The following is a 51,277-nucleotide window of genomic DNA, read 5'->3' on the forward strand; positions in this document are numbered from 1 at the left end:
AGGTAGAACACCCGTTTCGAATCATCAAATGTCAGTTCGGCTTTATCAAAGCACGCTATAAAGGGCTGACGAAAAATGACTCACAGTTAGCCATGCTATTCACCTTGGCGAACCTGTTTAAAGTAGACCAGATGTTACGACGACAGCCAAGATCTGTCTGAAATCCGGGAACAGCCTGGAATTAGGTCGAAATTCGGCGTAAAACGGCAGTATATTGGCCAAAATTGAACAGTTAGCGTTCAAAAATCAAGCGGGCCGCTCAAAACCTCGCTCTATACCTAAATTGCAGGACTTGTTCGCAGTTTCCCTAAAAGGGAACGTGGGGAAAGAGGTTCATCGGAGTATCTTTATCTTCTGCAACATGAAGAAATGTAAAGTAGTCGAATTAAACGTTCAGTTGGATCATGTTCATCTTGTTGTGCGTACACCACCGAGTTTAAGCGTGTCAGAGTTAGTAGGTGTATTAAAGGGAAGAACAGCGATTAGATTATTCGCGAAGTATCCATATTTAAGAAAGAAGAAGTTGTGGGGTAATCATTTCTGGCAACGTGGTTACTTTGTGGATTCGGTAGGAGCGAATGAGGAAATAATTAGGCGATACGTGCGGCATCAAGACAGACAAGAGAAGGAAGAGGCCGAGCGTCAATTACAATTGAACGTTGATTAATAAATAAGCCCCCTTATAGGGGGCCAATCAAAGCCACCTTCTATGAAGGTGGATTCTTTANTTAGATTATTCGCGAAGTATCCATATTTAAGAAAGAAGAAGTTGTGGGGTAATCATTTCTGGCAACGTGGTTACTTTGTGGATTCGGTAGGAGCGAATGAGGAAATAATTAGGCGATACGTGCGGCATCAAGACAGACAAGAGAAGGAAGAGGCCGAGCGTCAATTACAATTGAACGTTGATTAATAAATAAGCCCCCTTATAGGGGGCCAATCAAAGCCACCTTCTATGAAGGTGGATTCTTTACTGGTTTTTTCTCATAGAAGATAGCCGTCACAATTTGGTATTGCTATGATTGAGGCTATTGCAGCGCTGAAAAGGTTAAATGGATGACTCATAAATTACGCTCGGTCTCTTTGGCAGTGATGACCGGCCTAAGTTTGTTACTGACAGGATGTGTATCGACTCAATCGGCGGCGACGGCAGAGCAGGGTAAGCTGATGGTGGCTCCCGTGATGCCTGACTATAAGCTCGAGGTTACCTTAGCCAGATTGAACGATATCCTGGCCTCGGCCGAACTGACCCCAGAGCAGCGTGCGCGTTTTCATTATGACCGTGGGGTGATCTACGACAGTGTCGGACTACGCATCCTGAGTCGCATCGATTTTCACCAGTCGTTGAAGTTGCAGCCTAATCTGGCCGACGCCTATAACTTTATCGGCATCTATTACACCCAGGAAGGGGAATTTGAGAGTGCCTATGAGGCTTTCGATGCCGTGCTCGAGCTCTCCCCCGATTATGACTATGCCTATCTCAATCGTGGCATCGCCCTCTATTATGGTCAGCGAGACGAGCTGGCCGTGGCCGACATGCAGTCTTTCTATCGGGCCAACGAGCAGGACGGTTACCGCGCCCTCTGGCTCTATATCACAGAGTCGAAACTGGGCGCCGAGCAGGCTAAGCATCATTTAGCCGAGAATAGAGCTAAGCTGGACGACTCGCAATGGTCTACCACATTAGTGGATTTTTATCTTGGCAAGGTGAGTCGTGAGCAGGTCTTTGAGGTGGCTAAGCAGGGGCTGAGTCACACCAATGAGTATGCCGAGCGCCTGTGCGAGGCCTATTTCTATATCGCTAAGATAGCCGAGAGGCAGGGCAACTATAGCGATGCCGCCAATTACTTCCGCCTGGCCTTGGCGACCAACATCTATGATTTCGTCGAACATAGGTATGCCAGAGTCGAGCTAGCCAAGATAGATGAACTCATCGCTCAGCCTTAATGCCGAACGTAAGTTATATTATCGTTTGTTGAGGCTCGCCCCATTGGCGGGCCTTTTCGTTTTTATCTGTCGGCGCCACACAAGCGCCCAGTTCCGGGTCGCCAAACTAGCCATAGGATAAGCTTGGCGCTATAATTGCCCGCTTTTAACACTCCATCAAATTCGCAGGTAATCATGTCAGGCTATACAGTTGAAGTCGACAAGCGTCGTACTTTCGCCATCATCTCGCACCCGGATGCGGGTAAAACCACTATCACCGAGAAGGTCTTGTTGTTCGGACAGGCGCTGCAGAAGGCGGGCACGGTAAAGGGCAAGAAGTCGGGACAACATGCCAAGTCTGACTGGATGGAGATGGAGAAGGATCGTGGTATCTCTATTACCACCTCTGTGATGCAGTTTCCCTACCGTGAGGCGCTGGTAAACCTGCTGGATACTCCGGGTCACGAAGACTTCTCGGAAGATACCTATCGTACGCTGACAGCGGTTGACTCCTGCCTCATGGTGATCGACTCGGCTAAGGGTGTTGAGCAGCGCACCATCAAGTTGATGGAAGTTACCCGTCTACGTGATACGCCGATCGTGACCTTCATGAACAAACTTGACCGTGACATTCGTGATCCTATCGAGCTGATGGACGAGGTAGAGAACGTACTTAATATCGCCTGTGCGCCAATTACCTGGCCTATCGGCGCCGGTAAAGAGTTCAAGGGTGTCTATCATCTGCTCCGCGATGAGGTGATCCTGTATCAAAACGGTATGGGTCACACCATCCAAGACTCGCGCGTCATCAAAGGGCTGGATAATCCCGAGCTGGATGAGGCGATTGGCAGCTATGCACAGGATCTGCGTGACGAGATGGAGCTGGTGCTGGGCGCCTCCCATGAATTCGATCTAGACGCCTTCCTCAAGGGCGAGCTGACTCCTGTGTTCTTTGGTACCGCATTGGGTAACTTTGGTGTTGACCATATTCTCGATGGCATAGTCGAGTGGGCGCCGCGTCCCCAGGCCCGTGAATCGGATCTGCGTAATGTCGAGCCCGACGAGCCTAAGTTCAGTGGCTTCGTGTTTAAGATTCAGGCGAACATGGATCCTAAGCACAGGGACCGTGTCGCCTTCATGCGTATCTGCTCCGGTCGTTATGAGCAAGGCATGAAGATGCACCATGTGCGTATCGGTAAAGATGTGAACGTCAGCGACGCCCTAACTTTCATGGCCGGCGATCGTAACCGTGCCGAGGCGGCTTATCCTGGCGATATTATCGGCCTGCATAACCATGGCACCATACGTATCGGCGACACCTTTACTCAAGGTGAGAAGCTTCGCTTTACCGGTGTACCAAACTTCGCACCCGAGATGTTCCGTCGTATCAGGCTCAAGGACCCGCTGAAGCAGAAACAGCTGCTCAAAGGTCTGGTACAGCTGTCTGAAGAAGGTGCGGTGCAGGTGTTCCGTCCGCTGGACTCCAACGATCTCATCGTGGGCGCCGTGGGTGTGCTGCAGTTTGAAGTGGTTGTGCAGCGTCTTAAGAGCGAATACAAGGTCGAGGCTATCTACGAGGCGATCAGCGTGGCGACGGCGCGCTGGGTCTACTGCGAAGATGCCAAGAAGCTTGAAGAGTTTAAGCGCAAGTGCAGCAACAACCTGGCGCTTGATGGCGGCGACAACCTCACCTATGTGGCGCCGACCATGGTGAACCTCAATCTGTCGATAGAACGTTATCCCGACATAGAGTTCGCCAAGACTCGCGAGAACTAATCGATTGAAAAAGCAGCCTAGGCTGCTTTTTTATGCACATTTTTTGAGCCCTTCAGTATAGTGAAACTAAGCGATTGAAGTAGGAGCCATTGAAGTGGGGCCAGAGAAGTGAAGAGCCATAGAATTGAGGAGCCAAGATGATAGTAAAATGGTGGCGCGCCTACATCGCCTGGTGTGATCGTATGGGCCTAACGCCGGAGAATCAGCGCTGCTGCGCGCCCAAATTAAGTGATCCTGAATTGAGAGGCTCTGAATTAAGTGAGCCTGAATTAAATGAGCATGAGTTGAATGAGCATGAGTTGAATGAGCCAGCATTAACCGCTCACCAGGCAGAAATACCTCAGCAAGCACCACAAGGTGCCAAGGCGAGAGTTGAAGATGCGCGTCGCTGATTCCCAGGATAGCAAGGCATTCGATAGCAGGCTTGCGGTTATCGACAGCCATGTGCATCTGGATTTTGACGAATTCGACGCAGAGCGTGAGCAGCTAGTCCTCAGGCTCAGGGCCGCCGGCCTGCGAGATGCGGTGATCCCAGGAGTCAGAGCCAGTCAATGGCCTAAGCTTCAGGCGATCGCGGCGCGCCATGGCTTGCATTATGGACTCGGGATACATCCCTGGTATTGCACTGAAGATTGGCAGCAAGATATTGAAAACTTGTCTAAACTTCTTGAGGAGCGAGGCGACGACCCCAAGCTGGTTGCCATCGGCGAGTGTGGGTTAGATGCCTTACATAAAGCTTCCTGGGAGGCTCAGCTTCCCTGTTTCGAGGCGCAACTGCAGTTGGCCCAGCAACACGAATTGCCGGTGATTCTGCATAGCGTTAAGGCCCACAACGAGGTGCTGGCGTTACTCAAACGCTACCCTTTGGCAAGAGGAGGTGTGATACATGGCTTTTATGGCTCGATGCAGTTGGCTCAGCGCTATGTGGATGCGGGGTGTTACCTAGGAATAGGTCATCTGTTACTGGAGGAAAAGGCGAAAAAATTGCAAGAAACGCTTGTCAAGTTACCGTTAGAACATCTGGTGATCGAGACTGATTTGGCCCTGGTTTACCAGCTGAAAAAGTCGCAATTTGCCGATAAAACCGGCGGTTCTGGCTTAATTTTGCATTTGCTAATTGAGAAAATCGCAAATTTGCAAAAAAAATCTAACGTTCTGGTATCAGAACAAGTGTTTCGAAATACGCTGCAACTCTTTGACCTCTAGTTTATTTTTGAAAAAACAGATGTAAATCGCACCAAGTTTTTTTTGTAACGCCTTGAAATAAAACTTCAAAAACTTGATCAAAACGACGATTTTAACCATCCGGTCGGGTATAATCTGTCGGTGAAAAAGGTTGGTTAACAACATAATTAAAAAGTATTAACAATAGGGTGATGGTTAATGGATATTTTAATGAGTTTAGTAGGGGTGGTCGTCCTACTCGCGATAGGTTTTTTGCTTTCTAACAACAGAAAAGCTATCAACATGCGTACCGTATTTGGTGCACTTGCGATTCAGGCATTCTTTGCTGGTTTCGTACTGTACGTACCTATCGGTAAAGACATTCTAAAAAGTGTTTCAGATGGCGTATCTAGCGTTATCGGTTACGCCCAAAACGGTATTGGCTTCTTGTTCGGCGATTTGGCTAACTTCAAAGTTGGTTTCATCTTCGCCATCAACGTACTGCCTGTAATCGTCTTCTTCTCATCGCTAATCGCGGTACTTTACTACCTAGGCATCATGCAGTGGATCATCCGTATCATCGGTGGTGGCCTGCAGAAAGCACTGGGTACTAGCCGTACTGAGTCTATGTCAGCTACTGCTAACATCTTCGTTGGTCAAACTGAAGCACCACTGGTTGTTCGTCCATTTATCGCGACTATGACTCAATCTGAGCTGTTCGCTATCATGGTGGGTGGTCTAGCCTCTATCGCTGGTTCAGTATTGGCTGGTTACGCGCAGATGGGTGTACCTATTGAGTACCTAGTTGCTGCATCATTCATGGCTGCACCAGGTGGTCTATTGATGGCTAAGCTAATGCATCCTGAAACAGAGAAAACTGTTAATGAAATGGATGAGCTGCCAGAAGATCCTGACAAGCCAGCTAACGTACTTGACGCTGCGGCTGCCGGTGCTTCATCTGGTATGCACCTAGCCCTAAACGTTGGTGCTATGCTACTAGCCTTCGTTGGTCTGATTGCGATGATCAACGGTATTATCGGTGGTGTAACTGGCCTGTTCGGCGCTGAAGGTATCACGCTTGAGCTGATCCTTGGTTACATCTTCATGCCTCTAGCATTCCTAATCGGTGTGCCTTGGAACGAAGCCCTTATCGCAGGTTCTTTCATCGGTCAGAAGATCGTTGTTAACGAATTCGTTGCTTACCTGAACTTCGCTCCATACCTGAAAGATGTTGCTGATGGTGGTCTGCTGGTTGAAGCGACTAACGCTGTAATGTCCGACAGAACTAAGGCAATCATTTCATTCGCTCTGTGTGGTTTCGCTAACCTGTCTTCTATCGCGATTCTACTGGGTGGTCTAGGTGCAATGGCTCCTACTCGTCGTCACGACCTAGCTAAGCTTGGTATCCGTGCGGTAGTAGCTGGTTCTCTAGCTAACCTAATGAGTGCAACGCTAGCGGGTCTGTTCCTAGCGTTATAAGTCTCAGGAAATTCCTTGGGGGGATGCCCCTGAACGACGACTCTGCCCAGCAGGGCAGAGTCAGCGTTAACTCAACCATTTTTCAACGTATTAGTAACAAGATGGCTATTTATCACTGCTGTTGATGGGTAGCTGTGTGTAAACAAACTTCAGCCGATTAGGTGATTAGACACCAATATCAGTGATAAATCAGAAGTTTGTTTTATTATTAGAATATTGTGTTTGCATTTTTACATTAATTATATTGTGATTTAATACAATTTGAGTAAAATGCGGCGCCAACAAAGAAAGAAACGCTGACTCGTAAAGAGCAGTAAAACCATAAAATAATGGGGTTGATGATGAAAAACGTTAAAACTTTAGCTTTAGCCGCTACTACCGTAGCAGCAATGTCTACCAGCGCTTTTGCAGCAGAACGTTCAGATCTATACGCTACCGACTACAAGTGGATGCAGTTCAATGCTATGTACTCTGTAGACGAGCTACCAAGTGCTGGTGAGAGCGGACACAACTACCTAGAGATGGAATTCGGTGGCCGTAAGGGTATCGTTGATCTATACGGTTATGTTGACGTGTTCAACCTGGGCAACGAAAGCTCTGGCGACAAAGTTGGCGATGCCAGCAAGATGTTCATGAAGTTTAACCCACGCTTCTCTCTAGATGCGATCACTGGTAAAAACCTGTCTTTCGGCCCAGTTCAAGAAGTTTACTTCTCAACTCTGTTCAACTGGGGGGGCGGAGCTTTCAATAAAGATGGCATAGGTGACGTAAACGCGACTTTCTGGGGTATCGGTGCTGACGTGAACGTGCCTTGGTTAGGTAAGACTGGCATGAACCTATACGCTCACTATGACTTGAACAAGAAAGAGTGGAACGGTTACCAGTTCTCTGCTAACTGGTTCAAGCCTTTCTACTTCTTCGAGAACAAGAGCTTCCTATCTTTCCAAGGTTATGTTGATTGGCAGTTCGGTGGTGACGAAGATATGGGTAACGAGTTCGTTCCTATGTCTGACAACGGTGGTGCAGCCTTCTTCGGTCTGTACTGGCACTCTGACAAGTATGCACTTGGCTATGGTCTGAAAGGCTACAAAGACGTTTACCTGCTAAAAGATGGCGCTGGTATCGTTGGCCTAGAAACCACTGGTTGGGGTCACTACTTCACCGCGACTTACAAGTTCTAAATTTAGGATTTTGTAGGTTTGGGAGCCGCTATCCGGCGGCTCCTAATCTCTCGCTCAGGTTTGTCATCATTGTTTAACCTAAGTGAGTAATTTTTATCTAAGCATGGACTATATTAATAGAGCTTGTTTACATAAAGGTTAGTAGTTTTACGCGCTAAAAAGGATTTTTCGCGGAAAGGCTGGAACACTACTCTACAAAGTATAATTACTTAGTTCCCCCTTCCCGGTCTTCAAGGATTCAAGTCGTGACCCTTGTGTCAGGATCGCCGCTGGTTATCACCAGGGCATTGAATACCTGAATTAGTAAACTTGTTGTGTCGTACCGATAAAACAATTTTACGGCAACGCCTGAAGGCCCGGCCATAAATATAATCAAAAGATGCCAACTCTAGGTGCTGTCATACGTCAATTTCTTATTTCTGAATTAATAATTTACGTTTCGGAGAGCTAATATGAGTGATTTAAAAAAAGCAGCACAGAAAGCCATTGAGTTGATGGATCTGACGACCCTGAACGATGACGATACCGATCAAAAAGTGATTGAGTTATGTCATAAGGCTAAGACTCCTGCAGGTAACACTGCTGCCATCTGTATCTATCCTCGTTTTATTCCTATTGCTCGTAAGACCCTGAATGAGATGGGTTGTGAAGAGATCAAAATCGCTACAGTCACTAACTTCCCCCATGGTAACGATGACATCGCGATCGCCGTGCTAGAGACGCGTGCCGCCGTTGCCTATGGTGCCGATGAGGTTGACGTAGTATTCCCATACCGTGCCCTGATGGCTGGTAACGAAACCGTAGGTTATGAGCTGGTTAAGGCCTGTAAAGAAGCCTGTGGTGACGATGTATTGCTGAAGGTGATCATCGAGTCTGGCGTACTGCAAGACCCTGCGCTTATCCGTAAGGCCTCTGAGCTGTCTATCGACGCCGGTGCAGACTTTATCAAGACCTCTACCGGTAAAGTGGAAGTTAACGCTACCTTAGAAGCCGCCGAGATCATGATGACTGTGATCGCCGAGAAGAATCCTAAGGTTGGTTTTAAGCCAGCCGGTGGTGTGCGTGATGCAGCAGCCGCAGAAGAGTTCTTAGGCGTCGCCGAGCGTCTGCTTGGTAAGGGCTGGGCAACACCACGTACCTTCCGTTTCGGAGCGTCTAGCCTGCTAAACAACCTGTTACATACCCTGGGATTGGCCGAAGCGCCTAAGGGTCCTCAAGGTTACTAAGCGACGCGGTTAGCTTTATTAGTTAAGTGTGATCTAAATCTATTTGATAACGCCAAAACTTGTATATATTGTTCGTAATTAAATTACGGTTTTGGCGTTAAACAAGAGAGTTTGTCACTCGAATACGAATTTTTGTGACAAATTTGGAGGCAGTACCATGTTTCTAGCACAAGAGATTATTCGTAAAAAACGTAATGGCGAAGTGTTGTCGACTCAAGAGATCCAGTTTTTCGTTCAAGGGATCACTAACAACACAGTTTCTGAAGGCCAAATCGCTGCACTGGGTATGGCAGTCTATTTCAAAGACATGAACATGGATGAACGTATTGCGCTGACGACAGCGATGCGTGACTCTGGCACCGTTCTTAACTGGAAAAACCTTGGCTTAGATGGCCCTATCATCGACAAGCACAGCACGGGCGGTGTGGGCGATGTGATCAGTCTGATGCTTGGCCCCATGGCCGCCGCCTGTGGCGGATATGTGCCCATGATCTCCGGCCGTGGCCTTGGCCATACCGGTGGTACCCTGGATAAGTTTGATGCGATTCCAGGCTACCAGACAGAGCCTGACAGCGAACTGTTCAGAAAAGTCGTTAAAGAAGCCGGTGTCGCCATCATAGGTCAAACTGGTGACCTAGTCCCCGCCGATAAGCGCTTCTATTCAATTCGCGATAATACCGCAACCGTCGAATCCATCTCTCTCATTACAGCTTCTATTCTTTCTAAGAAACTTGCCGCCGGTCTCGATGCATTAGCCATGGACGTTAAGGTGGGTAGCGGTGCCTTTATGCCGACCTATGAAGCTTCTGAAGAGCTGGCTCGCAGTATCACCGCCGTGGCAAATGGTGCAGGTACCAAGACAACTGCGCTGCTGACCGACATGAACCAGGTGCTGGCCTCATGTGCGGGTAATGCGGTGGAAGTGAAGGAAGCGGTTGATTTCCTCACGGGTGCCTACCGTAACCCACGTCTGTATGAAGTGACCATGGGTCTGTGTGCCGAGATGCTACAGTTAGGTGGCTTGGCCGCTAACGAAGCCGAGGCGCGTGACAAGCTCAATCGTGTGCTGGATAACGGTAAGGCTGCCGATATCTTTGGTCGGATGATTTCTGGCCTGGGTGGCCCAGCAGACTTTATCGAAAACTATGCTAAGTATCTGCCACAGTCGCAGATCATTCGTCCTGTCTACGCCGATCGGAGTGGTTTTGCAACCTCTATGGATACCCGTGAGCTTGGTCTTGCGGTGGTGACCCTAGGCGGTGGACGTCGTAAGCCAGGTGATGCCTTAGACTACAGCGTGGGCTTGACCCAGGTCTGTGCACTGGGCGATGAGATCACCTCAGATAAGCCGATTGCCATGGTTCATGCGCAATCTGAAAGCGCCTTCGAAGAAGCGGTGGCAGCCGTGAAGAAAGCGATTCACATTGGCGATGAAGCGCCAGAGAAAACACCAGAGATCTATCGTTACATTCGTCAGTCAGATCTCTAGGAGAGTAAAAGATGAAAAGAACTGTCATTATGATGCTCGACTCCTTCGGGGTCGGTGCAGCAAAAGATGCTGAAGCCTTTGGCGACACAGGTTCAAACACCTTCGGTCATATTGCTAAGGCGTGTGCCGAAGGCAAGGCAAACGAAGGTCGCGAAGGCCCGCTTAAGCTACCTAACCTGGCTAAACTCGGCCTGGCAATGGCCGCTAAAGAGAGCACAGGCAGCTTTGCTGAAGGCTTCGGTGACGATGTCGAAGTGATCGGTGCCTACGGTCATGCCGATGAGCTCAGCTCGGGTAAAGATACGCCGAGTGGTCACTGGGAAATGGCGGGCGTGCCCGTACTGTACGAGTGGGGTTACTTTAGCGACCTGAAGAACTCTTTCCCTAAAGAGTTGACAGATAAGATCCTTGAGCGCGCTGGTTTGTCTGGCTTCCTGGGTAACTGCCATGCCTCAGGCACGGCGATTCTCGAAGAGCTGGGCGAAGAGCATATGCGTTCTGGTCTGCCTATCTTCTATACCTCGGCCGATTCTGTATTCCAGATCGCCTGTCATGAAGAGACATTTGGTTTGGATAACCTCTACACCTTGTGTCAGATCGCCCGTGAAGAACTTGAGCCTTACAACATCGGCCGCGTTATCGCTCGCCCATTCGTTGGCACAGGCCCGAGCGATTTTGCCCGTACCGGTAACCGCAAAGACTACGCGGTCGAGCCACCATCAAAGACAGTGCTGGATAAGTTGAAAGAAGCCGGCGGTGAGGTGGTGAGTGTGGGTAAGATTGCCGACATCTATGCTCACTGCGGTATCACCAAGAAGGTGAAGGCCACAGGTTTGGAAGCCCTGTTCGATGCTACGCTTGAGCAGGTGAAACAGGCTGGCGACCGTACCATAGTCTTCACTAATTTCGTCGATTTCGACTCTCACTATGGCCATCGCCGTGACATCGCTGGTTATGCCCGTGCACTGGAGTATTTCGACACCCGCTTGCCAGAGATGTTTGCACTGCTAGGTGAAGACGATCTTCTACTGCTGACCGCAGACCATGGTTGTGACCCAACCTGGCAGGGTACAGACCATACCCGTGAGCGCGTGCCCGTATTGGCCTATGGCGCAGGTTTAGCACCTGGTTCACTGGGTCGTCGCAATAGCTTCGCCGATATAGGTCAGAGCATTGCCAGCTACTTCGGCCTTGAGCCTATGGAGTACGGCGAGTCATTCGTCGCCTAGGCAAATAAGGATGACTTAAGGTCATCCTGCTACAATATTATGATTTGGTGGCTTAAATTGGGCCACCGCTACTAGAAAAAGACTTAAGTCTAAAAATAGGGGTTATATAGATGGCTACACCACATATTAATGCTGTTGACGGTGCATTCGCTGATACAGTGCTTTTCCCAGGCGATCCACTGCGTGCCAAGTACATTGCTGAAACTTTCCTAGAGAATGTTGAGCAGGTCACTGACGTACGTAACATGCTAGGCTTTACCGGTACTTACAAAGGCGTTCGTATCTCTGTAATGGGTTCTGGTATGGGTATCCCTTCTTGCTCTATCTATGCGACTGAGCTGATCAAAGACTACGGCGTGAAAAACCTGATCCGCGTAGGTACTTGTGGTGCGATCAGCACAGACGTTAAAGTACGTGATGTGATCATCGGTATGGGTGCTTGCACCGATTCACAAGTTAACCGTCTACGTTTCAAGGGCCAAGACTTCGCAGCTATCTGTGACTACGGTCTGCTGAGCGCGGTAGTTAAGGCTGCCGAAGAGAAGGGCACTAAGTACCGCGTAGGTAACGTGTTCTCTGCCGACCTGTTCTACACGCCAGATCCAGAAATGTTCGACGTGATGGAAAAGATGGACGTGCTAGGCGTCGAGATGGAAGCTGCCGGCCTATACGGCGTTGCTAAAGAGTTCGGTGCTAAGGCGCTATGTGTGGTAACAGTATCTGACCATATCCGTACCGGTGAAAAAACCTCTTCTGACGAGCGTCAAACCACCTTCAACGAGATGATCGAAATGACACTGGAAGCGGCAATTACTCTGTAATTATCACGCTAGTGTTGAGTAAAAACGGGCCAATCGGCCCGTTTTTTTATATCTGTGGTCAACTTGCCTAATGACGCTTGTACCTCGCTGGAGTTTGCTCAGGCTCGCCTGCTTCTTCTCTTTTATTGGTTTTCGGGCATTCGTTTATCTGGCATTTGCTTCGCCGTCATCTTTCTCGCCGTTTTTAGATGCGCCTTTTTGAGCGTGGTCGGTATCATCGGCAGCGTCTGAGGAGAGCTCGGCATCATCGTATTCCTGTTCCTTATCTGTGCCTAGGGTGGCGGCTATCTTCTCACCGAGTCTGCTCTTAGTCTTGCGACGCTCGAAGTCGGCTCGCTTAAAGGAGAGGGCACGGGAGAGCAGCATGCCGATGAGCCCGGCGATGATTAACATCATCTGCTGCTGTTCCATGTTGAGCTGGTGCGCTTCCTTGATCTCGTTGAAGAAGCGCTGCGGCACTAACCTGACCTCGATATAGCCAAGGTTCTTATCATCCTGGAGTACGGCCTCGACATAGGGGGGGTAAGGTGCCAGTAGGGCCCTTAGCTCTTCCGATTCAGGCTCGAGCGGCTCGTCGGTGACGCTCTGCGCGAAGGCTAGGCGTTGCCCCTTCTCGCTGAAGATGGTGGCCGACATCACCTTGGGGTCCAGTACCAATGCACTGGTGAGCCACTGCAGTTGCTCATCATTTTGCAACTGCAAGGCCGGCGCGGCGCCATAGGCGGTCTGCTGCACCAATAAACGAGCCATCTTTTGGGTTTGGGACTTTAGAAGCTGTTGACCTTGTAGTAGGCTAGTTTCCCATAATTGGAACAAGCCCACCATGAGGGCGACAGCGACACTGATCTGCAGCAGTCGTGTCAGCCTTTGGGTCTTTTTGAGTCCTTTAAGAAAAAACACTTTGTACCTGAAGATGATAAGGGTTTTATTAATCATAATGGATTATCTTCTAACCCGATACCCGGAGACGCACGACTAATGGCAAATCAGCAACAAAATCCTCTGTTTTCATGGCTCTATGATGAGGTTAGCGCGAGTATCACCCTGAATGGCTGTCTCTTTTCGCGCCATGAGGAAGCAAGCGCCCCCGAAGCTGATTTGCGCCTGCGTCTGGTCTATCAGGATGCTCAGCGCCAAGGTGACATCGCCGAGGCGGTTTTGTCCTGTGCACAGCCGATGAGCCTTGCGGTGATCACACGCCAAAACGACCTGTCTTGTATTGAGCTCTGTCTCGATAAACAGGCAGGGCAGAAGCTGGCCGACGTCCTGGCGGCGAGGGACGATATTGAGCTCTTGTATATTAGTGGCCAGCAGCCAAGGCTGGACCAGCCGGGACTGCTGGTAATGGACATGGACTCGACGGCGATTCAGATTGAGTGTATCGACGAGTTGGCGGCCATGGCCGGGGTTGGCGAGGCGGTGGCCGAGGTCACCGAGCGTTCCATGCAGGGCGAGCTTGATTTCGAGCAGAGCCTGCGACAGCGAGTGGCTAAGCTGGCGGGCGCCGATGCCGGCATCATAGATACCCTGTGCGGCCAACTGCCGCTAATGCCGGGCCTCGAGGTGATGGTGACGGAGTTACAGAGCAATGGTTGGCGTATGGTGCTGGCGTCGGGAGGCTTCACACCCTTTGTGGGCCATCTAAAGCAGCAACTTAACTTAGATGCGGCCTATGCCAACGAACTTGTGGTCGTCGAGGGCAAGCTAAAAGGCGAGGTGATAGGCACAGTGGTGGATGCTCAGTTTAAGGCCGATACCGTGCTACGCAGCGCCGAGACCTGGCAGATCCCCGTGGGCCAACGCTTAGCCATAGGCGATGGCGCCAACGATATCCCTATGGTGCAGGCGGCCGATTTTGGCATCGCCTACCATGCCAAGCCTAAGTTGCAGGCGGCTGCCGATGCGGCGATTGCCAAGCTGGATCTGCGGGTGCTGCCCTTTATGTTAGTTAACCTGGCATAGGCGAGGTTTCAGGTTCGCGCCAAGGATGAATCGATAGGCTCGCATGATGCGGGCCTTTTATTTTGGCAATTTATGAATAAGCCTCAATAGGACTCGCGTTTAAAATCAATCTTTTATCTTTGATCTACAAGTCATTATTTTCAAACGCATGTTTAAGACAATTCCGCGCTTGTTTTTTTGCTTGCTTTGTACTTGAGTTACCCCTTTAAAGTCAGTACCTTAAATCAAATTTTATTCGGATATCTTCTGTGTCGACTCTGATCCAAGAATCACGTTTTATTCCCTATCATCAGGGGCAACTCCACCTGCGTCTGCTTAAGCGGCCCGATGCCGACATGAGCCAACCGCCTATTTTGATGCTCCACGGCGCCATGTCTAACGGCCGGGTCTTCTATAGCGACAAAGGCAGGGGACTGGGTTGTTACCTGGCCGAGGCGGGGTTTGTGGTTTACGTGCTCGACACCCTGGGACGGGGGATGAGTACCCCTAAGCTGAGCACAGGCGCCAGTCATGGACAGGGCGAGGTGATCCGCGAGCAGCTTCCACTGGTGCAGCACTATATCTTGTCGCAACATCCACAGGCACACAGGGTGCACTGGTGTGCCCACTCCTGGGGAGGCGTGCTGATGGCCAGCGCCATCGCACGTTTCGAATTCTTTCAGACCAGTGTCGCCTCGCTGTTGACCTTCGGCAGCAAGCGGGCGATCAAGGTACGCTCATTCAAGAAGTGGCTGATGGTGGATCTGGTCTGGAACAGGCTGGCTCCTGCGATTGCTGCCGGCCATGGGTACCTGGCCGCCGATCGCTGGCGCATGGGAATGGACAATGAGAGTAAGGCCTCTCTGTCCCAGAGTATCGACTGGGTCAGAGGAGACTGGATAGATCACGACGACGGGGTTGATTACGCGAAGGCGGCAAGCGACTTGAGGGCGAAACAGGGCTGGCCTAAGGCCTGGTTTATCGCCGGCAAGGGGGACCAAGTGCTGGGCAATCCTGCCGATGTGCAGCGCATGATAAAGGAGTGCCATCTTAAGCAGGTGACCTATAGCCTGCTCAGTAAGGCGAACGGCAACCTGCATGACTATGGCCATGCCGAGATGCTCACCCATAAAGATGCCATACGGGACCATTTTCCCCAGGTATTGAGCTGGTACCGCGCGCTCTAGTGCTGATTAAGCCCCTAGATTTTCATTGTGCAACTGGGGATAGCGCAGCATCACCTCGTCGGTAATATCCAGCAGTTCACCCACGCCTATGATGTGCCACATCAAGTGTTCCAGCTTCTTGGCCTTGTGCTGGGCATGCAGGCCTATGTATTCAAGCTCGCGCCTGATGTAGTTGATATCCGGTTTGCCGGCAGCGCCGCGGTAGATGCGAAGCGCCATGAAGCGGCCCAGATTTTGACTCTGTTTGATGAAGTGCAGCTGGGCCTGTTCATCGCCTATCTCCTTAGGCGGCAAGCACTTTATCTTGATTCGTCCCTGAGATTGACGGGAGATCTGCACATAGGTCTCGAAAAACTCTAATCCATGTTGCGGCTTCATCTGGCGGATAGGCGTGATGAAGTCCTCTTTGAGGCGTCCCTTGTCCAGCAGGGCGCTGAGATCGTATTTAAGTGTCTCCTGGGTCGTCGCCGCAAATAGGTCGGCGATGGCGTTGGAGTGCTTACTCACGCCCAATACGCTCAACTTGGCCGATTTTGCCGTCTTCTCGATGAAGTAAGGCACAGAGGCCAACTCCCTCATCAGCAGGTTTTTCAGCCCGTCTGAGAGCTCCTTCATGTCGCTATTGGCTTCGGTCAGCTTCCTGAGCTTGTCACGGTTAGCTTCGATGAGACGGCTGAGGAAGGCGACGCCGACATGGGGCGTATGACCAATCATTGCGGCCAGGTGTATGGTGACACCATTCTTGCGGGTGCGGATAAGTCTATAGGGCAGCTGCGCCAGACGTGTCTTACCCGCCAGATGTTGTAGCTTGGGAAAGGCGACCATGACAGGAGCCGTGGTATCAAAGTCGGCTGGTTCATCCAGGGTCACCTGCAGGCCCTTGCCCGAGATATCTAAGGTAAAGCCGTGGTGACTCTGCTTGCCCTGGCTGACGGTGACCAGTGTCTTGAAGGAGAAGCGCGCCTCGTTGCGCCGCTCGGTAAATTGCAGCGACAGCAGCTTGATCTGATCTTCCTGCAGCTTCTCTTGTCCGAAACGCTTCAGCTCGTTGGCCTGATGGCCTTTGGCATCCCAGGCCTCATACTGAGGCAAAATATCTTCGTTGGTGAGATCGATAAGCTGCAGCACATGGGTGAAGCACTTGAGCTGGGCCTCTGTCAGCGAGGCGTAATAGCTCGAATCACCGGGCAAGACGCTGGATTTATAGGAGATCTCATGGTCTATCTCATGACAGGCTAGCTTGAAGATGCGCCAGCTGGCCTTGGTCGTGCCAAAGCGCAGGAAGAGGCCAAGCAGATCGCTCTGTTTTAGCTCGGCGAGACTGGCGGAATAGAAGAAGATCGCCCCCTGGGCCTGAAAGGTAAAGCAGAAAAACAGGTTGTGGTCAGGGTCTTGCGGCGCATTAAATAGTGCCTGTAGCCGCTCGTGGGTCAACATGCCGCCGAGCTGACTGACCGACTTCTCATCGACAAAATATTGTTGAAGCTTCTGGTTGTCGCGGCTCAGCAACTTATGGGTCACACGGGACTGACCATCAATCTGCTCTACATATAGGGGCAGATGAGGTAGATGGGGCAGATAGTGGCGCTCGAAGCCCAGCCCCGTGGCGGTCACCAGTATGTCGTTGATATCCACCTTGTAGCGAAACTTATAGCCCTGGATCAGGTTGGCCAACATATCGGCAAGGGCATAGCTGCCACCCGTGCGTTTCAGGCGCATCCAACAGTATCCATGGTTGCTCTCGACGTCGACCACCTGATACTCGACCCCTTTCTGCAGATCATCGAAATAGTACTCGGCGCTCAGCTCCAGCAGTTTGACGATGAGCGGTTGCTCTGGGTTGAGGCCATGGTCGACAGGTAAGCGAATACGGGCGCCGCCGACCGAGAGATCGACAGTGATCCCCTTTATCTCGCTGCGACCCGGCTGCAACACCCCGATGCGGATCGCATAGTTCATCCGCTCTTCGGCGCGATTAAAGTAGCTGCCTAAGATGGCACCGCTGGCCACATAGGGAGTGAGGGCGCTATCGCCCTGAGCTTCGCCTTCGCGTGTGCGTTGTCGCCGCAGTTTATGTCCCTCGATGACCTGCTCATACACCCCTAGCGTGTATTGCCCCTGATACAGTGCCAGTGCCTGCGTAAAGTTCTCTTTAGCCGGGGCGTCGATAAAGTGGGTCTGGGCGCCGCTGTTGAAGGGCGCACAGGGTAGTTCGGACCTGTCCCTGAGATCGATCACCCGGGTGCAGGGAGAGGAGAGACGGTTGAGTTCCATCTTGAGCAGAAAACGGGTCGAATTGGACTCGCTGGCAGTCAGATGATCAAACAGCTCCTGGAAATTGGTTTCCATCAGGAGGGGTTTTAGCTGTTCGATCAATGCCTTATGTTGCTCTAGACTCATGGATTATATCTTTTCGACTCAAAGTTGACGGCGCGGCTTATCTGTTAGTGTCGGCGGCTCGGGCAAAAACTTGATAGCCTTTTGTTTATTCAACACAATTTGCCCTCTCTGTGAGAGACAAATCCCTAGGGGCAGTGTAAGGCATTTTGACTTCCTTGTGGGAATCATTTTCTTCCCCAGAGGGATGGGAGATAGGGGCAAGTAGACTACAGCCGCTTAAGATACTCATGTAGAATGCCCCCATGGAAGCGTGCGACCCTTAGATTCGTGAGTCGAGAAGGCAGATGTAGATGACGGGCGCGGCGAGATTAATGAGAAGACAAAACAGTTAAGCTATGGCGAAGAATAAAACAGCATATGTGTGCAGCGAATGTGGTCAGGACTTTCCCCGCTGGCAGGGGCAGTGTAACGCCTGCGGCGAGTGGAACACCATCTCAGAGGTGAGACTGGCGCCGGCCAAGTCGAGCGCTGGCGCCGTGGCTGGCTATGCAGGCGCCGTCGGTGGAGGCTCGAAGAAACTCAGCGAGGTGGAGGAGTTCGAGGCCAAGAAGCTGCTTACCGGCATTGGTGAGCTGGATCGCGTGTTGTGCGGCGGTCTCACCACAGGTTCGGTCAACATCATCTCGGGGGATCCCGGAGCGGGTAAGACGACCATATTGTCGGATCTGGTGTCACGCATGTCGCAGCTGATGCCCTCGCTCTACTGTACCGCCGAGGAGTCGCTGTCACAGTTTAAGAACCGGGTAAACCGCCTCAGGCTCGATTGCAATGAGGAAAACCTCTACCTGATGGCAGAGACCAATGTGGAGGCGATTATCGCCGAGCTTGAGGCCAAACAGGTCAAGTTTGCGGTGATCGACTCGATTCAGGCGGTGGTGACAGATTTGGCCAACGGCAGCCCAGGCTCACCGTCTCAGGTCAAGGGCAGTGCCCAGGCGCTAACCCAATATTGTAAGCAGAACAATGTCACCATGTTCCTGGTGGCCCATGTGAACAAGAATAACGAGACTGCGGGGCCGCAGACGCTGATCCATATCGTCGACTGCCTGACCCACCTGGAATGTAATGACGGTCAGGTACGCACCCTGAGAGCCAACAAGAACCGTTTCGGCGACGTGGATACCGTCGGTATCTTCAGGATGACAGAGCGGGGCATGATCAGTGTCGATAACCCCAGCGAGATCTTCCTCTCGGGTTCCAGCACCGAATCGCCCGGTGCGGCCATCACCTGTATCCGCAAGGGCAATCGCAACCTGCTGCTGGAGATCCAATGTTTAACGACTGAGGCGGAGGGGGAGTTTCCCCAGCGGGTCTGTGTCGGGCTCAACATGAACCGTATCAAGATGCTAACGGGGATTTTGCGCAAGCACACCCGTACCAAGATCTACCACGATACCTATTTCAACTTGGTGGGCGGACTTAAGATAGACGAGTCTGAGACCTGTATCGACCTGGCCCTGGTCACCGCACTGCTGAGCAGCCTTAACGAGTTTGTGGTACCGCGCACTACCTGCATCATGGGGGAGCTGAGCCTCAACGGCGACGTGCGCCCCATCGACAGCGGCGTGCCCAGGGTGAAAGAGGCGGTGCAGCACGGCTTTACCGAGATCTTTATTCCCTATCGCAACTATCATAAATCGATGGAAGGCCTGGGGGCCAAGATCAATCCGATTAAGACGATTCACGAGCTGCTAGAGCTGATTAGCTAGGGCCTGTTTATCTTTCGCGTTCATTTTTGCAGCATTCTGTATCGCTTTTATACAAGGCAGAGCGATTGTAATGTAGTGCACTACATCAATGAGCGATAACGCAGTAGAAAAATGATACAGACGCTGCCCGCAGGGTTCGTCTTGAGCACGTTCAACTCTTTGTTACTCGGCTTTTATATAGAATAACTATACTTCAAGCCTCATGCCGCGATTTGAACGTGCTCAATTAGAACAAAAATTGTTCTCAAAAGGTCAACAGGCCCTAGCACACATTTAATGAGGGTAGAGATGCAGCTTAAAATACGTAGCGAAGCACCGGGCGATATTGCCGAAATTTACGCGCTGACTGAGGCGGCCTTTCTCGATGCGCCTCACACAGAGCATACCGAGCAGTATATAGTGAATGCCTTGCGTGAAGCCGGTGCGCTGGCAATATCCTTGGTGGCCGAATATGAGGGACGCTTGGTGGGGCATCTGGCGCTATCAAAGGTGACCATCTCGGAGAACTGCCCTAACTGGTATGGACTCGGCCCCATCTCGGTGTTGCCCGAGATGCAGGGGAAAGGGATTGGCAGCCAGTTGATGCAAGCCGGCATCGAAGCGCTAAAAAAGGCGCAGGCCAACGGATGCGTCCTGCTGGGTGAGCCTAAGTTTTACCAGCGCTTTGGCTTTGCGCCTGTTGCGGGACTGGTGTTGCCGGGCGTTCCCGAGGAGTATTTTCTTGCCCTTAAGCTTGCCGGTAAGACGCCACAGGGAGAGGTGAGCTATCACCTTGCCTTTCAGGCGAAAGGAGAATAGCCGCAATTAACAGCCCCCAGGCCGGGACTTCGCGCTTGGGGTTAATCTTCTTTGTTTGGCTATCACCCTGTCGTTGCCAAAGGGTTGATACAGCGCAGAGACTAAAAAGGGGACGCTATGTCCCCTGTTATTGATATTGACCGCAAAGCCGCTAGATGCTGGATTTACCCTTGGTCATGGACCTCGATAAACATCTTGAGTTCGCGGTCAAGCAGGGACGCATCGCCTATGTTGAGTTCGAGCATGCGCCTCAGGTGGCTGATGCTGTCGATATCGATGTGCAGGCATTCGAGTCCAAGCTGGCCATCTTTTTGGTGGATGACCTGGGTCTCCATGGTGACCTCTACGTCAGAGCCCTCTAGAGTGAAGCTCAGGAGTATCGGTTCCTGGCTTGGTGCGAAGGCTGGGGGCAGTTCGACCAGGGCACCATTTAGGCTAAGATCATGGAGCGTGGTCGACCATACCTTATCGTCTTGGGTGAGCGTCGCATTGACATCGAAGAAGATGCGCGAAAATTGCCGCCTTTCATCCATAAGCTGTCTTAGCCTCTAATGTGAGCGTGATGTTAATAAGGTAAGCATAAGCTAACATGACCCGAGTGTAAAAATCTTGATTTATATTTAGCTTTAGTGACTTGAGGCAAAATCTCTTTGCCTAGGGCCTGTTTATCTTTCGCGTTCATTTTTGCAGCATTCTGTATCGCTTTTATACAAGGCAGAGCGATTGTAATGTAGTGTGCTACATCAATGAGCGATAACGCAGTAGAAAAATGATACAGTCGCTGCCCGCAGGGTTCGTCTTGAGCACGTTCAACGCTTTGTTACTCGGCTTTTATGTAGAATAACTATACTCCAAGCCTCCTGTCGCGATTTGAACGTGCTCAATTAGAACAAAATTTGTTCTCAAAAGGTCAACAGGCCCTAGGGTGATGAATCTGGTAGGCGACGCAGCTGGTGATTATTTAGGGGCAATGGCGGCTAAAAATCGCGCCAGATCCCATAATTGAGATAAAGCTTATATGCAATTATGAAAAATTGTGAATAATAGCCTTAACCTTTATTTAACGCGTTTGGGAGCTGGGTCATGGCCCTAACTTCATTACAACCTTGTGTGCTTGTGGTCGACGATGAGGCGGTTATCCGTGCTCGTCTGAAGGGCTATTTCGAGAAAGAGGGTTATCGGGTGCTCGAGGCCGCCGATGGTGAAGAGATGTGGCAGCAATTCAGTAAGCAACATGTCGATCTCGTGATGTTGGATATCAATCTGCCCGGTGTCGATGGCCTTAGTCTGACGCGAGAACTGCGCAGTCGCTCAGATGTTGGGATCATCCTGGTGACGGGACGTGATGAGGCGATCGACAAGATCATCGGGCTGGAGATGGGCGCGGACGATTATGTGACTAAGCCCTTTGAGCTGCGCGAACTCCTGGTGCGGGTCAAGAACCTGCTCTGGCGCATCTCTCTGATGAAGAAGGCGCAGCAGCAGACCATCGCCGAGCTCGAACGCGGCGACGATCTCATCGAATTTGAAGATTACTGCCTGGCGCTTAACAGCCGTAAGCTTTCCCTGGGCGATGAGGTGATCAAGCTGACCAAGGCCGAATTTGAACTGCTGAGCGCCTTTGTGCTGCATCCACAGCAGGTGCTAAGCCGTGAGCGTCTGATGCAGCTCACCAGTCATCGCAATCAGGATGTGAATGACAGAACCATAGACGTGATCATTCGCCGTTTGCGTAACAAGCTAAATGCCGAGCTCTTCGTGACCGTCCACGGCGAGGGTTATCTGTTTGCCGCTAAGGTTGAGGATTAGCCCCGGGCGCCTCGACCCGGTAGATGGGGTAAAAATCCGCCGGCGCCAGGCTGTCTGTCAGCTGCTTCACCTGGCTATTTTTAGGCGTGAGCCCCTTTATCCTGGGGCCGATATCACCAAAGGGGGCGGCGCCCTCGAGTTCCCGCACCACCACATCTATTGCCAGCTTACTCTGTAATACCACCTGATCGTCACTGCTGAATGACACCCTGTGGCGATACAGGCCGCGCAGAGTAGCGGGAGAGAGATAGCTGCTCACCAGCGCAACGTCTTGAGCTGTCTCTTGTTGTGCCAGGGCGCCGATGGCGGCCTCGATGGCCACGGCGCTGCCGAGAATATAGTCGGGGGTGTGATCTTTGAGCAGGTGATGCAGCTGATCCCGATAGAGCGCGCGATTGTTATCGGCATGGCGATTGGAGGAGATAGTTACCCGACTGCCCTTGAGTGCCGCCATGATCCCTTGTTCCACCCAGGTGCTGCCTCCCAGCTTCTCTGGGCCGAGCAGCAGTGCCAGCTTAGCGGGCTTATTTTTGGTGGTACGGCGAATATAGTCGCCGGCATGCCATCCCATCTGATACCAGTTGACGCCAATGCGTGTGTTTACCAGCGGGCTGTCGAGTCGGTTTACCAAGGCCAGCATGGGCTTGCCGATCTGCCCCTGATAGTGCTTGAGTAGCTCGGGATCCACTGTGCCCAGCAAGATGGCGTCAAAATTGCCGGCCATGCAGTGCTCGAGCTGCTCCAGTTGTTTGGCCTTACCATAGTAGCTGCTGGCCTCAAACAGCTCCAGGGCCACGCCCAATCGTCTGGCCTGGGTGACCAGACCATAGTCTATGCCTATCCAATAGGCATCTTTGAGGTGGGGAACCAGGGCGCAGAGTCGCCAGGGCTGTTTGGTCGTGTCCAGGGGGCGATAGGTGAGCGTTTCGACCTGCTGAAGCTTGGCGTTATAGGGGCTGCGCTGCTGCAGTGACCAGATATCTGCGGCGTAGGCGTGTGCCGATATTGCCAAACAGGCGGAGATCGTCAGGCCATAGAGGCAAAGACAAAAGGCGCTGAAAAAGGGAGATTTATTATGCTTCACCACGGGGCACTCAGTATAATGTAACCAGACGCATGTTATTGATTCATTGTAACAGTTAAACGGGAGCCATGTGGGCGCTTTATCACTCTCAGGAAAAAGTTTAGTCGGCCGATTGATGCTGGCCTTCAGCCTACTGGCCCTGCTCTTACTTCTGCTGGTGAGCCTGGGCAGCATTTCCCTCTATTGGGTGAAGATTGCCGACCAATATCTCTATGAAGAGGCACTGCCCGCCTCTGAAGCCGCGCGTCAATTGATGCAGTCGGCCAATGTGCTGCAAGACAATGCCCAGGCACTGGAGCGGGTCGAGGAGGAGGCGGAGCGCGCCTTTATCGGCCGCAAGTTATCCATCGAGAGCGGCAACCTGCTCGGCGCCATCGCTCGTCTCAAGTCGCTGAATCTGCAAGGCGATAGCCACCTGGGGCCCAGGGCGGCGGAGATCATCCATGATCTCACTCAACTCGGGCATCAGGTGGGAGAGCGCCTGGCGATCGCCAAGCAGTTGAGGGGGGATGGCGAGGCCCTAGTGGATGCTTCCGGGCGGGCAATCGAACTGCTGGAGGCGGAACTGGCCGTAGTCGATTCGGCCGTGCTGGCCAAGTTGAGCCAGGCCTATCCCGAGGTTGCCGGCGCGACACAAAGCGGCTACCTGCTCGATACCATCATAGAGAAAGAGCTCGATATACAGGCGCGTCTCAATCGCGCCCTGGCCCTCATTCATCATCTGGCACTGGTGGGTCAGCTGCTGCAGTCGCCCGAGCAACATCTGGGCCTGACTAAGGTGCTGGTCAGCATGTCGCGGGTGGTGACTCAGCAGCCCGGCAGCGAATATCGATTGCAGCCGAGCGAGGCCCAGGGCGGTGCCCCAGGTAATGATGCCGTTAACGCATCAACCAGGGAGGCGAGCGGCGATCTGCTAGCCACTCAGCCCGATCTGATGCCGCTCGAGCTGCTCAAGGGGGTGGTGCGCGATCCGGTGCGGGCGGCCGAGTTGGCCCATGAGTTAGATATCTTGCGCGGCGTCGGCGATAAGCTCATGCTGCAGCGCCGTTATGCCAAGGTGCTTGCCTCTCAGACGGCCCAGCTACAGCGACTGAGCGATAAGCTGGGCCAGCTCAATAGCCTGGTGGACTCGGCCATGAAGGCTCAGCAAACCCAGGCGGAGCAGGCGAGAGGCGATTTTTTACGTCAACTCTTCTGGGCCAAGGCCGGACTCTGGGGCACGGGCCTTGTGATGTTGGTACTGATCCTGCTGGTGGTCTACCGGGTGATCTACAGGGGGATCGCGCTGAGGCTGCATGAGGCGACCGATGCCCTGGCACGCCTTAGCAAGGGGGATACTCAGGTGGCGCTCGATCCCCATGGGGATGACGAGTTGACCGCCATGGCCTCGGCCATCGATGCCTTTAAACAGAAGACAGATCATAATCAGCGTCTGCAGTCGGCATTGCAGGAGACGGCCGATGAGCTATCGGCTCACAAGGCGTCGCTGGAGACCACGGTACAGGAGCGAACCCAGGAGCTGGCTCAGGCCAATCGCCGCCTCGATGCCGAGGTGAAGGGCCATGCTCAGGCGAGACAGTTGGCCGAGTCGGCGGACAAGGCCAAGTCCCTCTTCTTGGCCACCATGAGCCATGAGATCCGCACTCCCCTCAACGGCCTGCTCGGCACCTTGACCCTGCTGGCCGAGTCATCCCTGCCGACGGCGCAGAAACAGATGCTCGCCCTGTCGCAGTACAGCGGCGCGCTGTTGCAGACGGTACTGAACGATATCCTCGATTTCTCCCGTCTGGAGCAGGGTAAGCTGACTAACGAGCTGCGACCCGTGGCCATCAACGAGCTGCTGGATGAGGTGGTGGCCATCATGCTTGCCGGTGCGGGCAACGCCGGCCTGTCGCTGCGCCTCGAGCGAGACCAGCTGCCCGAGTGGGTAAGCCTGGATGGCCCCAAGCTGCGTCAGGTGTTATTTAATCTGTTGGGCAACGCCATCAAGTTTACCCCGGAAGGGGAGATCCGTCTCAGGGTACATCGCCAGGGGGAGCGCATCCATTTCGCGGTGAGCGATACCGGCCTAGGGATCCCCGAGGAGGTTATGCCGCGCCTGTTTACCGCCTATAGCGCCCAGCCCAACCAGGGGCGTAGCCGGGGCACCGGCCTGGGACTGGCGATCAGCAAGGAGCTGGTCACCCTGATGGGGGCGAGCGATGAGGGACTCTGGGTAGAGACTGAGGTCAATAAGGGCAGTACCTTCGGTTTTAGCCTGCCGCTGATCGCCTGTGAGGCGCCGGCGCAGAGCACGACAGATATCGTCCCTCAGGTCGCGCCTAAGCGGGTGCTGGTGGTGGAAGATAATCAGGTCAATGCCATGGTGGCTCAGGGCTTCCTGGCTCATCTTGGTCATGAGGGGATATTGGCGCCGAGCTGCGCCGAGGCGGTGGCAGTTTTCGAGGATAAAGAAGCGGGTTTTGATGCCGTGATGCTGGATATTCAGCTTGCCGACGGTTCAGGTATAGATCTGCTGAACCGATTGCGTGCCAAGGCTGCCCCGGGTGTGCCCTTTGCCGCCTTTACCGCTCAGCTACAGCCTCAGGATCTTGAGCGTTATCGCGAGGTAGGCTTCGATGAGATCCTGGCTAAGCCATTGAACATGCAGGCCTTGATGCGCTGGCTGGGACGGGCATTGCAATCATCAAGCCCGCTATCAACAGCAACCAAAGCCACAGAAGTAATAGAAGCAACTGAAGTAATAGAAGTCGCTAACGTCACGGCGCAAGTCACAGAGAATGAAACGCCTAAGGCGTCGCAGCATGAGCCCCCTCTGCTGGATAGCAATCAGTTCCAGGCGGATCTCGACTGCCTCGGCAAGGCGGCGATGATCGAGATGCTTAGCCTCTACCTTAGCTCTAGCGAGGCGCAGCTGACGCAACTTGAGGCATTAGTGGACGCTGTGGCAACAGATAGCAAGAATGAGGCCTGTGGCAAGCTAGTGCACGGCCTCAAGGGCAGCAGCGCCAACATGGGCATGCTTAGGATGACACGGCGCTGCCAACAACTGGAACATCAGGCGCTGAAGGCATCTGATATTGCGGCGCTTAAACAGCTTTGGCGTGAGTCGGTTGCCGCCTTCGAGACGCGGCTAGCCCAGGCGGTTTAATCTGCTCTGCAGTGCCCCGCCGGGCGGGGAAATCTACTAGAGACCTGGATGAAATCTGCTACACTGCGCGCCTAATAGCGCGTCTAGAGCAAACTATTTGCAACCATTAGCAACCATTAGCAACCATTAGCAACCATAGTCAACCTAAGCGGGATCCTCACCTATGTTATTTTCTCAATTGTCTCTGCCGGCCCCTCTGCAACAGGCGCTAGAAGCGCTGGCGTTTCGCGAGGCGACTCAGATCCAGGCCGAGGCGATCCCCTTGGTGCTCGGCGGCGGGGATCTCATGGCATCGGCCCAGACGGGCACTGGCAAGACGGCGGCCTTCGCCTTACCTATCTTGGCGCACCTGCTTGAACAAGAAGGCGAGGGGACTTCCCCTGTTTCGCCAAAGGCGTTGGTGCTGGTGCCCACCCGAGAACTCGCAGTGCAGGTGCATCAGGGCATAGTGGCTCTCGCGCGTTTCACCTCGCTGTCGGCGGGACTGGTTTATGGCGGTGTCAGCATAGACGCTCAGTGTCAGCAGCTCGCCAAGGGGGTGGAGCTGATAGTGGCTACTCCTGGTCGCCTACTGGATCTGCACAGACGCGGCGCGGTTAAGCTGGATGCGATAGCGCATCTGGTGTTCGACGAGGCGGACCGCATGTTGGACATGGGCTTTGCCGATGAGATAGCCCAGCTGCTGGCCCTCTTGCCGAGTGAGCGTCAGACCCTGCTGTTTTCCGCCACCTTAGATGACAAGGTACTCGAGCTTAGTCATCGCTGGCTTAGCCAACCTAAACGCGTAGCGGTTAGTGCGCAAAACAGTGCCAGCAAGGACGTCGAGCAGAGGGTCTATGCGGTGGACAGCGAGCGTAAGTTTGCCCTCTTGTCGCACCTGATTAACAAGGGCGATTGGCAGCGGGTGTTGGTGTTTAGTCGCAAGAAGGTCGCCGCCGATAAACTGGCTGCGCGCCTGAGTGAGCAAGGCATAGCCGCCAAAGCGTTTCATGGGGATCTGGGTCAGGGCGCCCGCGAGCAGGTGCTAGGTGATTTCCGCAAAGGGGACGTCAAGGTGCTGGTGGCCACAGATGTGGCGGCGCGGGGGATAGATATCGAGTCTCTCGACTATGTGGTCAACTATGAGTTGCCCTATGTGGTGCAGGACTATGTGCATCGTATCGGCCGTACCGGCCGGGCGGGCAAACAAGGGGTTGCAGTCACCCTCTATTGCGAGGAGGATGCCTTGCTGCTGGAGGAGATTGAGGCGCTGCTGGATAAGCGTCTGCCTCAGCAATGGCTACCCGGTTTCGAGCCGGATCTTACCAAGGCGGACCCCAATCCCCGTCGCCATGGCAAGGCGGCGCAGAAACGCCGCGCCAAGCGGCGCGGCCAGGGCGGCAGACGCTAGTTGTCAGCCGTTAACGTTAATATCAGGGGTTAGGCCGAGAGCCCCTCACAATCCTGGCGTACCCAGGTTTGGGTAAGCCGGGCGAGGGCCTGATAGAAGCGGTCGCTGTCTCTGTCACTCACCCGCATGGCAAACTCGGGTAACCAGGCATCTAGGTACTGGGCGATAAAGGCCAGTTGGTCTTTATCATCCAGGCGAGTGGCCTGCTGGGCGACATAGGCCAAGATCACCGCAATATGGTCGGCGGGCTCGGGAAAGTCGCTCTGCACCTGCAGCTGGCTCTGCTTAAGCAGCGCCAGCATTTCCTGATGCTGGTCGCCGAAGAGCAAAGGCTGCTCTTCGTCTTCCTTAGGCGTCAGATAGAGGCTGGCATAGGGGTTGGCGCTCTGCTTGCCGCCCACCAGAAACAGGCCGCAAAAGTCGGCGGCAAGATTGAGCAGGGCGGGCTCATCCTCGAGGCCTGCCAGTACCTGCTGCAGGGTGTTAACCTCAGGTGCCAGCTCGGGATCGGTGGCGAGCAGGTCAAAGAAGGCCTGCGCCTCGCTGCTTTGCAGGCAGGTCAGGCGCTGATGATCTATCTCTTTGGCAAACAGATCCGACAGCAGGCGGTAGACTCTGGCTCGCGCCTGGTTTTGCGCTGTTTGGTTAATCGATGTTTGGTTCATCTTGTTTCTCCTTTGACCCGGCCCGCTTAGCGGCCGATCTCTATTGGACCGCTAAAGGCGCTGACTTCAGGCACCTTGCCGCTGAACTTCTCAAACTCCACCAGACAAGTGTAGGCGGCGCAGGCCTGTGCCAGCTTGGAACTGCCGATATCCTGAGTCAGGGTGTTGGGATCGCCATAACTACACAGGGCGCCTATCTCGTTGCCGCCTTGCTTGCTGCCATCCTTGCCGACCGGACCATACCAGGCGCCTTCGTGGATACGGATCACTCCCTGAGGGAAGCGGTTCGATACCCGGGCGCCCGCCAGTAGCTGCCCCCTGTCGTTGAAGACGCGAACCAGGTCGCCATCTTTGATGCCGCGAGCCTTGGCATCCAGCGGGTTGAGGTAGACAGGCTCACGCCCCTGAACCGTATAGGTTTCACGGTATTGCTCAGATTCACACATCTGTGAGTGCAGACGTTGATCCGGGTGACAAGACTGCATCCAGATGGGGTACTTGTCTGAGCCGGGGCCGCCGTGGCTGCGCTCGCTCTTCTCCATCCAGGTGGGGTGGCCAGGACAATCGTCATAGTTAAACTGGGCGATCTTACGGCTAAAGATCTCGATAAGGCTCGATGGTGTGCCCAGCGGGTTGATCTCGGGATCCTCTCTAAAATCGCTGTGACGTGTCCAAGGCTGGCCTTCACCGAAGTGCACATAACCTTGCTGCCAGAAGGTGTCGAAGTCAGGCATCTCGAACTTACCGGCGTTGGCCGCCTTACATTCGTCGTAGAGCTTTCTCAGCCAATCCATCTCGGTCAGGCCGCGGGTATATTGCTTCTCTTTACCCATGATTGCCGCGAAGCGGGTGAAGATCTCAAAGTCCGACAGGCTCTCGTACAGGGGCTCGACCATCTTCTGCATTGCCAGGACGCCGCGGTTGACATAGCTGCCGTACACGTCGATGTCGTTGCGCTCGAAGGTGGTACAGGCCGGTAGCACTATGTCAGAGAAGCGACAGGTAGCCGTCCAGTTCACGTCTATGGTGACCACACATTCCAGCTTGTGGAAGGCGCGCTTCATCTTGTTTCTGTCCTGATGGTGGTTCCAGGGGTTGTTGCCCGAGAACACCATCATCTTGATGTCCGGGTAGGTGACCTTGTTACCGTTGGCATCTATCGTCTTGCCCGGCTCCAAGATGGCGTCGATCCAGCGCGCAACAGGGATAGTGCTGCTGGCACCCTTGAAGTCACTGCTGTCAAACAGAGGCTTTTGGCCCTCATCCAAGTTACGCGGGAAGGCGCCAGGCGCCGCCGCACCCGACGAAGGTACGCCTATGCTGGAGTAGTGGTGGCCGTAGCTGATGCCGCCGCCGGGCAGGCCGATTTGGCCTATCATGGTGGCCAGTACCGCCGCCATCCAGTATGGCTGCTCGCCGTGTTGTTGGCGCTGAATACACCAGCCCATCATGAGTTGGGTGCGGCCCTTAGTCATCACCTTGGCTAGATCTTTGATGATCTCGACGCTGACGCCGGTGATCTTGCTGGCCCACTCAGGCGTCTTGGCGATGCCATCTTTCTCACCCATGAGGTACGGCAGGAACTCATCGAAGCCCAGGCTGTAGCCGTCGATGAAGGCCTTGTCGTGTAGCGCTTGAGTTACCATCTCGTGGGCGATACCCAGCATCAGGGCCACGTCTGTCTGTGGGTTGATATAGAGCTGCTCACAGCCAAGGTACTTCTGGGTCTTGGTGACCACGGGATCTATGCTGATCACCCTGATCTTCCCCTGAGCCACCTTTTCCTTGAGCTGCGCCAGATAGGCGTACGACTCGTGGGTCTCGGCGTTCCAGCCCACCTGCAGGTTCTTATAGGGGTCGTTCGACCAGAGGATGATGGTGTTGCTGTGCTCGAGGATCAGCGGCCAGGAGGTGCCTTGGGCGTAGACCTCGGTCGAGCCGAGCACGTAGGGCAGAATCGTCTGACCGGCGCCGGTGGAGTAGTCGCCGACCTTCTTGACGAAGTTACCGTGCATTCCTACCGCGCGCTGCATATGGCTGGTGGAGGAGTGCAGCTGACCCGTGGCGCGCCAGCCGGTCTGGCCCGCGTGTAGCCCAGATGGACCATACTTGGTCTGAACATCATCTAATGAGTCCTTAAACAGCGACAGCGCCTTGTCCCAGGTGACACGCACGAAACGATAGTCGCCGCGCTCCTGGGTATTGCTCTTGTGACCCTTGAGCAGGAAGTCGAGGCGCACCATAGGGTAGCGTACCCGCGACGGGTTATAGACTAGGCCCTTTACCCCGTTAATCATGTCGGTTGGGTATTTATCTAGGTCGAAAGGAATCACCTGATCGATGACGCCGTTCTTGCGGGTCATCTTAAAGGCGCCGAAATGGGAGCCGGTAGTTTTCCACACCTTATCGGTTCTGGTGCTAGCCAGGGCGTTGAGCGGTGCCAACAGTGACGAGCCGCTTAGGGTGACATAGGAGCTGGCGGCGAGGCCTTTTAGAAAATCTCTTCTGTTCATGATGCTATCCTGTTAGTGCGCTGACTTGTCGAAAGTAGATGAATGTTCTTGCAGGTACTTCTGCACTAATGCCTGGGTGTCCTGGTCCATGTTGACGAAGGCGATCATTCCCTGAAACATGCCAGGCCAGGTGTTGGCGTCAAAGTGCGCCTCGTCGGGCTGGGTGTGACACACGCTACAGCTACTGGAATAGGTGTCGCGGGCGTAGTCCCATAGCGGCTGCAGGTCTTTCACCAGATAGTCGCCATCCACCCAGATCTTGGCCTCGACGCGCTGCCAGGTCAGGCCGGTGAGGGGATCTTGCTGCTCTTCGAACACTTCCATGACGCCTGGCTCTAAGGCGGCATCTTTCGAGAGCTGCGCCGAGAGGATGTTCATGCCGAAATCGAAGTAGATCACTCGGCCTGCGCCTATCTTCTTGCGCCAGCCGTCGATGCCCACCTTGGCACGTTGGCCCTTGAGCTCAAGCACCTTTATCTTAGTGGCAATGTTGAGGGTGCCTGCCTCGACATCGGTCTTCTCGTTGAAGAACAGTGGCTTGGTCAGGGCGCTGAAGTAGTTCTCACCGATAACCAGGCTGCTCTCGCCAGACCCCACCTGGGCGATAAGCTCAGGGGCGCGTGAGGTACCCATGTCGGGCAGCTTGTGGGCGATACCCTTGTGGCAGTCGATGCAGCTCTGATCCAGCTCGGCGGCACGCTTCATCTGTTTCTGGGCCAACTTGGACATCTCGTCCCACTTCATCGAGTCGTAGTTGTGGCAGTTCTTACAGGCCAGTGAGTTGTCGCGATCGAAACGTTTCCATTCGCGGCTCGCCATCTCCAGACGCTTGGCCTCGAACTTCTCTTCTGTGTTCACAGTCTGTAGCAGCCAACCCCACATGTCGTGAGAGGCCTCTATCTTGCGGCCAATCTTGCGGCTCCAGTTGTGGGGCACGTGGCAGTCGGGGCAGGTGGCGCGTACACCGGAGTGATTAGACCAATGCACAGTCTCTTGCAGCTCCTTGTAGGGCGTGCTCTCCATGCTGTGACAGCTGATACAGAAGGCTTCGGTATTGGTCGCCTCGAGGGCAGTGTTAAAGCCGCCCCAAAAGATGATGCCCATCAGGAAGGCTGACAGGCTGATGGCGCCCAGGGTAAGGGTCTTGGCGGGTTTGTTGAGGGTACGCCAAAGGGTGATAAACCACTTCATAGCAACATCCTTTCTCGAGTTTAGTAATGGGTTAATGGGCGACGACGCCGCTGAATGCCTGGATCATCCAGATGATGAAGCCATAGGCGCTGATGCCGGTGACGGTCAGGATCGGGAAGAGCAGCAATATGATGAAGCCAAGGGCTTTGAGCTCTCTGGACTTATCCTGATCTCGCGTTTGGTTTATTGGGTGTGATGGCATGACAGACTCTCTTAGTTGATCTTTGTCTATGCCTGCATGGTAGAGAAGGGATGTGAATAGGGGTGATGCCTGGCATGAACCAAGAGTGACAAGTTATGAAAAAATATGAATGAAATGCGGTTGTATGATTTGCCTGGTTTTTTATCCGTATTAACCACTTGATAATAAACAAGATAACTTAATGTCCTAGGTGGCGGATGCTAGATTGAACTAGGACCTTGGATTCGAAAAAGGAAGCCTTGGCGAAACTTGTACAAAAGTTTGGCGAATTGTTAGCTTGCTCTGGTTTATGCCACTCTCTTTGCTGTAGAATGCGCCGCCAACAAAGGCTGTGTTATGGGTAAGTGTTTGCTTACCTTAAAAGGTCGGTATCTCCATGGTTACCGATTTGCAGGTCACGTTAGGGTACACCAATAAGTACTCAGTGGATCTCTCACCCACAGACATATGTCGTGGGGCTCTAACTTGCCACAGCCTTCCAAATTAAGAGATCAAAAAAGGTAACTACTATGAAGTCTGAACAGACTCTCGCTGCACCCGCTGTACCTGCAAGCTCCCTGCTTGACCGTTATTTTTCCATTACCGCCCGTGGTAGTACGCTGCGCCAAGAGGTGATAGCCGGCCTTACCACCTTCCTCGCCATGGTCTACTCGGTGATCGTGGTGCCTAACATGTTGGGCGCCGCCGGTTTCGACCCGGGTGCCGTCTTCGTGGCCACCTGTCTCATCGCCGCCTTTGGCTCGCTCTTGATGGGACTCTGGGCCAACCTGCCGATGGCGATTGGCTGTGCCATCTCGCTCACCGCCTTTACCGCCTTTAGCATGGTGCTGGGCCAAGGGATCTCTATTCCTGTGACCCTGGGGGCCATCTTCCTCATGGGCGTGGTCTTTACTCTGGTAAGTGTGACCGGCATACGTCAGTGGGTACTGACCAACCTGCCTAAGGGGATCGCCCACGGTACCGGCATAGGTATCGGCCTGTTCCTGCTGCTGATCGCCACCAACAGCGTGCACCTGATTGTCGCCAACGACACGGGCTTACCGGTGAAGCTCGGCGATATCCATAGCCTGCCTGTGCTGGCGACCGTTATCGGCCTGGCGGCCACCATTGGCCTTGAGCGCCGCGGTGTGCCTGGTGGTATCTTGCTGGTGATCATCGCGCTTTCCGTGTTTGGCCTGGCGTTTGATCCAAGCGTGACCTATCAGGGCCTATTTGCCCTGCCGGATTTGATGTCTGACAAGTCGCTCATCGGTCAGCTGGATATCATGGGCGCGCTTAATCCTGTGGTGCTGCCTATCGTGCTGGCCTTGGTGATGACGGCGATTTTCGATGCCACGGGCACCATACGTGCGGTAGCCGGTCAGGCGGAACTGCTGGATGAGAAAGACAATATCGTCGGCGGCGGAAAGGCGCTGACTTCAGATTCGGTGAGCAGCATCTTCGCAGGCACAGTCGGCGGTGCGCCGGCGGCCGTGTATATCGAGTCGGCGGCGGGTACCGCGGCCGGTGGTAAGACGGGCCTGACTGCCACCATAGTCGGTGTCCTCTTCCTGTTGATGGTGTTCCTTGCACCGCTAAGCTACCTGGTGCCAGCCTATGCTACCGCGCCTGCGCTCATGTATGTGGGCCTCTTGATGCTGAGCAATGTGACCAAGCTGAACTTCGACGACAAGGTCGATGCCATGGCGGGCCTGACCTGCGCCGTGTTCATCATCTTAAGCTGTAATATCGTTACCGGTATCATGCTGGGCTTCGTCACCTTAGTGATTGGTCGTCTGGCCAGCGGTGAGTGGCGCGCGCTGAAACCCGGTGTGTTAGCCATCACTATCGGTCTGGTGGTCTTCTACATGGGCGGCTGGGCTATCTAGAAAGTACCTACTCAGCAGCTTTGAGCTGCCGCTCAAATAATACAAACCCAGGTCATTTGACCTGGGTTTGTCGTTTTAAGGTTGTCGTTCGAGGTCGTTAAGCAAGGCATTTTACAAAACTGGCGAGCACTATTCCTGTTGGGGAACCAGCTCATCCTGACTGAAGGCCCGCAGCAGATCTTTCCAGGTGATGATGCCCACTATCTTGTTCAAGACCATCACAGGCAGGCAGCCTATGTCGTGTGCCAGCATGAGTTGGCTGGCGGTCTTGATGTCGGCCTCGGGGGCTATGGTGATGGGATCACGGCTCATTACCTGATGGGCGCGGCGGTGCAGGGTGTCGCTGTCGCGCTCGGTCTCGCCTATGCTGCCGATGTGTGGGCTGAGGGTGCGCAGATAGTCGCGCTCGGACAGCACTCCCTGCAAGCTGTCGTTTTCGACCACCAGCAGGTGATGAAAGGGGGCGCTGTCAAAGATCTCTTTGACTATGGTGAGCCTGTCATCCATATCTATGGTGACGACCCTGGTACTCATGATCTCCGATACCCGAATTTCCATGGCGACTCCTGAGACTTAGGGGAATGCTGAGTTTTGTATGTTTCTCAGTAACTTTGGTGAAGTATCACCTGTTTCCAGTTATAACAGATAAATGAATGTTCAACAAATGACCATCTAAATTTCACATAAATGTCATGAGCTTGCCTTTTAATGGCAGGGTTTATCTTCGCATCAGGGCAAAAAGATGAAATCGATGCCACTGGCTTATCGGGCCGAACCTCTTTACTCAGATTCCAATTTATTGGCGCTTGGTTATTCCGAGCCGAGCCAAACTGATTCGAGTCATGCTAGTTTAAATAAGGCGAATTTAAACCAGGCTGATCTGAGTCAGCATAAGGCGGTGCGTTACTGCCGTGAGCTGATGCGCCGCCCCTCCATTACCCCAGACGATGCCGGGTGTCAGCGGTGGCTAGGGGTAAAGCTTGAGGCCATGGGGTTTGTGGTGAGCCACTATCAGGATTATGGGGTAAGCAATCTGCTGGCATCCTTGGACGAGCGTCCGGCGTTGCTGGCACTGGCCGGCCACACGGATGTGGTCCCGCCTGGCGATCTGAGTCGCTGGCAGACGCCGCCCTTTGCCGCCACCTTGATGGGCGAAACCTTGATAGGTCGCGGCGCGGTCGATATGAAATCTGGGCTGGCGGTGATGCTGGCGGCGGTTGAGGATCATATCGCTTGTTATGGCCTACCCAAGGCCAATTGGCAGTTTATCGTCACCAGCGACGAAGAGGGCGAGGCCGAGTTTGGTACCCGCGCCCTGGTAGAGCGCCTGGCGGCCGCGCAGCGTCTACCTAAATACTGTGTGGTGGCCGAGCCGACCGCCGATAAACAGGCAGGGGATGTGATTAAGATTGGCCGCCGCGGCGCCATCTCGGCCCGGCTGCAACTCAAAGGGAAACAGGGCCATGTGGCCTATCCTAAGAATGCCGTCAACGCCCTGCACATGGCGGCGCGGGTGATGCAGGCATTGGAGGCCCTTAGCTGGGATGAGGGCAGCGATGACTTTCCCGGCACCAGTTTACAGGTCACCCATGTGGATTCGGGCAGCTTTACCGACAATATCGTGCCGGGCAGCTGTGAGATCTGTTTTAACATCCGCTACAGCTATCGTTACAGCGAGGCGGGGATTATCGAGCGGATCCAAAGCTGTCTCGATGCATTGGCTTTAGGCAAGGATGCCATTAACTTGCGCTGGGAGCGCGGCTGTACTCCCTATCATACCCAGGAAAATGACCAGCAGAGCCTGATCGCCCAGGTGGAGGCGGCGATTTTCGAGGTGACCGCCAGCTTTCCCCGTCTATCCACCTCGGGCGGCACCTCGGATGGGCGCTTCCTGTCATCCCACCAGACTCAGGTGATCGAACTTGGGTTACCTAACCACAGCATACATCAGGTCAACGAGCGGGTGGGGCTGGCGCAGATAGTACGCCTGTATCAGATCTATCGCGCCCTGCTGATGCGCTTTCACCGCTAATCACTAAGGGAAGGTGCGAACAAGTCGTCGCACAGCTCTGGCTTTGATAGCAGTGACAGTTCAAGGCATTCAACTGAGGGCATGCCGAGGCCTGCTGAAGTTGAATAACGCCGAAATGGTGTTGCTATCAAAGCCCCGCAGGGCGAGGCTTACAGCGGTATTTGCTGCGTTACAGTTCTTGCGAAGGACTAGGGCCATTCGCTGCAAACTGTGCCTAGCATCTATCCACTTTAAGCACACGCAGAGCAAGCACGGGACTTATTCGCACCTTCCTAAGCACTAAGCACTAAGTACCAAGCAATCTTGCGAGGCTACTAAGACAGTCACTTAGCTCACCATTTAGCTCGCCACTTACATCACCACCTAAGCGCTCAAATTAAGGCGGCAAAAAAGACGCCTCAGGGCGTCTTTTGGTTTATGCAATCTGTAACAGCTATTGGGTTACTTTAACTGGCTACTTTAACTGACTATTTCAATTGGCTATCTTCGCCGCCGGTGTTGAGCTCGGGCAGGTGGCAGTCGATGTAGCGGGCACGCTTCTTCGCCTTGAGCTTGTGGGTGTCGACCAGGACCAGGCCGTCGATGCAGTCGCCAAATTCGGCGTCTATGCCAAAGTCGAGGAAGCTTACGCCCAGGCCATCGCACAGCTCGCCATATTGCTTATACAGGGCGGGAACCGCCGCGCCCATGCTGGCGAGTGCCTGCTTGAGCTGCTTAAACTCCGCCTGATAGTCTTCACCGGGGAACAGGGCATCGAGCCGCTCGTGTTGCTCAGGTGTAAAGCTGTAGCGGCTGTTGGCGTGTGCCAGCTCCTGAACCGGGCAGAAGTGGGTCTGATAGAAGTAGACCAACATCGCCTTGGCCTGCTCCGGCAGGGCGTCGCTGATGGAAACAGGGCCGAACAGGTAGCGATATTGTGGGTGTTTAGCGAGGAAGGCGCCTATGCCGAACCAGAGATAGTCCAGGCTGCGCTTGCCCCAATATTTAGGCTGCACGAAGCTGCGCCCCAGCTCCAGCCCCTGCTCGAAATAGGGGGCGAACTCGTCGCGGTACTGAAACAACGACTGGCTGTAGAGGCCTTTAGCCTCATCCTGGTAGAGGTGCTTGGCACTGGCGAAGCGGTAGGCGCCGACAATCTCCAGCGCCTTGTGGTCCCAGAGCACCAGATGCAGATAGTCGGCGTCGTACTTGTCTGTGTCGCGGCGCTTGCCGCTGCCTTCGCCCACGGCGCGAAAGGCGATCTCCCTCAGCCTGCCAATCTCGCGCATGATGGGGTTGCTCTGCTTGTGGCGATAGAGATAGATAAGCTTCTCGTCGTGGGTCTGACCGAGCAGTTCGCACTGGGACAGGGCCTCGATCAGGTCGCTGCGGGACTCGGGGTGGGCGATGGCATTCTGGGTCTTAAACAGGGGGCTGCAATTCTTGCCGATACGGTACAGGTGGTTCTTGAGCAGCTTTACCTGGGTCTTTAGCGGGAAATCGCTGCTGGCCACCACCTCCTTGGGGATCAGCTGACCTATGCGCAGGGGCATGGTGCGCTTGGCCTGCTTAAACATCTCCTTGACCAACAGCAGGCTGGCCAGGGGCTTGTAGATCATCGAGGCGCCGTAGAAGGTGGCCGAGTTTTTGGCGTCGGCAAACATGGGCAGTAGCGGCGCCTGACAGGCCTTGGCGATCTTCAAAAAGCCGCTGTGCCAGTGCAGATCCCGTACGCCATTGGGGCGCAGACGCGACACCTCGCCAGAAGGGAAGATCAGCACGGCGCCTTCGCTCTTGAGGTGCTGGTGGATCTTCTCCAGATGCTGTTTGGGGGTGCCGCCTGTCATGTTGCGTACGGGCAGCAGGATGGAGTGCAGCGGCTCAAGGGCCATCAACAGCTCGTTGGCCACCACCTTGATATCCGGACGCACCTTGCTGATCAGCTTGATCATCGCCAGGGCATCGAGGGAGCCGATGGGATGATTGGCGTAGATCACCACCCGTCCCTCGCTGGGGATATTCTCGACCTCGGTGCTGGGCACGCTATAGGTGAAGTTGAAACTGGCCAGTACCTGTTCGATAAAGTCTACGCCCTCGAGGTAATCGAACTCCTGAGTGATGGCATGGCACTCTTTCTCCATCAGGAAATAGCGCAGCAGTGCCTTGGTGGGGGTCGCCAGCCAGGGGCTCTGATTGAGCTTGGGCAGGTTGTTGGCAACCACATCGTCTACGGTAAAAATCATCTTTTGCATGGGATCTGCTCGCTGTGTAGGGGTTGGTGCTCGTTATGGAGACACCCTAGCCATAGCGTCAGAGTAAGAGGGGAGTTTGACTAGTAGATGAACAAATTATTGCAGCCAGATGACGCCTACTGCACGATGAGGCTGTCGGGCAGACGTATGATGAAGGTGCTGCCGCGTCCCTCCTGAGAGTCTATGCTGATCTCTCCCTTCAACACCTGAGTGACTATGTTAGAGACAATATTCATTCCCAGGCCGCTACCGCCTTTGCCTCGTTTGGTGGTGAAGAAGGGCTGGAATACCTGGGCCTGGATATCCTCCGGCATGCCGCAGCCATCGTCTTGGTAGGTGATGCAGATGCCGTCATCTGTGCGTGTCACCTCCAGGCTCAGCTGGCCCGACCTACCATCTGGGTAAGCGTGGATCACCGAGTTGTTAAACAGGTTGCTGACGATCTGGTAGAAGGCGCCCGGGGTACTCCTGATGATCAGCTTCTCGGGGCAGTGATAGCTGTACTCATGAGGGGTACGTGACAGCATGGGGTTGAGGGAGATAAAGATCTCCTCCAGATAGGCGTGTAGGTCGAACTCACGCACATCCTCGTGGGATTGATCCACAGAGACCTGTTTGAAGCTGGCAATTAGCTTAGAAGCGCGTTCTAGGTTAGCCAGAACCAGGCGGCAGCACTCGGCCACCTCGGTTTGGTACTCTTCGAAATCCTCTTCGGTGATCTCGCCCCGACGATAGAGCTGGTCGAAATGTTTGACGCTCTCCTGCAGGTGGGAGGCGGCGGTGACGCTGATGCCGATGGGGGTGTTGACCTCGTGGGTGATACTGGCCACCAGACCGCCCAGCGCCGCCATCTTCTCCTTGTCCATCAGCTCGCCCTGGGTATGTTCCAGCTCATCCAGGGTGTGCTTTAGCTCGTCGTTACGCTGTTGCAGCTCCAGGGTGCGCTCGGCTACGCGCTGCTCCAGGCGCTGATTGAGCTCGCGCAGGGCATGCTCTGTCTCTTTTTGCTGCTGAATATTTTTGATGGTACCGGCGATCCGCACCGCCTTGCCCATCTCGTCACGCTCCACCACCTGGCCGCGATTGAGTACCCAGAGCCACTCGCCGTCGGGCGCCAGACCGCGATAGGTGAGGGAGAATTTATCTATCTGATCGTTAATGCACTCCTTGGCGACCCGAGACACCTTGGGGATGTCGTCCGGGTGGACGCAGCTGGCGATGGTCTTCTTAAGCTCCTCTTCCTGTTCCGGATACTTGAGGAAGGTATTGGTGCGGGTCGCGTTGCCATGAACAATATTCCAGTCCCAGAACTCGTCGCCGCTGCCCCACAGCGCCAGCTGCAGGCGCTGCTCGCTCTCGGCCACCTCATGCAGCAGCGCCGCCTGCTGTTGATACTGGGACCACTTGCGATAGAAGATCAGGCTCACCAGCATCAGGGTCAGGGTGAAATAAAAGGTGTAGGCGAAGGGCGACTGCCAGGGGGCCGGTTCCAGCATGATCTGCAGGCGCCTGATGGGGCTGTATTGCTGATTTATATCCTTGGCGCGGATCTCAAACAGATAGTTACCTGGATTGAGCCCGGTAAAGTAGGCGACCTGCTCCGGCGAGCCGGCTATCCAGGTGTCGTTGAGCCCAAGCAGGCGGTACTGGTAGCTGAGCCGGGTGGCGTTGTGCAGATCTGGGCTGTGATAATGCAGCGAGAAGATGTCGGCGGTATGGGATAGGGTCAAGGCCGGTGGCAGCCTGGGGGTGCCCTTGTCCATATCCGGCAGCCCCTGAGCCTGACCCAAGACAAAGAGATCTGTGATCACTGGCAGGGTTGGCGGCTGACGCCTGGGGAGCTGTGACGGGTTAAAGTGGTTGAAGCCGTTGACGCCCCCCAGGTAGAGGCTGTTATCGCTGCCCAGTGCCGCCGCGCCGAAGTTAAACTCGTTGTCCTGTATGCCATCGAGGTCGGTGTAGTTGGTGATCTTTAGGCTATCGGGGTCTAGGTGGGTCAGCCCCTTGGTGGTGCCAAGCCACAGGTGGCGGCGCTGGTCGGCGAACAGCAGATAGATGGTATCGTCGATCAGGCCATCTGCCGTGGTAAACAGCCGGCTGCTGAAATCCCGGGTGTTGAAATGCAGCAACCCCTCGTTGCTGGCAATCCACAGGCTGTGGTTGTCACCAGGGATAATGGAGAACAGGTGCTTGGGCAAGGCATTGGGGGTATGCGTGGAAAAGTGGGTGATCTCGCTATCGACCGCAAGCCTGAGCAGGCCGTCGCTGGAGGAGGTGAGCCAATAGTTGCCGTCGCTGTCCTGCAGCATATCCGTGACCGTCTTGATGGGGAGCGGCACACTAATAAAGCCTGTTGCTATGCCAGCATATCTGGCGACGCCGCCATCTCTGCTGGTGATCCAGGGGGTCCCCTTATGGTCGAAATAGAGTGAATACAGCTGATTGCTGGGCAGGCTGTTTGGGCTCTTGGCATCTGTTAGATAGTGAATATAGCTCTGCTTGTCGGCGGTATAGATGAAGAGGCCATCGCCCCGGGTGCCTATCCACAGCTGGCCGCTGGCATCCTCCTTGATGAAACTGACGAAGGCCTTACCCAGCCTGGGGTTTTGCACATGGAAGGGTGCAAAGCCTGCCAGTTCGCCCCTGGTGTTTTTTAGCCCCCGATAGACCCCGCTGGCGGTGCCGACCCAGAGGGTACCCTGGCTGTCCTCCAGCAGGCTGCGAATGTCCACATTAAGCAGGTTGTTGTCGATGAAGCTAAAGCCATGCACGTGGCCGAAATATTGAGCGTCGAGAAAGGTCTTGCTCAGGCCGCCGCCCTTGCTGCCGATCCACAGCTGCAGTTCGTTATCTACCCATAGCGAGGTGATGACAGGGCTGTTGATGCTGTAACGGTTCTCGGCGGATGCGTTGAGCCTGTGGAGCTCGTCACTGCTTGGCTCATATCTGGCTAAGCCCTGGGCGCGAAAACCAATCCAGAGGCTGCCGAACTTGTCTCGCTTGAGGGCGGAAATGGAGAAGGCGGCGCTGGCGGGCACGGAGTCGATAGCCATGGCCTGGTCGTTGGTGATATCCAGCAGAAACAGGCCGCGGGTCTGGGTGCCCACCCAGAGGGTGTTACTCTTACCCGCCTCGATGGCGGAGACGCCGCGAAGCTCGGCCTGGGCATATTGGGTTAGGCTAACCTTGTCCTGCGTCTGTTTAAGGCTGGCGAGGCCGTTGAGGGTGCCAATCCAGAGCCTCTCCTGTCTATCGCGATATAGGGTGTTGATACGCCCGCCGGGCAGGCCCGGGGTGTTGCTGCTGTCCAGGGTGGCCAGCAGCTTATTGCTGGCGGGGGAGTAGTAGAGCAGGCGGTTGTCGGCGGTGGCGAGCCAGAGGTTGCCCTCGGCGTCTTCGTCCAGGTCGACGATATCGTCGGGTAGCGGACTGTTACTGGCGTTGAAGGGCTCGAAGCGCCCACTGTCGGCGTGATAGCGGTTGATCCCTTCGTTACGGGTGATAAGCCATAGGGTATTGCGGCTGAAATGTAGTTTCTTGATGAATTTGGCCGAGGGGCCGCGTTCATCATCTCGAGTGTCGAAGATCTTGAAACGCTTTCCATCGTAGCGGTTGAGCCCGGCCTGGGTGGCGACCCACAGATGGCCATCCTTGTCGTTGACGATATCTGTGACCGTGTTCATCGACAGCCCCTCCTTGGCGCCGAATGAATCGAATTGCGGCTGATAGCTGAAGGCCTGGCTGTGCTGGCTCACCAAAAGCAGGAGTAAGAGGATGAAAGCTCTCATCTAGGCGCGCCAACTCGTGTATTTGCAAGTCATAACTTGGCCCTTGTGATCTAGGGGGCTGTTTGGCACTCAGTTTTTGGGGAATTGGGAGAGATAAATATCCTCATGGCCCCCCATAAAACGAGCACTTCTTGAGTGTTTAAGTTTAGAAGTCTTTGGGGAAATAGCGAGTTGAATGAATAAGATAATGTGCCGTTTTGGCCATAAGAAAGGGCAGCCTGAGCTGCCCTTTTGCGTTTAACGTCTCTGCCCTAGAAGATGAGGTGGGCGACACCGGCGATCACCGGCAGGGTGACCAGGGTTCTGAGGATAAAGATGACAAACAGCTCGACGATATTGACCGGGATCTTGCTGCCGATCAGCAGGGCACCGACTTCACTCATGTAGATCAGCTGGGTCACCGACATGGCGGCGATGATGAAGCGGGTCATGTCTGACTCGATGGAGCTGGCCAGGATAGAGGGAATGAACATGTCGGCAAAGCCCACCACTATGGTCTTAGAGGCCTCGGCGGCTTCCGGCACCTGCAGCAGTTCCAGCAGTGGAATAAAGGGCATGCCCAGATAGTTAAAGATAGGCGTGTATTCGGCGATCATCAGCGCCACGGTACCTATGGCCATCACCACAGGAATCACCCCGAAAATCATGTCGATGACATTCTTCAGACCATCTTTGACCGTGTGACCCACACCGTCGGCCTTGGCCGCCTTGGCCAGTGCCAGCTCTAGGCCCCAGGCGAATACGCCGCGGCCGTGGGGGATCACTTCATCGTCAGGGTGACGCGGCATCTCATCTATGTAGTGGTCTTTCTTCCAAGAGAGTGGTGGCAGTTTTGGTACGACAATCGCCGCCACGACACCGGCCAGACAGACGGTGAGATAGAAGGGCACGAACAGGTGTTCCAGCTTGACCTGGGAGATCACCACCAGTGAGAAGGTAATAGAGACCGCCGAGAAGGTGGTGCCTATCACCGCCGCCTCTCTCTGGGTGTAGAAACGGGATTCATACTGCTTGCTGGTCATCAGAATGCCGACGCTGCCATCACCCAGCCAGGAGGCCATACAGTCGATGGCGCTGCGGCCGGGCAGGTTGAACACGGGGCGCATCACCTTGGTCAGCAGGGTGCCGAAAAGCTCCAGCAGGCCGAAGTTTAGCAGCAGTGGTAGCAACATGCCGGCAAAGATAAACACGCAAAATAGCACGGGCAGCAGGTCGTTGAGTACGAGTGCGCCGGTATTACCCGAGTGAATCGCCTCAGGCCCAGTGCCGGTAAAGGTCAGCACGATAAAGATGGCGCCCAGGACACGCACCAGGGTCCACATGGGGCTGACATCGAGCAAGGCACCAAAGAAGGGATAGCGCTCGAGTATCGCTGGTTTTGCCAGCTTACAAATCAGCGTCGCGATAGCGGTGAGCACCACAATAGCGGTGACGATGGCGACAATGCTATCGCCCAATAGGTTTTGCAGCCCCTTAGATACGATGGCGATGGGGATCGTGATGGCATCTTGATAGCTAATGGGGGTCATGAAGAGTAACAGTCCGATAATGGAGGGGACTAGAAACGTCAGCACTGTTTTTATGTTATGGGTTTGTTTTTCAGCCACTTTATTTAGCCTTTATTCTTAGCTTCCCAAGCATGGGTCGCCATCTACTCAAAGATCCGTTAATCAATACACTCTGAATATCCATTCATGAGATAAGCGGGGAAGGTTACCCCCTAAGTCCAGTGATGTAAAACGATTATAATGCTTGGTGAACGGTTTCACCGTCGCAGCATAGTTATTAGCACTTTATGACTATTTATATTGTACCTAAATTGCCAAGCGCTAGGCTAGGTAAATATTGGTTAAACTCTTTTGAAAACAAGGTTGTGTGATTGTTGCAGCGCTGTTGCGTGGTGGCGGACTGTTGGAGCTGGGAGGTCTCATAATTGGGATGGTGCGCTATTATTCTCAAGGTATGATTTCTGTCGAGATTTTATGCCGTTCGTGTCAGAAATATGCGCTAGACCTCTGCAAAAATTTCTGATTCCATATATGGTTAACCGATGAGTGTGTTAAATGATAAAGGACCTATGACTTCAAAAGAGCAGAAACTGTCTAAATTAGCATTTAGGTTTGGCTTGCTTGGACTCTTAGGACATCTTATCGGCCTGCTGGCGGCTAGCTTAGGATTTAGCGATTACAGCGGCCAGGGCTTTAGCTTCTTTAATTTTTCCCTGAGTGAGCTGGGTCAGTATGGCCACTCCGAGCTTGCCGTCGTGTTTAACGGTGGTCTCTTCTTTGGTAGCCTGAGCCTGGTGTTGTTTGCCCTGTTTGCCCTGCAAAACAGCGATGGCCCCTGGGTGCTGACCAGTTTCTCTGTGTTGGTGTCGTCGTTGCTGGCGCTGGCCTGTGTCGGCCTGTTTCCGGTTAACGTCTACCACTTGCATATCTTAGGCATAGAATATTTCTTCTACTTCGCGGCGATGAGCGTGGCGGCCTATCTTATCTATCTGCTAAGACGCAGAGGCAGACCCAAGCGATTTGCCCTGCGCGGCAGCCTGTTGCTCTCTGGCCTGACGCTGGGGTTGCTCTTGGTGTTTATCCTGATGGCCCATACCGATGATGGCATGGTGGCTAACGGGACTTGGTTTTATCATGATCTCGTGATGGTCGAGCCAAGACCCGAGATCCGTTTTCCGGTGATCATGGAGTGGGCGGCCCTGTTTAGCTTTATGGGGTGGTTGCTCTCGCTGGTGTGGACCCAGCGAGAGATGCGTCGACTCGATTAACCTTACGCAGTGGGTTAAGCCGAGCTTTCTTTTCCTTAATCTGGTTGAATCCTGATTAGGCCTTATCTTTCATTTAACTTTGCGTCTTTAGCTTTGAGTCTTTAGCTTTGAGTCAGACCGGGCAGCTGGTGCCAATAGCCGTTACACTGCCTGTCGTGGCTGGCCGATTTGGCCGGGAGTGCATCGGCCAAGTCGATGGATGCCAGTGACGAGGGGGAGATACGGAAATAGTCGACCCCCAGCGCCTGCATCTGAGTCTGCTGGTCGCACAGATCCATATAGTTGGCTGACTGTGTCTGAATACCGTTGAGACGCAGCAGCGGCTGATCTTCCTGAGTCTGCACCAATAGGCCCTCGGGGTTTTCGATACAGATGGTCTGACACTTATCCTTGGTCAGCCCCTTGTGACGGGCGGTAAAGCAGCGGGCCGAGTGGGCCAGCGGCATGTAGCCATGGCCGAATACCTCGACTTCGACCTGGCGCGGGGCGAGATCGTCGAGCACCTGGGTGAGCCAGGCCTTGGACAGTTCCAGCGGCATCACGAAACGCTGCATGCCCCAGCTGGCAAACTTTTTCAGCGTCGCGGCGTTATAGCTGTTGACGCTGGGGCCACAGACGAAGGGGATGCCTTGTTCCTTGGCCAGGTAGATGGCGCCCACATCGTTGGCCTCGATGGCGAATTCGCCATTTTCCACCTGCTTCTTAAGTTCGGTAAATTCCGATTGTGCCTCGATGAGTGTCAGGGTCGAGAGCACCACCTCCTTGCCGGCCGCCTTTAGCATGCGTGCCAGGTCGAGATAGTCACTAAACTTGAGCTCGCGGCGACGACTGCATACTGTCTCGCCCAGATAGACTAATGGTACGCTGCTCTGGGCCGCTGTTTCATAAAACTCGATCACCTTCTCTTTGGGCCAGCAATATTGGATCGGTCCTAATGAGGTTTTCATCTTGTTATCCTTTTGTCTTTTTGCTCGCGGTTTTTGTCCGCAGTTATTGCCCGTAATTATTGCCAGGTGCGCTCATAGGCGCCGAGTGTGGTGACCTGCCCCTCGGAGACCTTGGCCAGGGCCTGGTCCCATTGGGCCTGAGTGCTGTAGGCCTGTGGGTCGTTCAGGTAGGTGTCTATCGCCTGACGCCACACCCGGGTGACCTGCTCCACGTAGGCCGGACTGCGCTGACGCCCCTCGATCTTGAGAGACACCACACGGGCCTTGGCGAGCTCAGGTAGCAGGCTGAGTGTATTGAGGCTGGTGGGAGACTCCAGCAGGTGCGAGGCCTCCTGGCTGTCGCTGGTGGTGTAGCGTCCCTTGCAGACCACGGGATAGCCCATCTGCTCGTCTTTACCTGACTGGTCGATCAACACATCATTGAGCCGGGTCTGTTGGCTGTCGCCCACATCCTGCCAGCGTACGTGTTTCGCCGGTGAGCAGGAGCCGCCCGTGTTGGGGGATTGGCCCGTCACATAGGAGGAGAGGTGGCAACGCCCCTCGGCCATGATGCACAGACTGCCGAAGGCGAACACCTCCAAATCTACCGGGGTCACCTTGGCAAGGTCTCTGACCTGCTTCATCGACAGTACCCGTGGCAGTACCACGCGGTCGATATTGAACTCCTGCTTGTAGAGGCTAAGGGCGCCCAGGTTGGTGGCACTAGCCTGCACCGACAGATGCAAGGGCAGGTGGGGATAGCGGCTGTGGGCATAGTCCAGCAGGGAGAGATCCGCCATGATCAAGGCATCGACGCCCGTATTGGCCGCCAGATCGATCGCCTGGTACCAGCGCTGCTCCTCGCCCGGTTTAGGGAAGGTGTTGATGGTGAGAAAAATCTTCTTACCGGCTCTTTGGGTCAGCCTGGCCGCCTCGGCCAATTTTTCCGGTGTAAAGTTAAGCCCGGCGAAGGAGCGGGCATTGGTATCGTTTTTTAGCCCAAGGTAGACGGCGTCGGCACCGGCGTTTAAGGCGACCTTGAGGGAGGCGAGGTTACCCGCCGGACAAAGAAGTTCCATGTGCTGTTCTCCCTTAAAAAGTGTGCAGTGTAAAAGGGATTGGCTGAACAATTCTTGATGTAAAACAGGTTTGTGATCATAAAATCTGGTTAAAATTGATTTCCTTATCACTCTCGACAGCAGTTGTCGGGAACCTGACTAAACATTGATCGAGGTCACGATTTCGGTCCGCAAATTTGGTAGGAGAACGTCAGTCATGCAGCGAAGTGTGTTGGCAAATATGGCCAAACATCTATTGCAATATGGCCCTAAGGTCATAGCTAAGCCTTTAAACTTAGTGCCTTTTTCGATTAAGGCTCAGCTTCTTGAGCGCATCTTAAATCTGCTGATGTCGGCGCAGGTCAAAGATGGTGAACTGGATTTCTTGCAGGGGCACTGGGTGAAGATCTCTGTGACCGATCTCGAGTTAAGCTTCGAGGTGAGCTTCGATGAGCGCCTTATCGTTCGCGAAAGTGGCGAGGCGGAGGTGAGCTTCAGCGCCTGTAGCCAGGCGCTACTGCTGATCGCCGCCGCGAAGGAAGACCCTGACACCTTATTTTTCCAGCGCCGTCTGGCCATCGAAGGAGATACCGAGCTGGGTCTCGAGGTCAAGAACCTGCTGCTCAGCATTGAGTTCGATTCCATGCCGCTGATTATGCGCCAGAGCATCACTCAGGCGGCGAGTATGCTGACCCAGTTGCAGCGCCAGGCCGATATGTCTTGGGCTTGATAGCCTTATGATGGCGAGCGGCAATAAAAAAGCGAAGCCTGAGCTTCGCTTTTTTATTTGTTCATATTTGACTATCTGATGATAGCTATCTGTGCTTGGCCCGTTAGTCGATCGGCTTGCCGGTGATCAGGTGATACTTGACCAGGAGTTCATCCTGGGATTCCACATGGGCTGGGTCCGGATCGATACAGTCGATGGGGCAAACGGAGACGCAGGTAGGCTTGTCGTAGTGGCCGACGCATTCGGTGCACAGGTTAGGATCTATCTCATAGATCTCTTCCCCCATGGTGATCGCCTGGTTGGGACACTCAGGTTCACACATGTCACAGTTGATACAGCTGTCGTCGATCAGTAATGCCATTTTGTTTGTAACACCTTGTTTCTGTCTTTAATAACAATCGCTTACTTATAGTTATGATTGTTGTCGATACTTTACGTTAGGCCGTATAAGAGCCCTTGCTTCACTTTGATTTTCCATTTTCAGTAACACAAAATAGCAACACAAACTTGGCCGAGTTTAATGTGATTCTTCTAATCCAAATGAAGAATATTTCTATCTCATTTAGTGGAGAAAATGGCTTGGAACCTATTGTATCACAGCGTTCGGATAGACCTAGCTTATCAGATTATAAATTAGCATTGGCCAAGTGGGAGTCACTTACACCACCTTACTCGGCTACACACATACAATCTTGTGTTACGGCGGCGAAAAAGATTCTGGCTTATGACGGAAAGCATAGACGCTCAAAGTATGAGAAACAGAGCTTTTTGCGCATTGACTTTAATAAGGCTGGGAAGGTTACCTACTATACATGCTATCCACCAGAGCTCGGTATCAGGAATCGAACCTTAGGGTGTTTTCCTCAACTGCAACCTCAGGTAGCGAGAATCAAGGCGGCAGAGATCGCAAATGGTGTGCGAACTGATGATACCGTTCATGGTGCGTTTGCCGTTTACTATGAAGACTTGAAGCGGAAGTTTGAGTCAGGAGCTTTAAAAGGGCGTTCCGTTGAAACATATGATTGTAGGTTAAAAAAGTTAAGGCTCTATTTTTCGTCAAAGATGATTTTCTCTGAGATTACGATAAGTGATTTAGAATCTGTTCTTCAGGAGATTATTGCTAACGAGTCTGCGAATTACGCAAATGAACTCTATGCCGAGCTTCGGAGAGTTTGGCGGTTTTGTGCCGGTAGATTTGCCGATGGTAATGACGTTGCCAAGCGTTGTGCGGATGATTATGTATCCTCACGAGTCAAAAGACCGGGGCCGTGTCGTTTATATACTGATTTAGATAGTATGAGCATTCTTTGGAACAAGTTAGCCTTAACTTCGAGTCTACATCAACGAAATGCCGTTAGATATATGATTATTACTGGCTTGAGACCTGTTAATGTTGCTTCGTTGAAATGGGAGTGGATTGATGATGAATCTAATCCCACAAAAATATTTTATCCTGCGGGCGTTATGAAAAATAGTAAGCCTTTTACACTTCCTGTGACGCGCCAGATTAGGCAAATTCTGAAGGAACAAAAAAACTGGAGAGATAACGTCGCTCCCAGCTGCAATCTTGAGTATGTTTTTCTTAAACCTAGTGAGCCTATGGATGGTTTTTCACAGCGTTCCCTGGATGCTCTAGTTAAAGATTATTTCCCCGTCGATGGGGTTTTGGGAAAGCGTACTGAGCATACCGTAAAAGGTCGTGATGGTGCATTTAATACTTTGTGTCGAAAGTTTGTTCGAAGTCACGTTAAGGCGATATTTAGGCAGCAGGGAGAGACTTTACAGGAGGCGACAAATGTCGCGAGACTTTGTTTACATCACTCTGGACATCTTGATGATGATCTACTGTAGTGGTCAACTAAAATTGGCCACGGTTTTGTATTCAAGCCAGTATCTTCGCTCTGACTCATTGGGTGTCAGCCCACCGTTATATTGATGTGGTCTCAGCTGACTKTAATACCCCGTCACATATCGCGAAATTTCACTCTTAGCCTCACCGATATCCCGATAGCCGGTCATCGGTATCCATTCTGTTTTTAAGCTTCTAAAGAAGCGCTCCATCGGGCTGTTGTCCCAGCAGTTTCCTCGTCGACTCATGCTCTGCTTAATCTGATAGCGCCAGAGCTGTTGGCGGAAGCGGCGGCTGGTATAGTGGCTTCCTTGGTCACTATGRAACATTAGGTCTTTSGGCCTTCCTCGCGCCTCAAAGGCCATGGTTAGTGCCTTGCTTGTTAGCGCACTATCGGGCGAAAATGACATCGCCCACCCCACCGGTTTTCGTGCAAACAAGTCCAGAACAACGGCAAGGTAAGCCCATCGTTTTCCTGTCCACACATAGGTCACANGGCCTTCCTCGCGCCTCAAAGGCCATGGTTAGTGCCTTGCTTGTTAGCGCACTATCGGGCGAAAATGACATCGCCCACCCCACCGGTTTWCGTGCAAACAAGTCCAGAACAACGGCAAGGTAAGCCCATCGTTTTCCTGTCCACACATAGGTCACATCGCCACACCACACTTGATTGGGAGCCGTCACAGCAAACTGGCGGTCAAGGAGATTAGGGATGGCGACATGCTCCTTGTCTGCCTTTTTGTAGCGATGTTGCGGCACCTGGCTGCTCACTAGCCTCAGCTTCTTCATCAGCCTTGTGGCACGATAGCGCGTCAATCTCACGCCAGCTGTCGTCACCATATCAGCCAGGGTTCTGGCACCCGCTGACCCATTGCTGGCTTCATAAGCCTCCCGCACCATGCTGTGCACTGTAGGATCCCCTCATAATTCATACCCCCAGCAGCCGTAAATGAGTGATAACTCAGCCAGCTTCCTGGCAGCATGGAGTAGGTCATCGGCTGACATTGGGTATCTGTCTCGTCGTCGCATCAGCTCTTTTCCCATCCGCACTATCGATAACACATTACGTTTCTTCACCGTATTGGCCTGGAAATGTCGTTGCAATTGCTTCGCTTCACCAAAGAGTCCCACCCACCAAAATGCCAATTGCACCAGCTGTAGGATCCCCTCATAATTCATACCCCCAGCAGCCGTAAATGAGTGATAACTCAGCCAGCTTCCTGGCAGCATGGAGTAGGTCATCGGCTGACATTGGGTATCTGTCTCGTCGTCGCATCAGCTCTTTTCCCATCCGCACTATCGATAACACATTACGTTTCTTCACCGTATTGGCCTGGAAATGTCGTTGCAATTGCTTCGCTTCACCAAAGAGTCCCACCCACCAAAATGCCAATTGCACCAGCAAGGCTATCAATAGCAGGATATCCATTCTTGCCGCATCACGTGTTCGGCTGTGGCGTAAACCAAATCCGTAAGCCGGACTTTTTAAGTCCCTAAAAGTCTCTTCTATCTGCATTCGCTTTTGGTAAAGATTAACCAGTTTCTTAGGTGGCATGGCTTCCATCGTGAGGTTGGTCACCAGTGCCCAAGGCTCTTTTGCCGTCAGCTCATAGGTCCATTGGGCGGTATGATGACAGTCGGTCGTCGTACTGCGCTGACCTTTACGTCCTTTACCTCGTGCCTTAAAC

40 protein-coding genes and 4 pseudogenes are annotated in these 51,277 nt (G+C 53.6%); 25 read left to right on the forward strand and 19 right to left on the reverse strand.

The window, feature by feature from the left end:
- The 13 genes and pseudogenes from L1D47_RS06540 to deoD all read left to right on the forward strand — a co-directional run.
- Positions 1-161: pseudogene (locus tag L1D47_RS06540) on the forward strand (IS5/IS1182 family transposase); the annotation flags it as partial.
- A gap of 113 nt (positions 162-274) precedes the next feature.
- Positions 275-667: an IS200/IS605 family transposase gene (gene tnpA / locus L1D47_RS06545; protein WP_239883351.1), complete on the forward strand. Its 393-nt coding sequence runs from the start codon at positions 275-277 to the stop codon at positions 665-667.
- A 42-nt stretch (positions 668-709) separates the two neighbouring features.
- Positions 710-913, forward strand: coding sequence for a transposase (locus L1D47_RS06550; protein ID WP_275661400.1), 204 nt, complete (start codon positions 710-712; stop codon positions 911-913).
- Between the two features lie 143 nt (positions 914-1,056).
- Complete coding sequence (nlpI, locus tag L1D47_RS06555) at positions 1,057-1,947, forward strand: lipoprotein NlpI (RefSeq protein WP_239883261.1); 891 nt, start codon at positions 1,057-1,059, stop codon at positions 1,945-1,947.
- 174 nt (positions 1,948-2,121) lie between these two features.
- The gene (prfC, locus tag L1D47_RS06560) at positions 2,122-3,702 is read left to right on the forward strand and encodes a peptide chain release factor 3 (RefSeq protein ID WP_239883268.1); all 1,581 of its coding nucleotides are present in this window, start codon (positions 2,122-2,124) and stop codon (positions 3,700-3,702) included.
- Between the two features lie 137 nt (positions 3,703-3,839).
- Complete coding sequence (locus L1D47_RS06565) at positions 3,840-4,094, forward strand: hypothetical protein (protein WP_041509110.1); 255 nt, start codon at positions 3,840-3,842, stop codon at positions 4,092-4,094.
- The gene (locus tag L1D47_RS06570) at positions 4,081-4,908 is read left to right on the forward strand and encodes a TatD family hydrolase (RefSeq protein WP_239883269.1); all 828 of its coding nucleotides are present in this window, start codon (positions 4,081-4,083) and stop codon (positions 4,906-4,908) included. The genes L1D47_RS06565 and L1D47_RS06570 overlap by 14 nt, the downstream gene beginning before the upstream one ends.
- Before the next feature lie 177 nt (positions 4,909-5,085).
- On the forward strand, positions 5,086-6,345 hold the full coding sequence (locus tag L1D47_RS06575) for a NupC/NupG family nucleoside CNT transporter (protein WP_041509111.1): 1,260 nt from the start codon (positions 5,086-5,088) through the stop codon (positions 6,343-6,345).
- A 341-nt stretch (positions 6,346-6,686) separates the two neighbouring features.
- Positions 6,687-7,526 (forward strand): outer membrane protein OmpK, encoded by an 840-nt coding sequence (locus L1D47_RS06580; RefSeq protein WP_239883271.1) that lies wholly within the window; start codon positions 6,687-6,689, stop codon positions 7,524-7,526.
- Between the two features lie 452 nt (positions 7,527-7,978).
- On the forward strand, positions 7,979-8,752 hold the full coding sequence (gene deoC, locus L1D47_RS06585; RefSeq protein ID WP_041509112.1) for a deoxyribose-phosphate aldolase: 774 nt from the start codon (positions 7,979-7,981) through the stop codon (positions 8,750-8,752).
- Positions 8,753-8,909: 157 nt separating this feature from the next.
- Entirely contained in the window at positions 8,910-10,241 is a 1,332-nt protein-coding gene (gene deoA, locus L1D47_RS06590; protein ID WP_239883276.1) for a thymidine phosphorylase, read from the forward strand.
- Between the two features lie 11 nt (positions 10,242-10,252).
- The gene (locus L1D47_RS06595; RefSeq protein WP_239883277.1) at positions 10,253-11,470 is read left to right on the forward strand and encodes a phosphopentomutase; all 1,218 of its coding nucleotides are present in this window, start codon (positions 10,253-10,255) and stop codon (positions 11,468-11,470) included.
- A gap of 110 nt (positions 11,471-11,580) precedes the next feature.
- Positions 11,581-12,291, forward strand: a complete 711-nt coding sequence (deoD, locus tag L1D47_RS06600) for a purine-nucleoside phosphorylase (RefSeq protein ID WP_041509114.1) — start codon at positions 11,581-11,583, stop codon at positions 12,289-12,291.
- A 144-nt stretch (positions 12,292-12,435) separates the two neighbouring features.
- On the opposite strand, the gene L1D47_RS06605 is transcribed toward deoD, so the two are convergent.
- The gene (locus L1D47_RS06605; protein ID WP_239883279.1) at positions 12,436-13,227 is read right to left on the reverse strand and encodes an AhpA/YtjB family protein; all 792 of its coding nucleotides are present in this window, start codon (positions 13,225-13,227) and stop codon (positions 12,436-12,438) included.
- A 42-nt stretch (positions 13,228-13,269) separates the two neighbouring features.
- Here L1D47_RS06605 and serB point away from each other — a divergent pair, with 42 nt between their 5' ends.
- Both serB and L1D47_RS06615 read left to right on the forward strand, forming a co-directional pair.
- Positions 13,270-14,253, forward strand: coding sequence for a phosphoserine phosphatase SerB (gene serB, locus L1D47_RS06610; protein ID WP_239883281.1), 984 nt, complete (start codon positions 13,270-13,272; stop codon positions 14,251-14,253).
- 239 nt (positions 14,254-14,492) lie between these two features.
- Positions 14,493-15,419, forward strand: coding sequence for an alpha/beta hydrolase (locus tag L1D47_RS06615; RefSeq protein WP_239883353.1), 927 nt, complete (start codon positions 14,493-14,495; stop codon positions 15,417-15,419).
- 6 nt (positions 15,420-15,425) lie between these two features.
- Here L1D47_RS06615 and L1D47_RS06620 read toward each other — a convergent pair whose 3' ends face one another.
- On the reverse strand, positions 15,426-17,819 hold the full coding sequence (locus tag L1D47_RS06620; RefSeq protein ID WP_239883283.1) for a PilZ domain-containing protein: 2,394 nt from the start codon (positions 17,817-17,819) through the stop codon (positions 15,426-15,428).
- 335 nt (positions 17,820-18,154) lie between these two features.
- Here L1D47_RS06620 and radA point away from each other — a divergent pair, with 335 nt between their 5' ends.
- Together radA and L1D47_RS06630 are read left to right on the forward strand one after the other, a co-directional pair.
- Positions 18,155-19,528: a DNA repair protein RadA gene (radA, locus tag L1D47_RS06625; RefSeq protein ID WP_041509118.1), complete on the forward strand. Its 1,374-nt coding sequence runs from the start codon at positions 18,155-18,157 to the stop codon at positions 19,526-19,528.
- Between the two features lie 276 nt (positions 19,529-19,804).
- Positions 19,805-20,326: an N-acetyltransferase gene (locus L1D47_RS06630; RefSeq protein ID WP_239883286.1), complete on the forward strand. Its 522-nt coding sequence runs from the start codon at positions 19,805-19,807 to the stop codon at positions 20,324-20,326.
- A gap of 164 nt (positions 20,327-20,490) precedes the next feature.
- Here L1D47_RS06630 and L1D47_RS06635 read toward each other — a convergent pair whose 3' ends face one another.
- Positions 20,491-20,859, reverse strand: a complete 369-nt coding sequence (locus L1D47_RS06635; protein WP_041509120.1) for a PilZ domain-containing protein — start codon at positions 20,857-20,859, stop codon at positions 20,491-20,493.
- Positions 20,860-21,409: 550 nt separating this feature from the next.
- On the opposite strand from L1D47_RS06635, the gene torR reads away from it, so the two are divergent.
- On the forward strand, positions 21,410-22,135 hold the full coding sequence (torR, locus tag L1D47_RS06640; protein ID WP_239883288.1) for a two-component system response regulator TorR: 726 nt from the start codon (positions 21,410-21,412) through the stop codon (positions 22,133-22,135).
- Here the strand turns inward: torR and torT are convergent.
- A complete protein-coding gene (torT, locus tag L1D47_RS06645; protein ID WP_239883355.1) occupies positions 22,119-23,165 on the reverse strand; it encodes a TMAO reductase system periplasmic protein TorT in 1,047 nt (348 codons plus the stop codon). The genes torR and torT overlap by 17 nt on opposite strands.
- A gap of 124 nt (positions 23,166-23,289) precedes the next feature.
- Here torT and torS point away from each other — a divergent pair, with 124 nt between their 5' ends.
- A complete protein-coding gene (gene torS, locus L1D47_RS06650; protein WP_345778758.1) occupies positions 23,290-26,370 on the forward strand; it encodes a TMAO reductase system sensor histidine kinase/response regulator TorS in 3,081 nt (1,026 codons plus the stop codon).
- A gap of 163 nt (positions 26,371-26,533) precedes the next feature.
- Entirely contained in the window at positions 26,534-27,760 is a 1,227-nt protein-coding gene (locus tag L1D47_RS06655) for a DEAD/DEAH box helicase (RefSeq protein ID WP_239883300.1), read from the forward strand.
- Positions 27,761-27,789: 29 nt separating this feature from the next.
- Here L1D47_RS06655 and torD read toward each other — a convergent pair whose 3' ends face one another.
- From torD to torE, 4 genes are read right to left on the reverse strand one after another with little or no spacing between them, the layout of a single operon-like run.
- Positions 27,790-28,425, reverse strand: coding sequence for a molecular chaperone TorD (gene torD / locus L1D47_RS06660; RefSeq protein WP_239883302.1), 636 nt, complete (start codon positions 28,423-28,425; stop codon positions 27,790-27,792).
- A gap of 26 nt (positions 28,426-28,451) precedes the next feature.
- Positions 28,452-30,938 carry a trimethylamine-N-oxide reductase TorA gene (gene torA / locus L1D47_RS06665; protein WP_239883304.1) on the reverse strand — a complete coding sequence of 829 codons (2,487 nt, stop codon included), beginning with the start codon at positions 30,936-30,938 and terminating at the stop codon, positions 28,452-28,454.
- 12 nt (positions 30,939-30,950) lie between these two features.
- Positions 30,951-32,129, reverse strand: a complete 1,179-nt coding sequence (torC, locus tag L1D47_RS06670) for a pentaheme c-type cytochrome TorC (protein WP_239883315.1) — start codon at positions 32,127-32,129, stop codon at positions 30,951-30,953.
- A 31-nt stretch (positions 32,130-32,160) separates the two neighbouring features.
- Positions 32,161-32,331: a trimethylamine N-oxide reductase system protein TorE gene (gene torE, locus L1D47_RS06675; protein ID WP_239883317.1), complete on the reverse strand. Its 171-nt coding sequence runs from the start codon at positions 32,329-32,331 to the stop codon at positions 32,161-32,163.
- A gap of 509 nt (positions 32,332-32,840) precedes the next feature.
- Between torE and L1D47_RS06680 the strand changes: the two genes are divergently transcribed.
- Positions 32,841-34,199: an NCS2 family permease gene (locus L1D47_RS06680; protein WP_041509127.1), complete on the forward strand. Its 1,359-nt coding sequence runs from the start codon at positions 32,841-32,843 to the stop codon at positions 34,197-34,199.
- A gap of 129 nt (positions 34,200-34,328) precedes the next feature.
- Here L1D47_RS06680 and L1D47_RS06685 read toward each other — a convergent pair whose 3' ends face one another.
- Positions 34,329-34,757 (reverse strand): CBS domain-containing protein, encoded by a 429-nt coding sequence (locus tag L1D47_RS06685; protein WP_239883319.1) that lies wholly within the window; start codon positions 34,755-34,757, stop codon positions 34,329-34,331.
- Positions 34,758-34,941: 184 nt separating this feature from the next.
- On the opposite strand from L1D47_RS06685, the gene dapE reads away from it, so the two are divergent.
- Entirely contained in the window at positions 34,942-36,231 is a 1,290-nt protein-coding gene (gene dapE, locus L1D47_RS06690) for a succinyl-diaminopimelate desuccinylase (RefSeq protein WP_239883329.1), read from the forward strand.
- 467 nt (positions 36,232-36,698) lie between these two features.
- Here the strand turns inward: dapE and L1D47_RS06695 are convergent, their stop codons facing one another.
- The 3 genes from L1D47_RS06695 to L1D47_RS06705 form a co-directional block, all read right to left on the reverse strand.
- Positions 36,699-38,462, reverse strand: coding sequence for a GNAT family N-acyltransferase (locus L1D47_RS06695; RefSeq protein WP_239883331.1), 1,764 nt, complete (start codon positions 38,460-38,462; stop codon positions 36,699-36,701).
- Positions 38,463-38,578: 116 nt separating this feature from the next.
- Positions 38,579-42,250, reverse strand: a complete 3,672-nt coding sequence (locus tag L1D47_RS06700; protein WP_239883333.1) for a two-component regulator propeller domain-containing protein — start codon at positions 42,248-42,250, stop codon at positions 38,579-38,581.
- A 251-nt stretch (positions 42,251-42,501) separates the two neighbouring features.
- A complete protein-coding gene (locus L1D47_RS06705) occupies positions 42,502-43,857 on the reverse strand; it encodes a YjiH family protein (RefSeq protein WP_239883335.1) in 1,356 nt (451 codons plus the stop codon).
- A 470-nt stretch (positions 43,858-44,327) separates the two neighbouring features.
- On the opposite strand from L1D47_RS06705, the gene L1D47_RS06710 reads away from it, so the two are divergent.
- The gene (locus tag L1D47_RS06710) at positions 44,328-45,026 is read left to right on the forward strand and encodes a DUF998 domain-containing protein (protein ID WP_041509130.1); all 699 of its coding nucleotides are present in this window, start codon (positions 44,328-44,330) and stop codon (positions 45,024-45,026) included.
- 101 nt (positions 45,027-45,127) lie between these two features.
- Here L1D47_RS06710 and L1D47_RS06715 read toward each other — a convergent pair whose 3' ends face one another.
- The gene (locus L1D47_RS06715; protein ID WP_239883337.1) at positions 45,128-45,973 is read right to left on the reverse strand and encodes a U32 family peptidase; all 846 of its coding nucleotides are present in this window, start codon (positions 45,971-45,973) and stop codon (positions 45,128-45,130) included.
- Between the two features lie 56 nt (positions 45,974-46,029).
- Positions 46,030-47,031: a peptidase U32 family protein gene (locus L1D47_RS06720; RefSeq protein WP_239883339.1), complete on the reverse strand. Its 1,002-nt coding sequence runs from the start codon at positions 47,029-47,031 to the stop codon at positions 46,030-46,032.
- A gap of 196 nt (positions 47,032-47,227) precedes the next feature.
- Here L1D47_RS06720 and L1D47_RS06725 point away from each other — a divergent pair, with 196 nt between their 5' ends.
- Entirely contained in the window at positions 47,228-47,740 is a 513-nt protein-coding gene (locus tag L1D47_RS06725) for an SCP2 sterol-binding domain-containing protein (RefSeq protein ID WP_239883342.1), read from the forward strand.
- Between the two features lie 103 nt (positions 47,741-47,843).
- Here the strand turns inward: L1D47_RS06725 and L1D47_RS06730 are convergent, their stop codons facing one another.
- The gene (locus L1D47_RS06730; protein ID WP_011866582.1) at positions 47,844-48,101 is read right to left on the reverse strand and encodes a YfhL family 4Fe-4S dicluster ferredoxin; all 258 of its coding nucleotides are present in this window, start codon (positions 48,099-48,101) and stop codon (positions 47,844-47,846) included.
- A 95-nt stretch (positions 48,102-48,196) separates the two neighbouring features.
- On the opposite strand from L1D47_RS06730, the gene L1D47_RS06735 reads away from it, so the two are divergent.
- The gene (locus L1D47_RS06735; protein ID WP_239883343.1) at positions 48,197-49,591 is read left to right on the forward strand and encodes a site-specific integrase; all 1,395 of its coding nucleotides are present in this window, start codon (positions 48,197-48,199) and stop codon (positions 49,589-49,591) included.
- A gap of 3 nt (positions 49,592-49,594) precedes the next feature.
- Here the strand turns inward: L1D47_RS06735 and L1D47_RS06740 are convergent.
- From L1D47_RS06740 to L1D47_RS06755, 4 genes and pseudogenes are all read right to left on the reverse strand, one after another.
- Positions 49,595-50,083: pseudogene (locus L1D47_RS06740) on the reverse strand (IS3-like element ISSlo2 family transposase); the annotation flags it as partial.
- 2 nt (positions 50,084-50,085) lie between these two features.
- Positions 50,086-50,465: pseudogene (locus tag L1D47_RS06745) on the reverse strand (DDE-type integrase/transposase/recombinase); the annotation flags it as partial.
- Between the two features lie 45 nt (positions 50,466-50,510).
- Positions 50,511-50,744 (reverse strand): annotated as a pseudogene (locus L1D47_RS06750) (IS4 family transposase); the annotation flags it as partial.
- 13 nt (positions 50,745-50,757) lie between these two features.
- Positions 50,758-51,277: IS4 family transposase (locus tag L1D47_RS06755; RefSeq protein ID WP_239883345.1), on the reverse strand; the 520-nt coding region annotated here is incomplete at its 5' end.

The sequence above is a fragment of the Shewanella sp. Isolate7 genome (assembly GCF_022398425.1).
Lineage (GTDB): Bacteria > Pseudomonadota > Gammaproteobacteria > Enterobacterales > Shewanellaceae > Shewanella.

Excerpts from the sequence above, each read along its gene's own strand:
- nlpI (WP_239883261.1), top strand. The coding sequence starts at position 1,057 with ATGACTCATAAATTACGCTCGGTCTCTTTGGCAGTGATGACCGGCCTA.
- prfC (WP_239883268.1), top strand. The coding sequence starts at position 2,122 with ATGTCAGGCTATACAGTTGAAGTCGACAAGCGTCGTACTTTCGCCATC.
- L1D47_RS06565 (WP_041509110.1), top strand. The coding sequence starts at position 3,840 with ATGATAGTAAAATGGTGGCGCGCCTACATCGCCTGGTGTGATCGTATG.
- L1D47_RS06570 (WP_239883269.1), top strand. The coding sequence starts at position 4,081 with ATGCGCGTCGCTGATTCCCAGGATAGCAAGGCATTCGATAGCAGGCTT.
- L1D47_RS06575 (WP_041509111.1), top strand. The coding sequence starts at position 5,086 with ATGGATATTTTAATGAGTTTAGTAGGGGTGGTCGTCCTACTCGCGATA.
- L1D47_RS06580 (WP_239883271.1), top strand. The coding sequence starts at position 6,687 with ATGAAAAACGTTAAAACTTTAGCTTTAGCCGCTACTACCGTAGCAGCA.
- deoC (WP_041509112.1), top strand. The coding sequence starts at position 7,979 with ATGAGTGATTTAAAAAAAGCAGCACAGAAAGCCATTGAGTTGATGGAT.
- deoA (WP_239883276.1), top strand. The coding sequence starts at position 8,910 with ATGTTTCTAGCACAAGAGATTATTCGTAAAAAACGTAATGGCGAAGTG.
- L1D47_RS06595 (WP_239883277.1), top strand. The coding sequence starts at position 10,253 with ATGAAAAGAACTGTCATTATGATGCTCGACTCCTTCGGGGTCGGTGCA.
- deoD (WP_041509114.1), top strand. The coding sequence starts at position 11,581 with ATGGCTACACCACATATTAATGCTGTTGACGGTGCATTCGCTGATACA.
- L1D47_RS06605 (WP_239883279.1), bottom strand. The coding sequence starts at position 13,227 with ATGATTAATAAAACCCTTATCATCTTCAGGTACAAAGTGTTTTTTCTT.
- serB (WP_239883281.1), top strand. The coding sequence starts at position 13,270 with ATGGCAAATCAGCAACAAAATCCTCTGTTTTCATGGCTCTATGATGAG.
- L1D47_RS06620 (WP_239883283.1), bottom strand. The coding sequence starts at position 17,819 with ATGAGTCTAGAGCAACATAAGGCATTGATCGAACAGCTAAAACCCCTC.
- radA (WP_041509118.1), top strand. The coding sequence starts at position 18,155 with ATGGCGAAGAATAAAACAGCATATGTGTGCAGCGAATGTGGTCAGGAC.
- L1D47_RS06630 (WP_239883286.1), top strand. The coding sequence starts at position 19,805 with ATGAGGGTAGAGATGCAGCTTAAAATACGTAGCGAAGCACCGGGCGAT.
- L1D47_RS06635 (WP_041509120.1), bottom strand. The coding sequence starts at position 20,859 with ATGGATGAAAGGCGGCAATTTTCGCGCATCTTCTTCGATGTCAATGCG.
- torR (WP_239883288.1), top strand. The coding sequence starts at position 21,410 with ATGGCCCTAACTTCATTACAACCTTGTGTGCTTGTGGTCGACGATGAG.
- L1D47_RS06655 (WP_239883300.1), top strand. The coding sequence starts at position 26,534 with ATGTTATTTTCTCAATTGTCTCTGCCGGCCCCTCTGCAACAGGCGCTA.
- torD (WP_239883302.1), bottom strand. The coding sequence starts at position 28,425 with ATGAACCAAACATCGATTAACCAAACAGCGCAAAACCAGGCGCGAGCC.
- torA (WP_239883304.1), bottom strand. The coding sequence starts at position 30,938 with ATGAACAGAAGAGATTTTCTAAAAGGCCTCGCCGCCAGCTCCTATGTC.
- torC (WP_239883315.1), bottom strand. The coding sequence starts at position 32,129 with ATGAAGTGGTTTATCACCCTTTGGCGTACCCTCAACAAACCCGCCAAG.
- torE (WP_239883317.1), bottom strand. The coding sequence starts at position 32,331 with ATGCCATCACACCCAATAAACCAAACGCGAGATCAGGATAAGTCCAGA.
- L1D47_RS06680 (WP_041509127.1), top strand. The coding sequence starts at position 32,841 with ATGAAGTCTGAACAGACTCTCGCTGCACCCGCTGTACCTGCAAGCTCC.
- L1D47_RS06685 (WP_239883319.1), bottom strand. The coding sequence starts at position 34,757 with ATGGAAATTCGGGTATCGGAGATCATGAGTACCAGGGTCGTCACCATA.
- dapE (WP_239883329.1), top strand. The coding sequence starts at position 34,942 with ATGAAATCGATGCCACTGGCTTATCGGGCCGAACCTCTTTACTCAGAT.
- L1D47_RS06695 (WP_239883331.1), bottom strand. The coding sequence starts at position 38,462 with ATGCAAAAGATGATTTTTACCGTAGACGATGTGGTTGCCAACAACCTG.
- L1D47_RS06700 (WP_239883333.1), bottom strand. The coding sequence starts at position 42,250 with ATGAGAGCTTTCATCCTCTTACTCCTGCTTTTGGTGAGCCAGCACAGC.
- L1D47_RS06710 (WP_041509130.1), top strand. The coding sequence starts at position 44,328 with ATGACTTCAAAAGAGCAGAAACTGTCTAAATTAGCATTTAGGTTTGGC.
- L1D47_RS06715 (WP_239883337.1), bottom strand. The coding sequence starts at position 45,973 with ATGAAAACCTCATTAGGACCGATCCAATATTGCTGGCCCAAAGAGAAG.
- L1D47_RS06720 (WP_239883339.1), bottom strand. The coding sequence starts at position 47,031 with ATGGAACTTCTTTGTCCGGCGGGTAACCTCGCCTCCCTCAAGGTCGCC.
- L1D47_RS06725 (WP_239883342.1), top strand. The coding sequence starts at position 47,228 with ATGCAGCGAAGTGTGTTGGCAAATATGGCCAAACATCTATTGCAATAT.
- L1D47_RS06730 (WP_011866582.1), bottom strand. The coding sequence starts at position 48,101 with ATGGCATTACTGATCGACGACAGCTGTATCAACTGTGACATGTGTGAA.